The sequence below is a fragment of the Pseudoalteromonas sp. MMG022 genome, assembly GCF_021654245.1.
GTDB lineage: Bacteria > Pseudomonadota > Gammaproteobacteria > Enterobacterales > Alteromonadaceae > Pseudoalteromonas > Pseudoalteromonas amylolytica.
In genome coordinates this window covers 1-57,168 of record NZ_JAKFZQ010000014.1, presented here as the reverse complement: position 1 = coordinate 57,168, position 57,168 = coordinate 1, and the positions used below count along the sequence as shown (strand labels likewise).

61 protein-coding genes and 1 riboswitch (1 of these 62 only partly in view) are annotated in these 57,168 nt (G+C 43.7%); of the genes, 54 read left to right on the top strand and 7 right to left on the bottom strand.

What is annotated here, in order from left to right; genetic code table 11:
- The 10 genes in view from rplC to rpsQ are tightly spaced (at most 17 nt apart) and all read left to right on the top strand, a layout consistent with a single transcriptional unit that may run on beyond the window.
- Positions 1-512, top strand: the 3' portion of a protein-coding gene (gene rplC, locus L1070_RS13625) for a 50S ribosomal protein L3 (protein WP_070986414.1). Its footprint begins 124 nt before the window's first position; the window shows 512 of its 636 coding nt (coding positions 125-636); the start codon falls outside the window, past its left edge; it ends in the stop codon at positions 510-512.
- 17 nt (positions 513-529) lie between these two features.
- Entirely contained in the window at positions 530-1,132 is a 603-nt protein-coding gene (gene rplD / locus L1070_RS13620; RefSeq protein WP_070986413.1) for a 50S ribosomal protein L4, read from the top strand.
- Entirely contained in the window at positions 1,129-1,431 is a 303-nt protein-coding gene (gene rplW / locus L1070_RS13615; RefSeq protein WP_070986412.1) for a 50S ribosomal protein L23, read from the top strand. The genes rplD and rplW overlap by 4 nt, the downstream gene beginning before the upstream one ends.
- A gap of 17 nt (positions 1,432-1,448) precedes the next feature.
- The gene (gene rplB / locus L1070_RS13610; protein ID WP_070986411.1) at positions 1,449-2,273 is read left to right on the top strand and encodes a 50S ribosomal protein L2; all 825 of its coding nucleotides are present in this window, start codon (positions 1,449-1,451) and stop codon (positions 2,271-2,273) included.
- 16 nt (positions 2,274-2,289) lie between these two features.
- Positions 2,290-2,568: a 30S ribosomal protein S19 gene (gene rpsS / locus L1070_RS13605; RefSeq protein ID WP_010561269.1), complete on the top strand. Its 279-nt coding sequence runs from the start codon at positions 2,290-2,292 to the stop codon at positions 2,566-2,568.
- Positions 2,569-2,580: 12 nt separating this feature from the next.
- Positions 2,581-2,913, top strand: coding sequence for a 50S ribosomal protein L22 (gene rplV / locus L1070_RS13600; protein ID WP_058031283.1), 333 nt, complete (start codon positions 2,581-2,583; stop codon positions 2,911-2,913).
- A 12-nt stretch (positions 2,914-2,925) separates the two neighbouring features.
- A complete protein-coding gene (gene rpsC, locus L1070_RS13595; protein ID WP_070986410.1) occupies positions 2,926-3,627 on the top strand; it encodes a 30S ribosomal protein S3 in 702 nt (233 codons plus the stop codon).
- Between the two features lie 13 nt (positions 3,628-3,640).
- On the top strand, positions 3,641-4,054 hold the full coding sequence (rplP, locus tag L1070_RS13590) for a 50S ribosomal protein L16 (RefSeq protein ID WP_070986409.1): 414 nt from the start codon (positions 3,641-3,643) through the stop codon (positions 4,052-4,054).
- On the top strand, positions 4,054-4,245 hold the full coding sequence (rpmC, locus tag L1070_RS13585) for a 50S ribosomal protein L29 (RefSeq protein ID WP_070986408.1): 192 nt from the start codon (positions 4,054-4,056) through the stop codon (positions 4,243-4,245). Before rplP ends, rpmC begins: the two co-directional genes overlap by 1 nt.
- Positions 4,245-4,502: a 30S ribosomal protein S17 gene (gene rpsQ, locus L1070_RS13580; RefSeq protein ID WP_070986407.1), complete on the top strand. Its 258-nt coding sequence runs from the start codon at positions 4,245-4,247 to the stop codon at positions 4,500-4,502. Before rpmC ends, rpsQ begins: the two co-directional genes overlap by 1 nt.
- Positions 4,503-4,936: 434 nt before the next feature.
- Here the strand turns inward: rpsQ and metJ are convergent, their stop codons facing one another.
- Positions 4,937-5,257, bottom strand: a complete 321-nt coding sequence (metJ, locus tag L1070_RS13575; RefSeq protein WP_070986406.1) for a met regulon transcriptional regulator MetJ — start codon at positions 5,255-5,257, stop codon at positions 4,937-4,939.
- Between the two features lie 281 nt (positions 5,258-5,538).
- On the opposite strand from metJ, the gene metB reads away from it, so the two are divergent.
- Positions 5,539-6,762 carry a cystathionine gamma-synthase gene (gene metB / locus L1070_RS13570; protein WP_237125920.1) on the top strand — a complete coding sequence of 408 codons (1,224 nt, stop codon included), beginning with the start codon at positions 5,539-5,541 and terminating at the stop codon, positions 6,760-6,762.
- 4 nt (positions 6,763-6,766) lie between these two features.
- Complete coding sequence (gene metL / locus L1070_RS13565; protein WP_237125919.1) at positions 6,767-9,115, top strand: bifunctional aspartate kinase/homoserine dehydrogenase II; 2,349 nt, start codon at positions 6,767-6,769, stop codon at positions 9,113-9,115.
- Between the two features lie 50 nt (positions 9,116-9,165).
- Here the strand turns inward: metL and L1070_RS13560 are convergent, their stop codons facing one another.
- A complete protein-coding gene (locus L1070_RS13560; protein WP_237125918.1) occupies positions 9,166-11,610 on the bottom strand; it encodes a PBP1A family penicillin-binding protein in 2,445 nt (814 codons plus the stop codon).
- 133 nt (positions 11,611-11,743) lie between these two features.
- On the opposite strand from L1070_RS13560, the gene L1070_RS13555 reads away from it, so the two are divergent.
- The 9 genes from L1070_RS13555 to L1070_RS13515 all read left to right on the top strand — a co-directional run bounded on the left by L1070_RS13555 (position 11,744) and on the right by L1070_RS13515 (position 20,725).
- Positions 11,744-12,823, top strand: coding sequence for a pilus assembly protein PilM (locus tag L1070_RS13555; RefSeq protein ID WP_237125917.1), 1,080 nt, complete (start codon positions 11,744-11,746; stop codon positions 12,821-12,823).
- Positions 12,811-13,383, top strand: coding sequence for a PilN domain-containing protein (locus L1070_RS13550; protein WP_070986401.1), 573 nt, complete (start codon positions 12,811-12,813; stop codon positions 13,381-13,383). The genes L1070_RS13555 and L1070_RS13550 overlap by 13 nt, the downstream gene beginning before the upstream one ends.
- Before the next feature lie 23 nt (positions 13,384-13,406).
- Positions 13,407-14,012 carry a type 4a pilus biogenesis protein PilO gene (locus L1070_RS13545; protein WP_237125916.1) on the top strand — a complete coding sequence of 202 codons (606 nt, stop codon included), beginning with the start codon at positions 13,407-13,409 and terminating at the stop codon, positions 14,010-14,012.
- Positions 14,009-14,554, top strand: coding sequence for a pilus assembly protein PilP (locus L1070_RS13540; protein ID WP_070986399.1), 546 nt, complete (start codon positions 14,009-14,011; stop codon positions 14,552-14,554). Before L1070_RS13545 ends, L1070_RS13540 begins: the two co-directional genes overlap by 4 nt.
- Before the next feature lie 16 nt (positions 14,555-14,570).
- Positions 14,571-16,604 (top strand): type IV pilus secretin PilQ, encoded by a 2,034-nt coding sequence (gene pilQ, locus L1070_RS13535; RefSeq protein WP_237125964.1) that lies wholly within the window; start codon positions 14,571-14,573, stop codon positions 16,602-16,604.
- 162 nt (positions 16,605-16,766) lie between these two features.
- Positions 16,767-17,285, top strand: a complete 519-nt coding sequence (aroK, locus tag L1070_RS13530; protein WP_070986397.1) for a shikimate kinase AroK — start codon at positions 16,767-16,769, stop codon at positions 17,283-17,285.
- Between the two features lie 23 nt (positions 17,286-17,308).
- Positions 17,309-18,379: a 3-dehydroquinate synthase gene (gene aroB / locus L1070_RS13525; RefSeq protein ID WP_237125915.1), complete on the top strand. Its 1,071-nt coding sequence runs from the start codon at positions 17,309-17,311 to the stop codon at positions 18,377-18,379.
- The gene (locus L1070_RS13520) at positions 18,379-19,815 is read left to right on the top strand and encodes an SPOR domain-containing protein (protein ID WP_237125914.1); all 1,437 of its coding nucleotides are present in this window, start codon (positions 18,379-18,381) and stop codon (positions 19,813-19,815) included. The genes aroB and L1070_RS13520 overlap by 1 nt, the downstream gene beginning before the upstream one ends.
- A gap of 52 nt (positions 19,816-19,867) precedes the next feature.
- Positions 19,868-20,725: a Dam family site-specific DNA-(adenine-N6)-methyltransferase gene (locus L1070_RS13515; RefSeq protein WP_070986394.1), complete on the top strand. Its 858-nt coding sequence runs from the start codon at positions 19,868-19,870 to the stop codon at positions 20,723-20,725.
- Here the strand turns inward: L1070_RS13515 and L1070_RS13510 are convergent.
- Entirely contained in the window at positions 20,706-20,858 is a 153-nt protein-coding gene (locus L1070_RS13510; RefSeq protein WP_237125913.1) for a DUF2970 domain-containing protein, read from the bottom strand. The two genes, L1070_RS13515 and L1070_RS13510, sit on opposite strands and share 20 nt — an antisense overlap.
- Before the next feature lie 33 nt (positions 20,859-20,891).
- Positions 20,892-21,182 (bottom strand): hypothetical protein, encoded by a 291-nt coding sequence (locus L1070_RS13505; RefSeq protein ID WP_070986392.1) that lies wholly within the window; start codon positions 21,180-21,182, stop codon positions 20,892-20,894.
- A 185-nt stretch (positions 21,183-21,367) separates the two neighbouring features.
- On the opposite strand from L1070_RS13505, the gene rpe reads away from it, so the two are divergent.
- The 11 genes from rpe to speD all read left to right on the top strand — a co-directional run bounded on the left by rpe (position 21,368) and on the right by speD (position 31,597).
- The gene (gene rpe, locus L1070_RS13500; RefSeq protein ID WP_237125912.1) at positions 21,368-22,045 is read left to right on the top strand and encodes a ribulose-phosphate 3-epimerase; all 678 of its coding nucleotides are present in this window, start codon (positions 21,368-21,370) and stop codon (positions 22,043-22,045) included.
- 6 nt (positions 22,046-22,051) lie between these two features.
- Positions 22,052-22,717 carry an HAD-IA family hydrolase gene (locus L1070_RS13495; RefSeq protein ID WP_070986390.1) on the top strand — a complete coding sequence of 222 codons (666 nt, stop codon included), beginning with the start codon at positions 22,052-22,054 and terminating at the stop codon, positions 22,715-22,717.
- Between the two features lie 21 nt (positions 22,718-22,738).
- The gene (trpS, locus tag L1070_RS13490) at positions 22,739-23,743 is read left to right on the top strand and encodes a tryptophan--tRNA ligase (protein ID WP_070986389.1); all 1,005 of its coding nucleotides are present in this window, start codon (positions 22,739-22,741) and stop codon (positions 23,741-23,743) included.
- A 54-nt stretch (positions 23,744-23,797) separates the two neighbouring features.
- Positions 23,798-24,379, top strand: coding sequence for an aminodeoxychorismate/anthranilate synthase component II (locus L1070_RS13485; RefSeq protein ID WP_070986388.1), 582 nt, complete (start codon positions 23,798-23,800; stop codon positions 24,377-24,379).
- Between the two features lie 41 nt (positions 24,380-24,420).
- Positions 24,421-25,596, top strand: coding sequence for an HDOD domain-containing protein (locus tag L1070_RS13480; RefSeq protein WP_237125911.1), 1,176 nt, complete (start codon positions 24,421-24,423; stop codon positions 25,594-25,596).
- Positions 25,597-25,904: 308 nt separating this feature from the next.
- Positions 25,905-27,116: an aspartate aminotransferase family protein gene (locus L1070_RS13475; RefSeq protein WP_237125910.1), complete on the top strand. Its 1,212-nt coding sequence runs from the start codon at positions 25,905-25,907 to the stop codon at positions 27,114-27,116.
- Between the two features lie 72 nt (positions 27,117-27,188).
- Positions 27,189-28,205, top strand: a complete 1,017-nt coding sequence (astA, locus tag L1070_RS13470) for an arginine N-succinyltransferase (protein WP_070986385.1) — start codon at positions 27,189-27,191, stop codon at positions 28,203-28,205.
- A gap of 15 nt (positions 28,206-28,220) precedes the next feature.
- The gene (gene astD / locus L1070_RS13465; RefSeq protein WP_070986384.1) at positions 28,221-29,693 is read left to right on the top strand and encodes a succinylglutamate-semialdehyde dehydrogenase; all 1,473 of its coding nucleotides are present in this window, start codon (positions 28,221-28,223) and stop codon (positions 29,691-29,693) included.
- Positions 29,694-29,873: 180 nt separating this feature from the next.
- Positions 29,874-30,209 (top strand): DUF3802 family protein, encoded by a 336-nt coding sequence (locus tag L1070_RS13460; RefSeq protein ID WP_070986383.1) that lies wholly within the window; start codon positions 29,874-29,876, stop codon positions 30,207-30,209.
- 79 nt (positions 30,210-30,288) lie between these two features.
- Positions 30,289-30,702, top strand: coding sequence for an OsmC family protein (locus L1070_RS13455; protein ID WP_237125909.1), 414 nt, complete (start codon positions 30,289-30,291; stop codon positions 30,700-30,702).
- An 85-nt stretch (positions 30,703-30,787) separates the two neighbouring features.
- Positions 30,788-31,597, top strand: coding sequence for an adenosylmethionine decarboxylase (speD, locus tag L1070_RS13450; protein ID WP_070986382.1), 810 nt, complete (start codon positions 30,788-30,790; stop codon positions 31,595-31,597).
- 56 nt (positions 31,598-31,653) lie between these two features.
- Here speD and L1070_RS13445 read toward each other — a convergent pair whose 3' ends face one another.
- Positions 31,654-33,732 carry a TonB-dependent receptor plug domain-containing protein gene (locus L1070_RS13445; RefSeq protein ID WP_237125908.1) on the bottom strand — a complete coding sequence of 693 codons (2,079 nt, stop codon included), beginning with the start codon at positions 33,730-33,732 and terminating at the stop codon, positions 31,654-31,656.
- A 130-nt stretch (positions 33,733-33,862) separates the two neighbouring features.
- Between L1070_RS13445 and L1070_RS13440 the strand changes: the two genes are divergently transcribed.
- The 21 genes from L1070_RS13440 (at position 33,863) to L1070_RS13340 (ending at position 54,260) form a co-directional block, all read left to right on the top strand.
- Positions 33,863-34,252: a thioesterase family protein gene (locus L1070_RS13440; protein WP_237125907.1), complete on the top strand. Its 390-nt coding sequence runs from the start codon at positions 33,863-33,865 to the stop codon at positions 34,250-34,252.
- A gap of 106 nt (positions 34,253-34,358) precedes the next feature.
- Positions 34,359-34,757: an META domain-containing protein gene (locus L1070_RS13435; RefSeq protein WP_070986379.1), complete on the top strand. Its 399-nt coding sequence runs from the start codon at positions 34,359-34,361 to the stop codon at positions 34,755-34,757.
- Between the two features lie 29 nt (positions 34,758-34,786).
- Positions 34,787-34,886, top strand: a riboswitch (TPP riboswitch).
- Between the two features lie 124 nt (positions 34,887-35,010).
- A complete protein-coding gene (gene thiC, locus L1070_RS13430) occupies positions 35,011-36,963 on the top strand; it encodes a phosphomethylpyrimidine synthase ThiC (RefSeq protein WP_237125906.1) in 1,953 nt (650 codons plus the stop codon).
- A 99-nt stretch (positions 36,964-37,062) separates the two neighbouring features.
- Positions 37,063-38,094, top strand: coding sequence for an FAD-dependent oxidoreductase (locus L1070_RS13425; RefSeq protein ID WP_237125905.1), 1,032 nt, complete (start codon positions 37,063-37,065; stop codon positions 38,092-38,094).
- Positions 38,091-38,285, top strand: a complete 195-nt coding sequence (thiS, locus tag L1070_RS13420; RefSeq protein ID WP_070986376.1) for a sulfur carrier protein ThiS — start codon at positions 38,091-38,093, stop codon at positions 38,283-38,285. Before L1070_RS13425 ends, thiS begins: the two co-directional genes overlap by 4 nt.
- A gap of 3 nt (positions 38,286-38,288) precedes the next feature.
- Positions 38,289-39,080: a thiazole synthase gene (locus L1070_RS13415; RefSeq protein ID WP_070986494.1), complete on the top strand. Its 792-nt coding sequence runs from the start codon at positions 38,289-38,291 to the stop codon at positions 39,078-39,080.
- Positions 39,081-39,100: 20 nt separating this feature from the next.
- Entirely contained in the window at positions 39,101-40,621 is a 1,521-nt protein-coding gene (gene thiE / locus L1070_RS13410) for a thiamine phosphate synthase (protein ID WP_237125904.1), read from the top strand.
- Positions 40,622-40,624: 3 nt separating this feature from the next.
- Positions 40,625-41,368, top strand: coding sequence for a HesA/MoeB/ThiF family protein (locus L1070_RS13405; RefSeq protein WP_237125903.1), 744 nt, complete (start codon positions 40,625-40,627; stop codon positions 41,366-41,368).
- A 704-nt stretch (positions 41,369-42,072) separates the two neighbouring features.
- Positions 42,073-42,567, top strand: a complete 495-nt coding sequence (locus L1070_RS13400; RefSeq protein ID WP_070986373.1) for a YbaK/EbsC family protein — start codon at positions 42,073-42,075, stop codon at positions 42,565-42,567.
- 21 nt (positions 42,568-42,588) lie between these two features.
- Positions 42,589-42,825, top strand: coding sequence for an acyl carrier protein (locus L1070_RS13395; protein WP_070986372.1), 237 nt, complete (start codon positions 42,589-42,591; stop codon positions 42,823-42,825).
- A gap of 2 nt (positions 42,826-42,827) precedes the next feature.
- Positions 42,828-44,234 (top strand): aminotransferase class III-fold pyridoxal phosphate-dependent enzyme, encoded by a 1,407-nt coding sequence (locus tag L1070_RS13390; RefSeq protein WP_070986371.1) that lies wholly within the window; start codon positions 42,828-42,830, stop codon positions 44,232-44,234.
- Complete coding sequence (locus L1070_RS13385; RefSeq protein WP_070986370.1) at positions 44,227-44,631, top strand: thioesterase family protein; 405 nt, start codon at positions 44,227-44,229, stop codon at positions 44,629-44,631. The genes L1070_RS13390 and L1070_RS13385 overlap by 8 nt, the downstream gene beginning before the upstream one ends.
- Before the next feature lie 3 nt (positions 44,632-44,634).
- The gene (locus L1070_RS13380; RefSeq protein ID WP_070986369.1) at positions 44,635-45,207 is read left to right on the top strand and encodes a hypothetical protein; all 573 of its coding nucleotides are present in this window, start codon (positions 44,635-44,637) and stop codon (positions 45,205-45,207) included.
- Positions 45,208-45,276: 69 nt separating this feature from the next.
- Positions 45,277-46,383, top strand: coding sequence for a beta-ketoacyl synthase N-terminal-like domain-containing protein (locus L1070_RS13375; protein WP_237125902.1), 1,107 nt, complete (start codon positions 45,277-45,279; stop codon positions 46,381-46,383).
- Between the two features lie 2 nt (positions 46,384-46,385).
- A complete protein-coding gene (locus L1070_RS13370) occupies positions 46,386-46,880 on the top strand; it encodes a hypothetical protein (protein ID WP_237125901.1) in 495 nt (164 codons plus the stop codon).
- Between the two features lie 33 nt (positions 46,881-46,913).
- A complete protein-coding gene (locus L1070_RS13365; protein ID WP_237125900.1) occupies positions 46,914-48,341 on the top strand; it encodes a class I adenylate-forming enzyme family protein in 1,428 nt (475 codons plus the stop codon).
- 15 nt (positions 48,342-48,356) lie between these two features.
- The gene (locus L1070_RS13360) at positions 48,357-49,175 is read left to right on the top strand and encodes an SDR family oxidoreductase (RefSeq protein WP_070986365.1); all 819 of its coding nucleotides are present in this window, start codon (positions 48,357-48,359) and stop codon (positions 49,173-49,175) included.
- Positions 49,172-50,407 (top strand): ATP-grasp domain-containing protein, encoded by a 1,236-nt coding sequence (locus tag L1070_RS13355; RefSeq protein WP_237125899.1) that lies wholly within the window; start codon positions 49,172-49,174, stop codon positions 50,405-50,407. Before L1070_RS13360 ends, L1070_RS13355 begins: the two co-directional genes overlap by 4 nt.
- Positions 50,408-50,416: 9 nt before the next feature.
- A complete protein-coding gene (locus tag L1070_RS13350; protein ID WP_237125898.1) occupies positions 50,417-51,607 on the top strand; it encodes an ATP-grasp domain-containing protein in 1,191 nt (396 codons plus the stop codon).
- A 34-nt stretch (positions 51,608-51,641) separates the two neighbouring features.
- On the top strand, positions 51,642-52,766 hold the full coding sequence (locus tag L1070_RS13345) for an HlyD family efflux transporter periplasmic adaptor subunit (RefSeq protein WP_070986362.1): 1,125 nt from the start codon (positions 51,642-51,644) through the stop codon (positions 52,764-52,766).
- 3 nt (positions 52,767-52,769) lie between these two features.
- Entirely contained in the window at positions 52,770-54,260 is a 1,491-nt protein-coding gene (locus tag L1070_RS13340; protein WP_237125897.1) for a DHA2 family efflux MFS transporter permease subunit, read from the top strand.
- A 40-nt stretch (positions 54,261-54,300) separates the two neighbouring features.
- On the opposite strand, the gene asd is transcribed toward L1070_RS13340, so the two are convergent.
- A complete protein-coding gene (gene asd / locus L1070_RS13335) occupies positions 54,301-55,170 on the bottom strand; it encodes an archaetidylserine decarboxylase (RefSeq protein ID WP_070986360.1) in 870 nt (289 codons plus the stop codon).
- A 42-nt stretch (positions 55,171-55,212) separates the two neighbouring features.
- On the bottom strand, positions 55,213-56,271 hold the full coding sequence (gene rsgA, locus L1070_RS13330; protein WP_237125896.1) for a small ribosomal subunit biogenesis GTPase RsgA: 1,059 nt from the start codon (positions 56,269-56,271) through the stop codon (positions 55,213-55,215).
- Positions 56,272-56,477: 206 nt separating this feature from the next.
- Between rsgA and orn the strand changes: the two genes are divergently transcribed.
- Positions 56,478-57,023 (top strand): oligoribonuclease, encoded by a 546-nt coding sequence (gene orn, locus L1070_RS13325; protein ID WP_237125895.1) that lies wholly within the window; start codon positions 56,478-56,480, stop codon positions 57,021-57,023.
- Positions 57,024-57,168 lie beyond the last annotated feature (145 nt).

Genomic DNA, 57,168 nt, shown 5'->3' with positions numbered 1-57,168 from the left:
CAACAGACGGTTATGAAGCGCTTCAAGTTACTGCAGGCGAGAAAAAAGCAAGCCGTGTAAACAAAGCAGCAGCGGGTCACTTCGCTAAAGCAGGTGTTGAAGCGGGTCGTGGCCTGTGGGAATTCCGCCTAAATGGTGGTGAAGGCGATTTTGAAGTAGGTGCTGAACTTACAGTTGAACTTTTCAACGACGTAAGCAAAGTAGACGTAACTGGTACTTCAAAAGGTAAAGGTTTCCAAGGTGGTGTTAAGCGCTGGAACTTCAGCATGCAAGACGCTACTCACGGTAACTCTTTGTCTCACCGTGCTCCTGGTTCAATCGGTCAAAACCAATCACCTGGTAAGGTGTTTAAAGGTAAGAAAATGGCTGGTCAAATGGGTAATGTGCAAACAACTACTCAGAACCTTGAACTAGTACGTGTTGACGCTGAGCGTAACCTGCTTTTAGTTAAAGGTGCAGTACCTGGCGCTATCGGCGGTGACGTTATCGTTAAACCAGCTGTTAAAGCATAAGTCCTGGAGATTTAGTGATGGAATTAGCAATTAAAGGCGCTGGCGCGCTTGAAGTTTCCGAAGCTACTTTTGGACGTGAGTTTAACGAAGCATTAGTACATCAGGTAGTTGTTGCTTATGCAGCAGGTGCTCGTCAAGGTACTCGTGCTCAGAAGACACGTTCTGAAGTAAGAGGCGGTGGTAAGAAACCATTCAGCCAAAAAGGTACTGGCCGTGCTCGTGCTGGTACAATCCGCAGCCCAATTTGGCGCAGCGGTGGTGTGAGCTTTGCAGCTAAACCGCAAGATCACAGCCAAAAAGTTAACCGTAAGATGTATCGCGGTGCGATTAAGAGCATCTTGTCTGAGCTTGTTCGTCAAGAGCGTTTAGTGGTTGTTGAAAACTTCGGTTTAGAAGCACCTAAAACTAAAGAGCTTGTAGCTAAGCTTAAAGAGCTTGAGCTTAAAGACGTGCTTATCGTGACTGAAGAAGTAGATGAGAATCTATTCCTTTCTGCACGTAACCTTTATAAGGTTGACACTCGTGATGTAGCTGGCATTGACCCAGTAAGCCTAATCGCTTTCGATAAGGTACTTATTACTGCAGGTGCTGTTAAGCAACTTGAGGAGGCGCTAGCATGATCCGTGAAGAACGTCTTTTAAAAGTAATTCTTGCTCCACACATCTCTGAGAAAAGCACTATCGCTGCTGAAGAGAACAACACGATTGTTTTCAAAGTAGCTAAAGATGCAACTAAAGCTGAAGTTAAAGCTGCTGTTGAGAAGCTTTTTGAAGTAGAAGTAACTGGTGTTCGTACTTTGAATGTTAAGGGTAAAACAAAGCGTACTGGTATGCGTTTCGGTCGTCGTTCAGACTGGAAGAAAGCCTACGTTACTCTTAAAGAAGGTAGCGAGCTAGACTTTGTCGGCGGCGCCGAGTAATAAGGGGAGTTAGAATTATGGCACTTCAAAAGTGTAAACCAACTTCTGCGGGTCGTCGTCACGTCGTTAAAGTGGTTAACCCTGATCTACACAAGGGTAAGCCATACGCTCCGCTTTTAGAGAAAAACTCTAAATCAGGTGGTCGTAACAACAACGGTCGTATCACGGTTCGTCACATCGGTGGTGGTCACAAGCAACACTACCGTGTAATTGACTTTAAACGTACTAAAGATGGCATTCCAGCTACTGTTGAGCGTTTAGAGTACGATCCAAACCGTAGCGCAAACATCGCTCTTGTATTATATGCAGACGGTGAGCGTCGTTACATCATTGCACCTAAAGGCCTTAAAGCCGGTGATCAGATCCAGTCTGGTGTTGATGCACCAATCAAAGCTGGTAACACATTACCGATGCGTAACATGCCTGTAGGTTCGACTGTACACAACGTAGAATTAAAGCCAGGTAAAGGTGCTCAAATCGCACGTTCTGCTGGTGCATACGTTCAAATCCTAGCACGTGAAGGTCAATATGTGACTCTACGTCTTCGTTCAGGCGAAGTTCGTAAAGTTGAGTCTGACTGTCGCGCTACCTTAGGTGAAGTAGGCAATGCTGAGCATATGCTTCGTTCACTAGGTAAAGCAGGTGCTAACCGCTGGCGTGGTATTCGTCCGACAGTTCGTGGTGTTGCCATGAACCCGGTTGATCACCCTCACGGTGGTGGTGAAGGTCGTACTTCTGGTGGTCGTCACCCTGTGTCTCCATGGGGCAAGCCTACCAAAGGTGCTAAAACACGTAAGAACAAGCGTACTGATAAATTAATCGTACGTCGTCGTACTAAGTAATAGTTGAGGAATTGCCATGCCACGTTCTCTCAAGAAGGGTCCATTCATTGACCTACACTTGCTGAAGAAGGTAGAGAAGGCGTTGGAAAGCGGTGACAAGAAGCCTATCAAGACTTGGAGCCGTCGTTCAATGATCATCCCTAATATGATCGGATTGACCATCGCAGTCCATAATGGTCGTCAGCACGTCCCTGTATTTGTTTCGGACGAAATGATCGGTCACAAACTAGGTGAATTTGCACCTACACGTACTTACCGCGGTCACGCTGCGGATAAGAAAGCTAAAAAACGTTAATCGGAGGGTATGATGGAAGCATTAGCTAAACACAAATTCGCCTCTGGTTCGGCGCAAAAAGCACGTCTAGTAGCAGATCAGATCCGCGGACTACCGGTAGATCGCGCTCTAGAAATCCTGGCGTACAGCCCTAAAAAAGCGGCTGTATTAGTTAAAAAAGTACTTGAGTCTGCTATTGCTAACGCAGAGCACAACGAAGGTGCTGACATTGATGAGCTACGTGTAGCTACGATCTTTGTGGACGATGGTCCTACAATGAAACGTATCATGCCACGTGCTAAAGGACGCGCAGACCGCATCCTTAAGCGTACAAGCCACATCACTGTTGTGGTTTCGGATAGCTAGGAGATATAAGTAATGGGACAAAAAGTTCATCCTACTGGTATTCGCCTAGGTATCTCTAAACCTTGGGTTTCTACCTGGTACGCGAATACAAAAGATTTCTCTGCACAGCTTTTTGGCGATCACAAAGTGCGTCAATACCTTACTAAGGAATTGAAAGCAGCTTCTGTGTCTAAAATCGTTATCGAGCGTCCAGCTAAATCAATCCGTGTAACAATTCACACAGCTCGTCCTGGTGTTGTTATCGGTAAAAAAGGCGAAGACGTTGAAAAGCTTCGTCAAGCTGTAACTAAGATTGCGGGTGTACCTGCTCAGATCAATATTTCTGAAGTACGTAAACCAGAGCTAGATGCACAATTAGTTGCAGATGGCATCGCATCTCAGCTTGAGCGTCGTGTTATGTTCCGTCGCGCTATGAAGCGTTCGGTACAAAATGCAATGCGCATTGGTGCTAAAGGTATCAAAGTTGAAGTAAGCGGTCGTCTAGGCGGCGCAGAAATCGCACGTTCTGAATGGTATCGTGAAGGTCGTGTACCTCTACATACTCTACGTGCTGATATCGATTATGCAACTTCTGAAGCGTTAACCACTTACGGTATCATCGGTGTTAAAGTTTGGATCTTCAAAGGCGAAGTAATTGGTGGTTTACCACTAGTTCAAGAGCAAGAGAAGCCAGCTAAACGTGCGCCGAAGAAAGCCAAAAAAAGTGCTAAGTAAGAGGTAGCGATTAATGTTACAGCCAAAACGTACAAAATTCCGTAAAGTGCATAAAGGCCGCAACCGTGGTCTTGCAAACAGCGGTAACAAAGTAAGCTTCGGTTCTTTCGGCTTGAAAGCAACAGGTCGTGGTCGTATGACTGCTCGTCAAATCGAAGCAGCTCGTCGTGCTATGACACGTCACATCAAGCGTCAAGGTAAAATCTGGATCCGTGTGTTCCCAGACAAGCCAATCACTGAAAAGCCGCTTGAAGTTCGTATGGGTAAAGGTAAAGGTTCTGTTGAGTACTGGGTTGCTGAAATCCAGCCAGGCAAAGTACTTTACGAGATGGAAGGTGTTTCTGAAGAGCTTGCTCGTGAAGCATTCAACCTAGCTGCTCGTAAATTACCTTTCAAAACAACATTTGTAACTCGGACGGTAATGTGATGAAAGCTAGCGAACTTAAAGACAAAAGCGTAGAAGAGCTAAATGCTGAACTTCTAGAGCTACTACGTGAGCAGTTCAACCTGCGCATGCAAGTGAGCACTGGTCAGCTAGCTCAAACTCACGAGCTGAAAAAAGTACGTCGCAATATTGCGCGTGTTAAAACGGTTATCAACCAGAAGGCAGGTGCATAATGAGCGATAAGATCCGTACTCTTCAAGGTCGTGTACTAAGCGACAAGATGGACAAATCTATCGTTGTTGCTATCGAGCGTCAGGTGAAGCACCCTATCTATGGTAAATTCATCAAGCGTACAACTAAGTTGCACGCACACGACGAAAGCAACACTGCTAAAGCAGGCGATACAGTTACTATCCGTGAATGTGCGCCGATTTCTAAAAAGAAATCATGGACTTTAGTTGAAGTAGTTTCACGTCCTAAGCAAGCTTAATTTTAGTTTTAAACTAAGTTAAACTTTGTTTTCAAAAGCCTCGGCCTCGGTCGGGGCTTTTTGCGTTTTGGGCGATGTTTTTATTTCGTGTCCGAGGCCTGTTTACATATCTCGAATTCAACCTATCGTTTTCAACTTTTAGTTGGCTGGATATAAGGGGTTGAACAAGAGCATGCATTTATAAAGGTTAGTATCTAATACAGTGAGAATTATTCGGCTAGAAAGTAACAACGGGTCAGGCCGATACAGATGTATTTTGGTCTATGTTTAAATAGTGCGAGCAGGCGCTGTGAGCACCGATAATAGGCGTTTTCGGCTATGGCTGCGCCAGTAAGTTGTAGCCTCTAGATGTTGTTATCTACGGCTACAAACTTTGGCATGAATAGTGATTAATGAAGCTCTATTGAGAAAAAGAGGGCTTCATCGAAAGTTGTTTACTCTTCGTTGATGATGGGTACTTCAAGCCCCATCTCTTCCATGATCTTACGTACTTCTTCTGGCACCTTTTCAGGATTATCTTTTCTCAAGTCCTCATCACTGGGTAGCGGCTGGCCAGTAAAAGCATGTAAAAAAGCTTCACATAATAGTTCGCTGTTTGTGGCATGGCGCAAGTTGTTTACTTGACGGCGTGTGCGCTCGTCAGTAAGTACTTTTAATACGTTTAGCGGGATAGAGACGGTTATTTTTTTTACTTGTTCAGATTTTTTACCGTGCTCTGCATATGGGTGAATATACTCACCATTCCATTTAGCCATAGTGTTGTTATTGCCTCAGTGTTGGGAATGCTAATAAGACTGGGTTCGTCAACGCGTTTACTCACTATATGGCATAAACTCCTAGATATACCTATGATAGTTTATTCAAAAACGCAGTCTTATTAGCAATACAAGTTTGTTAAGTGGCGAAATTTTATCGGTTTAAAAAAGATAGTCAAATACTAGTTAAATAGCCATTTAGAGGTATAAATGTTTTGACTTCTAACTTTTGATCATCTAACCTTTTAGACGTCTAAACATCCAACTATCTAGGTGATGATATGAGTGAGAGTGGAAAGTCTACCATCGCAGTACGTTATGGCATTGATGCTGATAAGCACCACGGTGCTGTTGTGCCGCCGTTATATTTGTCTACGACTTATTCGTTTGCTGATTTTGATACCAAACGTGATTATGACTATGGTCGTAGCGGTAATCCAAACCGCGATATTTTGGCGCAAACATTAGCGCAGTTAGAAGGCGCAGAGCGAGGCATTATTACTGCAACGGGAATGGCCGCAGTGCACTTAGTCACTCAGCTACTCAACCATGATGATACTTTAGTGATCCCCCATGATTGTTACGGCGGCAGCTATCGTTTATTTACCTCTTTGCAAAAACGTGGGTTGCTAAAGCTTGTGGTATTAGATCTTACAAAAGCGCAAAGTTATGAGCAGATCCTTACGATAAAGCCTAAGTTGGTTTGGATTGAGACACCGAGCAACCCTATTTTACGACTCACTGACATTGAGGCCGTAGCCAAAGTTGCTAAACAAGCAGGAGCACTGGTAGCGGCCGATAACACATTTTTATCCCCTGCATTGCAAAATCCGATCAAGCTAGGTGCAGATATTGTGGTGCACTCTACAACCAAGTATATTAATGGTCACTCGGATGTTGTTGGAGGTGCGGTTGTTGCTAAAACTGCAGAACTGGGTGAGGAGCTGGCTTGGTGGGCGAATAATATCGGCATTACGGGAGCGCCTTTTGATAGCTACCTAACCCTAAGAGGGTTACGCACCTTAAATATTCGTTTAAAGCAGCATCAAGAGAATGCACTGGTTATTGCGAAATACCTTGAACAGTCTCCTTATGTCAGTCAAGTTTATTATCCGGGCTTGGAGTCTCATCCACAGCATGAACTTGCTAAGAAGCAGCAGTCGGGTTTTGGTGGCATGGTGAGCTTTGATATTAAAGGTGGTCTTAAGGACTCTGCTGCGTTTTTAACGAGCTTAAAGCAGTTCTCATTGGCTGAGTCACTGGGTGGGGTTGAAAGCTTAATATGTCACCCTGCGACCATGACGCACGCAGGAATGGAACCGCAAGCTAGATTAGAAGCTGGTGTTGGTGATACCTTGATCCGTATTTCCGTCGGCATTGAAGATGTAGAGGATCTCGTCAAGGATCTTGAACAAGCCTTTGCAAAAGTACAGCCTGGATCTGCACACGCATCAGATGAAGGTAAAGCATTTAAGTTAACGCCGGCTCATACGGCATTGTGGTAAGACGATGACAAAAGTTGTACATAAATTTGGTGGTTCTAGCTTAAGTTCTGCCGCACGTTATCAAGCAGTAGCGCAAATTGTGTTGGGCCAGTGCCTAGCTGGTGACTGTGTTGTGGTGTCTGCCGCAGGGAAAACCACCAACACCTTAGTAAAGCTTTGGCAAAGCTATAAGCAAGATGACAACCAAGGGTTCAGCGATATTTTACTACAGTTGGAAAATCATCAAAGTGAGCTTATCGCAGCCTTGTTTGTAGGTCACAATCGCAGCGATTTACTCGCGCAGTTAGATAATGAGCTACAAACCATTACTGAACAGGCTAAACATGGGGTGTTACATGAAGCCACTTTGCTAGCTCATGGTGAGCTTTGGTCAGCAAGAGTGTTGGCGTACCTGTTAACACAATTAGGGTTTGCAGCTCAGCACGTTGATGCGAGACAGTTGTTTACTTTGCACAACGGCCAGCTGTTACACCAACAGAATAAACAAGCTTGTAAGGAGTTGCTCCAAGCGAATGCGTTATTTGTGGTCACAGGTTTTATCGCCAGCGATGTGGAGCATCAAACCGTGACGTTGGGGCGCAATGGCAGTGATTATAGTGCGACGTTGCTCGCCAACTACCTTGATGCCGATGCGGTGTCTATCTGGACGGATACGCAGGGCGTGTTCAGCACCGACCCACGTAAGGTTGCAAGTGCAATAAAGTACCCCAAGGTGTGTAGATCTCAGGCGCATCTATTAGCTCGCTTGGGCAATCCAGTGCTACATGCAAAAACTTTGTCTCCTTTGAAAAATACCAAGATTAAACTGCAAGTACGTAGCAGTTTTGATGTAGAGGCGTCACCGACTGAAATTGTCAAAGAAGGCTACAGCAAGGCAAAGCGTTTCATCACTACTTTTGAAGACTTGGATCTCATTAGAGTGGACGCTTTGCGTCAGGGGGAAGTGGGTGAGTTAAGCCAGTTAATCCAGCACAGCATTCATCATTTTATAGCGCAAGGCGAATGTTACATACTGGTTCCTGCCGCGCATACACACGAAGTGCTGCAAGCATTATCGGGACGCGCAAATATCGTGGAAAGTGCGCTACAAGGCTTTGCTGTGGTTGCTGCGCCAAGCGATGTTGCTCAGCTACAGGTGCAAGCTACACAGTTACTGAATGAACAAAATGTGGTTGTGAGGTTTTTACACAGCGATGATGAATATGTGTTGTTTTTAACCGACCAAGCGATTGATAGCGATGTGCTGGCCATCTTACATGACAAGTTAGTGAACAAAGGCCGAGAGCTTGCCGTGATCATTGCTGGTTTAGGTAACGTTGGTGAGGTATTTGTAGCACAGTGTCAGCGTCAAGTTGCTCATCTAAAACAGCAGTTTGACGTTAAAGTGGTTGCTTTGGTTCGCTCTGGGCAAATGTTGTTTTCGGCTAGCGGCATTGCAATAGATACTTGGCAACAGCAATGGCAAAATGAAGCAGTTGACTATGCAAATAGTGAGTTAATTGAGCGAATTGGCGAGTTAGACTACGAACATAAGGTAGTGATAGATATCACCGCAAGTGAAGCATTCAGTCATCTTTATCCGCAGTTTATTAAGCAAGATTGCCATTTGATTAGTGCCAACAAGTACGCAGGCACAGCAGACAATACTTGGTACCAGAACCTACGTGAGCAGCTAACCGAGCGTAACCTATTTTGGCGTTATAACACCAGTGTTGGGGCGGGGTTACCGATTAATTTTGCTTTAGCTGATTTGCAGCACAGTGGTGATAAGATAACGCAGATAGATGGTGTGTTTTCTGGGACACTCTCATGGTTATGTAGCAGCTTTGATGGCTCTACAGCGTTTTCTGAGTTGGTCTTACAAGCACAAGCAATGGGTTATACGGAACCCGATCCACGAGAAGATTTATCTGGCAGAGACATGCAGCGCAAGCTGCTAATTTTAGCACGCGACATTGGCCTAACGTTAGATTTAGAAGATATCGCGTTGCAGCCACTTATGCCTGAAGATATGGCGCAAGGCAGTTGGGATGAATTCCTGACGCGTCGTGAGCAACTTGATGCCTTCTACGCTGAGCAATATCAACAAGCAAAAGCGCAAAATCAAGTGCTACGTTACACCGGTTCCTTGAGTATAGATGAACAAGGTAAAGTGAGCGCTAAAGTGGGTATCGCCTTTGTTGCAAAAGACTCAGCCATTGCGCACCTAACGCCAGGTGACAACATCTTTGTCATTAAGAGCATCTGGTATGAGAGTAATCCCTTGGTATTGCAAGGTCCTGGTGCGGGGAAAGAAGTCACAGCAGCTGGGATCCATTCCGATTTATACTGGCTGACACAAAGGCTGAAGTGAACCTGTGGGAAATACAAAAAAGGCGATATTTCTATCGCCTTTTTTAATGCTTAAAATAGCTCTTCTTGTATCGGTTCATCGTCAAACGGTGTGTTGTTATCCTCGTCCAACGCGTATTTAGTCGGTGCCGTGCCTGACTCAAAGTACTCGAAGCGGCTGGTGTGATCATTTTTGTTACTCAAAAGACCCGTTTTCAAATCAATACGCGTTGAGATCAAACCCGGAGGTGGCTCTATTGGTGCCACTGGCTGGTCGGCCAGTGCGGCGCGCATAAACTCAACCCATGCAGGTTGTGCTGTGGTTGCCCCTGACTCAGCCCCAACAATCTGATTACTATCAAGGTTTGAGTTATAAGCTGCACGTCCCAGCGGTTTACCTGCATCGTCAAAGCCGACCCAGACCGTGGTTAGTACATTGCGATTAAAGCCACTAAACCACGTATCAACAGAATCGTTTGTGGTGCCCGTCTTGCCCACCAAGTCACGGCGTTTCAACGCTTGTGCACGCCAACCAGTGCCTGTCCAACCAGTTTTATGACGCCAGCTGCCGCCGCCCCAGATTGCACTGTGCATGGCGCTTGCGACTAAGAAGGCATTCTGTTCAGAAATTACCCTCGCAGCGCAGCGCTGTGGATGTGTTTCCAATTGTTGCTCGTCACAAGCGATTAGCGGCTCGGCTTTACCCAGAGTATTGCCAAATGCATCCTGTAGTTCTTGGATGAAATATGGCTCTATCAGGTGTCCACCGTTTGCAAAGGTACTCATGCCTCGCGCCATTTCTAAAGGAGTAATGGCAGCACTTCCTAGCGCTAGCGATTCGCTACGATTAATATCTTGATCTGCAAAGCCAAACTTCAGTAGGTGATCGGCGGTGCGTTCTAGCCCAACCCCCTTAAGTAAGCGCACTGATACCACATTTTTAGACTGCGCTAACGCTCGGCGAATACGAATGGGCCCATTGTAAACTTCAGGGCTATTTTTTGGACGCCATGCCACGCCTACACTCTTATCCCATTGGTTAATTGGCGCATCATTGATGATGGTTGCTAGCGTATAGCCATTTTCAAATGCAGCGGAGTATACGAAAGGCTTAATATTAGAGCCGACTTGTCGTTTGGCTTGGGTCGCCCTGTTATATTGGCTTTGTGCGAAGCTGTATCCACCCACAAGGGCTTTTATGCGCCCGTCCTGTGGATCCATTGACACTAACGCACTGGCAGGTCTTGGGTACTGACTAAGTTGCCATTGCTGCTCATATTGACGCACCCAGATTTGCATCCCAGGTGTGAGTATCTCGGTTGCTGTTTGTGGTGGTAGCGCCTGACGAGTATCTGAAATGTAGGCTCTCGCCCAACTTAAACCAGACCAAGGGAGGGTTATGTAATCACCTGATTTCAACAGTGCAGTGGCGCTTTGTTCAGCAACATCTACCACAACAGCAGCTTTTAGAGGGTCAATTTCCTTCACTTTGCGCAGTGTACCTAAGATCTCGTTGGTGCTTAGTGGCGATTGCTCCGCACTCCAAAGTATGCGTTCTGGACCACGGTAGCCATGACGCATATCGTAACTGTGTAAATTGTTGATTAATGCCTGTTGCGCAGCTTCTTGTATGGAAGACTCAACCGTAGTAAATACCTTAAAGCCGCTGTTGTATGCTTTATCTTCTCCGTAGGTCTCCACCATATAACTACGCACCATTTCTGCTATGTAAGGTGCATATAGCTCAATTTCAGCACCGTGAAAGCGGGCGGTGATTGGCGCGCTTCGAGCATCATCATATTGTGCTTTGGTAATGTATTTCTCATTGAGCATTCTGCCTAAAACCACGTTGCGACGTAGCTTGGCGCGTCTTGGGTTGCGAATTGGGTTTAGGGCTGATGGAGCTTTAGGTAAACCTGCAATCATGGCCATTTGCGCTAAGGTTAACTCGTGTAGTTGCTTGCCATAATAGACTTGCGCTGCTGCGCCGATACCAAATGCACGATTACCGAGTTCAATTTTATTTAAATACAATTCAAGAATTTCGTCTTTACTCAGTAATTGCTCAATATGTAGCGCAATAAAAATCTCTTTAACCTTTCGGATATACGCTTTTTCACGGGTTAAAAAGAAGTTTCGTGCTAATTGCATGGTTATGGTGCTGGCACCTTGTTTCTTTTGTCCGGTGCTGATCAGTACAAATGCAGAGCGTACAATCCCGATGGGATCAACGCCAAAGTGTTCATAAAAACGATTATCTTCGGTGGCCAAAAAAGCCTGTAACATGGGAGCTGGAATGTCTTCAATTTTGACCGGAATACGGCGCTTTTCGCCAAATTGATTAATAAGCTTTCCGTCCTGAGTGAAGACTTGCATGGGGGTTTGCAGCTGTACGTCACGTAGTACTTCTACGCTTGGTATATCTGATTTGACATAGTAATAAAGACTGATTAACGTTAGCAGAGCCAAAATGCTCATAACGATGAAAAATTGTATTGCTCTTCTCAATAAAGTCACGGAATGTTCCCTAGTTAGACTCCCAATTATAGGTAGACACTGCTAGTATATCTTGAATAAAAAACGATTAATATTTTTTGTCGTTATAATTATAACTTGTTCAAAGTTAAAACAAAGGGTAAAGACCACGCGCATGCTCAGTAATTTATTCCAGAAGCAAGCTCCAATGATGATCGGTATTGATATCGGCTCTCATTGTGTAAAGGCTGTGCTGCTATCTAAATCGGAGGCAGGCTACCGAGTTGAGGCGGTAGCAATTGAGCCAGTTCCAAAAGGAGCGATCACTGAGCGTGCGATTCAAGATATTGAAGCAATTGGTCGAGTGATAGGTAAAATTAAAAAACGCATCCCAAGATTGACTCACTTTGCTGCGGTGGCAGTATCAGGCCAGACAGTGATCACGAAAGTGATTTTTATGGACGTGGCATTAACAGATGCTGAATTAGAGTCGCAAATCGCGATTGAGGCAGATAGCTTGATCCCCTATTCTTTGGATGAAGTGAGTATTGATTTCGAAAAGGTTTCTGTCAACGAGGCAGATCCTTCCAAGATGAACGTATTACTTTCAGCGGCACGCACTGAGAGCGTAGAGGCACGAGTGGGCGCGCTGGAAGAAGGTGGGTTGCAAGCCAAAGTAGTAGATGTGGAAAACTATGCCTTGAGTCGCTCTCTTAGTGTCTTGTACGGGCAGCTCCCAGCAGATGCGTTTGATAAAACGGTTGCCCTCTTTGATATTGGATCAGTGATCAGTTTAGTGAGTGTGGTACTGTCTGGTAAGACAATTTATACCCGAGATCAGGTGTTTGGTGGAGAGCAGTATACAAATAGCATTGTTGCCTATTACAACAAGTCGTTTGATGAAGCAGAGATAGCCAAAACAACCGGAGACTTGCCTCCTAACTATATTTTTGAAGTGCTAGCTCCGTTTCAGACCGCTTTGCTGCAACAGGTCAGAAGAGCGGTGCAGATGTTTATGACCAGCAGTGGCAAAGAGCAAGTGGATTATATTGTACTAACCGGCGGCACAGCATTAGTGGAAGGTCTCGACAGGTTATTGATTGAAGAACTAGGCATTCATACTATTGTTGCCGATCCATTTGCCGATATGGATATAGCGCCTAAAGTCGACCGCAATGTGTTGGAGCGCCACAAACCGCAGTTTGCCGTTGCTACGGGGCTTGCATTGAGGAGCTTTTCTTCATGCCACATATAAATTTATTGCCTTGGCGTGACCAACGCAGAAAGGAATCACAGAAAAAGTTTTTAACCATCATTGCGGTGAATATTGTCGTGGTGATGCTTATTTTGTATTTGATAGGTTCATTTTACGACAGCCTTACCGCAGGGCAGCAGGTAAAAAATAATTACTTGGGCGCCGAGGTGGCGAAGTTGGATAGCCGTATTGTAGAGATCAACGACTTGAGTCAGCAAAAAGAAAACCTGCAACGGCGTATCAATCTGATTGAGGAGTTACAAAGTAATCGTAATTTGGGGACGCAGATTATTGATGAGGTAGTTCGGGTTGTTCCGGCAGGGGTTTATTTAACGAGTCTGGAGCGCAAAGAAAATTTAATTAAAGTGGTTGGGCGAAGTGAATCGAATAATCGCCTATCGCAAATGTTACGTGGCGTTGAAAGCTCATATTTGCTTGAGCGACCAACCATTCAGGGCATTGTCACAGGTGAGCAAAATTCTCGTTTATTAAGTGACTTTACGATGCATTTTTATGTAAAGCCCTTTCGAGAAATAGACACTGAAGCACGTGCTCAGTAACCCGTTACCAGTGAGATTAGAGAGTGAACTTTGATTTAAAATCATTACAAAACATAGACTGGAATGAAATAGAGCTAGATAACATCGGAGAGTGGCCGTTTGCTGTTAAGTTGATGTGTTGTGTACTGGTGGTCGTGATCACATTTGCGGTTGGTTATAGCCTGTTAGTGTCAACGTCAATCAAGCGCTACGAACATGCGGTACAACAAGAGGTTCAGCTACGTAATAGCTACAGAGTGAAGTATGCTAGAGCGAATAACCTTGATTTATATCGCCAACAAATGAAAGACATGGAGGCACAGTTTGCACAATTGTTACGTCAGCTGCCTTCATCAAATGAAACGCCAGGTCTATTGGATGATTTAACCTATGTTGGTACGTCTAGCGGGTTAACATTTTTAAAAATTGGTTGGCTTTCAGAGAATAAGAAAGAGTTTTACACTGAGTTGCCAATTAAATTAGAAGTGATTGGCACGTACCATGAATTTGGTGAATTCGTCAGTAAGGTTGCACAGCTCCCTCGAATTGTTAGTTTACATGACTTTAGAATAGAGAATGCTGGCAATAATAATTTGATATTTAGTGTGGTAGCTAAGACTTATCGCTACGGGCAAGGTGATGAGTCATGACGAGGTACAACATTTGGTCACTCTTAACGTTACTACTGCTGGTGGGTTGTAACGATGATATAGCAGAACAAAAAGAGTTTATCGATCAGATCCAAGCAAGCGCAACGCCGCAGGTTGAGCCAGTACCACATATGCGTGATTTTACGCACTTTGCATATACTGCCCACAATTTGCGAAGCCCATTTGTAGCACCTGAACCAGAAGTGATAGAAAGCAAAATGATTCAAGTGCAAAACTGTTTACATCCGGACCCAGATAGAGCAAGGGATCCATTAGAAAAGTACCCCATAGACACCTTGTCTATGAAAGGTACAATAGCAACGAAAAATGTCACATGGGCGTTGATAAAAGCTTCGGATCAAGGTTTATATAAAATCAAACGTGGTCAATATATGGGGCTTTACCATGGAGAGGTTATAAACGTGCAGCCGGGCTTTATAGAATTATTAGAACTTATCCCCGATGGTAGTGGTTGCTGGAAAGAGCGCTTGTCGCGGGTAGAGATCCGTGAAGTACAAGAGAGCGACGCGAGTGAACAATAATAAAGGTAGTGTGAATATGGCCCTGAGAGGGAATAAATTGAGCATTAAAAATGTCTTTTTGAGCTTTTTACTTATGATGACTGGGTGGGTTCAGGCGCTTCCTATGCTCTATGATGTTCGCTACAACCCAATACCAGATGGGGAAACACAACTGGAGTTGGTGTTTGATGAACAACTTGCTGAAGAGCCTCAAGTTCAAGCCTTAGCTGATCCTGCGCGTTTAGAGCTGTTTTTCCCTGGGGTTGAGTTCGAAGAAAGTCTCAAGTCACTGGAAGTCAACAAGGCGGGTATCAAATTTATTGAGAGTGCGCTGAGTGATGAAGGGCTGACGGTGAGTGTGCACATGGAACAACTGAAGCTCTATAAAACGCACGTTAAGAATAACATCGCTTACATACTGGTATCGGATAACCCGATTGCATCCGGTGACGATACGGTAACGAGTACGCACAACAATCAGCTTCAATCGATTGACTTTAGGCGCGGTGAAAAAGGCGAGGCTAAAGTTCTTGCATTTTTAGAAAATCCACAGGCCGCGATAGATGTGCAAGAGCGCGGAGGTAAGATTTACGCTGATTTTCATCATATTACTATTCCTGACGATTTACTTTACGAACTGGATGTACTGGACTTTGGCACGATTGTAAGCCGAATAGAAACTTTCAGAGAGAGTAACAAAAGTCGTTTGGTTATAGAGCCCAACGGTGCATTTAAGTATACCTATCAGCAGTTGGACAATATCTTTACCTTAACCGTGGAAAAAGATACCGAAGAGCGTAGTTTTGGCTTGAATAAAAACTATCAAGGACAACCTATTACGCTGAATTTTCAAGATATACCGGTGCGCTCAGTGCTACAGATTATTGCCGATACAAATAATTTTAACTTAGTAACCAGTGACTCGGTATCTGGAAATATCACCTTGCGCTTGGATGGCGTACCTTGGGATCAGGCACTTGATGTGGTGCTTAGGATTAAGGGGCTGGACAAGCGAATGGATGGTTCCATTTTGATGATTGCACCTTCTGAAGAGTTGGCGGCACGTGAGGCGAAGGAGTTGCAAGCACGTAAGCAAGTAGAAGATTTAGAGCCGCTTTATAGTGAGTATATTCAACTTAACTATGCCAAGGCTGAGGAGTTTGCGGACCTGTTGAAAACTGACATCAATAGTATCGTCAGTGAACGTGGCAGCGTATCTGTTGATAAACGCACCAATACTTTGTTGATCAAGGATAGTGCACGTAGCATCGAAAGTATTCGCCGCATGGTTGAGACACTGGATGTGCCAGTCAAACAGGTACGCATTGAGTCTCGCATGGTGACGGTTAAAGATAACGTCCAAGAAGATTTGGGAGTACGCTGGGGTTTTAGCGATCAGCAGGGGACTGACGCCATCGCTGGTAACTTGATTGGCGCTGAGCAGCTTTCAAATGGGCAAATTCCAGATCTTGCAAATCGTTTGAACGTAAACTTACCAGTAGCGGGCACTTCGGCGGGCACGATTGGGATGCATATTGCGAAACTTGCGGATGGTACGTTGATTGATCTTGAGTTATCAGCGCTGGAGCAAGAAAACAAAGGGGAAATCATCGCTACACCGAGTATTACCACTGCAAACCAGAAAAAGGCGCGAATAGAACAGGGGACAGAAATTCCTTATGTGGAGGCGGCATCAAGTGGTGCGACTTCCGTTAGCTTTAAAAAAGCGGTGTTGAGCTTAGAAGTGACGCCACAAATCACACCAGATAATAAAATTATTCTAGACTTAGTGATCACACAGGATACTCGTGGTGATAATGTGCAGACGCCTAATGGCCCAGCTGTAGCGATTAACACCCAGCAAATTCAGACCCAGGTATTGGTCGATAATGGTCAAACGGTCGTGTTGGGTGGAATTTATCAACAAGAAATTACCAGTGCGGTAAGTAAGATCCCTTTATTGGGCGATATTCCGTACTTGGGTGCAATGTTTAGAAATACGCGTGAAATAAACGAGAAAAAAGAATTACTGATTTTTGTTACCCCAAAAATAATGCTGGACAATCAGTAATTGCTACATAGTTGAACGAATTTACGTACTGTAGTTGCTTTTTATACTATTTGACTTGAAATCGTTCGTGGATTACTGAGATAATCCCCTCCTTAATTTTGGGGCCAGGTCGTTAGGCGGGGTTTTATTTCAAATTTTAGAGTTCGTTAGTACTAAAAAGATATGGCTGAGAAACGTAATATATTTCTAGTAGGCCCGATGGGGGCTGGTAAGAGCACAATTGGTCGTCACCTTGCTGATCAATTACACCTTGAATTTTTCGACTCGGATCAAGAAATTGAACGCCGTACCGGGGCAGATATTGCCTGGGTGTTCGATCTTGAAGGCGAAGAAGGTTTCCGAGTACGTGAAGAAAGCGTAATTTCAGATCTGACAGAAATGCAAGGTATAGTTTTAGCTACCGGTGGTGGGTCTGTGGTAAGCAAAGAAGTGCGCAACAAATTATCGGCACGCGGTATTGTTGTTTACTTAGAGACACCGATTGAAAAGCAAGTTGCTCGTACACAACGTGACAAACGTCGCCCTCTACTGCAAACAGAAGAGGCGCCACGCGATGTACTAGAGCGTTTAGCAGAGGAGCGTGAACCTCTGTACAAAGAAGTAGCAGACTTTGTGGTACGCACCGATGAGCAAAGTGCAAAGGTTGTTGCAAACCAAATCATAGAAAAGCTAGATTTCTAATTTTGATCACCTAGGAGGGATAGATGCTTGAGTTGAAGGTAGATTTAAACGAGCGAAGCTATCCTATCTACATAGGTCAAAACTTACTAGCTGATGCTGGACGGCTGACCAAATACATTGGTCAATGTCGTCCTGTCATCATTACCAACCAAACTGTTGCACCACTATATTTAGATAGCCTTTTAAGTGCGCTTGATAATTATGAGCCACTGCATTTCATTTTACCTGATGGTGAGCAATACAAAACCCTAGACTCGTTTGAGCAAATAAATGCCTTCCTATTACAGAATAACTGTGGTCGAGATACGTGTTTGATTGCGCTGGGGGGCGGTGTTATTGGTGATTTAACGGGCTTTGTAGCCGCATGTTACCAACGTGGGGTACCGTTTATTCAAATACCAACAACTCTATTGTCACAAGTCGACTCTTCGGTCGGTGGAAAAACCGCAGTGAACCACCCGCTGGGCAAGAATATGATAGGGGCTTTTTATCAACCAAAAGCGGTGTTTATCGATACCGAGAGTTTGGCGACGCTTCCAGCTAGAGAGTTTGCGGCTGGTATGGCAGAGGTCATCAAATATGGTTTGATCCATGATGTGCAGTTCTTAACATTTCTTGAAGAAAAACACGATGAGTTATCCAGCTTGCAGCAAGATGTTGTGATGCAAGTGATATATCGTTGTTGCCAGATTAAGGCGCAGATTGTCGCGCAGGATGAAACTGAAGCCGGGCAGCGAGCGTTGTTAAACCTAGGTCATACTTTTGGTCATGCCATTGAAGCACAAATGGGTTACGGTAATTGGTTGCACGGAGAAGCGGTTGCTGCGGGTATGATGCTCGCGGTTAAACTGGCGGCGTTACGAGACGCCCTAGCTGGTGCGGAAGTTGCTAGAGTTGAAGCATTGATAGCTAGTTACCAGTTACCTACAGAGGTGCCTACGGATATGACAGCTGAACAGTTTTTAACGCATATGCGTAAAGATAAGAAAAATAAACAAGGGCGCATTCGCTTTATAGTACCAACGGCATTAGGTACATGTGCCTTGGTTGATGATGTGTCTGATGACACGGTGAGTTTGCTAATAGGCCGCTAATGCAGTCGCAAATTCTACCCAGTCGATCTGCTTTAGTAGATCGAATCGCTTTGCAGTTTGAATATGGGCAGAACCTTATCTGCTTGGTCGGGCCTTCTGGCTTAGGAAAAAGCTACATCGCAGAGTCTTTTATTACCGATAAGTACCCAGAATTTAATAAAGCGTTTATCCAGTTATCGGCCTCGACCAAAGACGTAGATTTGATGACTGAGCTGTTACAACACAGCTTTCGTGGGCCATTGATAGATCATCACCTGTCTTTAACTCAGAACTTCATAAATTTGTATCGCCAAAATCCATGTGAGCCTTGTTTATGGGTGCTTGATGGAGCTAGGCATTTGTCGGAAGAAATGGCTGCACAGCTTGCTTTGCTGGCGAAAAAGTCCCCTGTCACACTTTACATCTTGGTGACCGCACAAACGCCAAATATGCTACCAAATGCACTTGATATTCATCTCGAACCACTCTCTTCAATGGAATCTGTAAAACTGATGAGCATGTTTTTCAAACAGTTACCAATGCGAGAAGATCCGGTCTTTCAGACTTTCTTGAATGCATGTCAAGGCAACCCCGCACTGCTTCTGCAATGGCAAAGCGAGCAACAAGTTGAGCTAAGGCCGCAGCATAAAAAATCAATAAAGTCCTCGTGGCATTTGGTTTTATTCAGCGTATTATTGGCGTTATTAATGGTGGCGTTGATATATCAAAAAGAGCTAACAGGATTGCTTCCTACCAACTCTGTGAGCAGTGAAGTCGATACTGTACTACCAACCGTAGCTGCAATAAAAGCTGAGCCACCGCAAAAGAACAGCACCGAGGATGTGGTGACCACGCCTGTTCAACGACAGCCCGAGACGCAAAGCGAGCCGAAGCTGTTGCGTGAGCAGCCCAATACAACATCGAATGACATGGCACAGAGTCAACAAGATATTCAAGCGATAGTATCGGCACTTGATAGTGATCTTACGCAGACTACAAGTGACTCTCAAACACCAGAAGACAGAGAAGCTGCACGAAATGCACAGGTAAAGTTGATAGAACAAGGCAAACATCAGGCTGCGGCTGAAGCAAAAGCTGGCACAACCATACCTGAGGAAGCACCAAGTACAAGCAAGAAGCCTGAAAAAAACGAGCTAAAAGATGATAGTGAATGGTTGCTAACAAAAAAGGATAGTGAGTGGACCGTACAGTTATTGGCGGTGAAAGATGCTCAAGTGGCGGTGGAGTTTATTGCCCAGCATCAACTTGGTGATGTGAAGGTTTATCGCACGGTACGTGCCAGCAGTCAGTGGTGGGTGGTTGTATTGGGCCCTTATGCAACGTTAGAAGAAGCCAAGTCGGTTAGAACCACTCTCTCAGAACAGGTTTTAAGTGGTCAGCCATTTTTCAAAAAAGTGGATAAAATAAAACAGGAAATTCGCCAGTCCACTCGGTAATTATCGACTTTTAGTGTAAGATCGCTCCACAATTTTTATAAATAGAATCAGCATGCAACAAAAGACTCGGGCCTTCCTTAAATGGGCAGGTGGTAAATACAGTTTGGTTGAAGATATTGCTCGACGATTGAAAGTCGCAAGTCAAGATGCCGATACGTTAGTCGAGCCATTTGTTGGAGCTGGATCGGTATTTCTAAACACAGATTTTAAGCATTACTATTTGAATGATATTAATGCTGATTTGATTAACCTATATAACGAACTGAAGCGACAGCCTGAAGAATTTGTCAGTGATGCCAAAAAGTTGTTTGTGGAGCTAAATAATCACCCAGATGCATACTACGCGTATCGCTTGCAGTTTAACGAAAGTGTTGATATTTATGAGCGCGCAGTTCTGTTTCTATATATGAATCGTCATGGTTACAATGGCCTTTGTCGTTACAATCTAAAAGGCATTTTTAACGTACCATTTGGTAAATACAAACGTCCTTATTTTCCAGAAAAAGAACTCTATGCGTTTGCCAATAAGGCGCAGCAAGCGACTTTCACGTGCCAAAGTTATGCGGATGTGTTTCGGAAATTACCCAGTAATGCTGTGGTATATTGCGATCCACCGTATGTGCCTCTGAGTAAAACCGCATCATTTACCTCATATGCAAAAGGTGGCTTTGATTTAGATGATCAAGCCAATTTAGCCAACTTAGCGGAGCAAACGGCGTTTTCACACAAAACTCCTGTGCTGATATCAAATCATGACACCGTGTGGACACGAAAAATATATAGCCAAGCTCAGCTAGATGTTATTCAAGTGAAGCGAACGATTAGTCCAAAAGGGGCGGGTAGAAATAAAGTAAATGAGCTAATGGCCATGTACAACACATCCCACAAAACTAGGGGACGATGTAGTTAACCATGATACTCAGTGCAACGACAAACGTGGTGACTAAGATAATCCCAACAATCAGATATGGTAGAGCTTTGGGCTTTTCAAAGTCTTCGTGATACTTTTTGTCGCTTTGCACGCCAAAGAGCGCTGCTATCACGCTTTGTACTACCCTTAGCCAGTTCATGGTTGACTAGAGGCTAGACGCTAAACCACTGTCGCTCTTTCTATCTGAGCCAAGTAGCAGTTCGAGTAAATCTAGATAATGAAATTGTGCGCTACCACTTTCGCCTCTGAACCAAGAATACCAGTTTACCTCAGACTCTTGTCTACAGTATCTCGAATCATTGTTTTGTGAGGTTTCACATGTGCAACTAGTGTATTTGGTTACTGCAGTTGTACTTTCGTCTTGAGATAATACACCCACTGACATAATTACAATTGCACCGAGCACAAGCATCCGTGTTTTAAGCCGACCCAACATAGTATTACTCCACCCAACGGTTATCATTAAATACTACACAATAATTGCTCATGAAACAAACGAAAATCGGTCAGATTTGGAGCTTTAAATTGCCTAACAGCTCATAGTGTGGACTTTTATGCTGTGTCGAAAATGCAAAATAAGGTAAAGTAGGCACGTTAACACCGAGGAACAAGGGCTTTATTGTGCAGAAAAAATCTAACTATTTAATCGCACCATCTATTTTATCAGCTGATTTGGCGCGCTTAGGAGAAGACGTCGAAAAGGTATTAAAGGCAGGGGCAGATGTTGTTCACTTTGACGTAATGGATAATCATTATGTACCGAACTTAACGTTTGGCCCCATGGTGTGTAAAGCGTTGCGAGATTACGGTATCACCGCACCGATTGATGTACACTTGATGGTCAAGCCTGTGGACTCGCTCATTCCTGAGTTTGCCAAGGCTGGGGCGAATATTATTACATTCCACCCAGAAGCCAGTGAACATATTGATAGAACAATAGGCCTGATCAAAGAGCACGGTTGTCAGGCTGGGCTTGTGCTTAACCCTGCTACACCATTGCATTATCTAGATTATGTTATAGATAAGCTAGATGTTATTTTATTGATGTCGGTTAATCCAGGGTTCGGGGGACAGAGCTTTATACCACAAACGTTAGATAAGCTTCGTCAAGTTCGAGCATTGATAGATGCCAGCGGTAGAGATATTCGTTTAGAAGTTGACGGTGGCATTAAAGCACAAAATATTGCCGAGGTTGCGAAAGCTGGTGCCGATATGTTCGTTGCAGGGTCGGCGATTTTTAATCAACCAGACTATGAAGCGGTGATAACACAGATGCGTGAAGAACTGGCAAAGGTATAACAACTTATGCGTTATCAAGGCATTTTGTTTGACTTGGATGGCACTTTAGTAAATAGTGCCCAAGATATGTACATTGCGTTAAATCTCACTCTGACAGAAGTCGCTTTTCCCATCGTCAGTTATGCACAAGTGTGTAGTTGGGTTGGTAATGGTATTGATACACTCGTTAAGCGCGGACTTAGTGGCAGTATTGAAGTTAATCCTGAACTGCCAGCGGCCTTAATTGACCTTGCCATTCAGACTTTCAGAAGTCATTATGGGCAACTGGCAGGGCAATACGCGAGCCTGTATCCTCATGTTGAAACGGGATTAGCCGCATTGGCTGGGTTTCCTAAAGCTTTGATCACAAATAAAGATCGCTCTTTTACAGAGTCCTTGTTGCATACACTTAAGTTAAGTGCGCATTTTGAGGTACTGATTTGTGGTGATGACGGTAGTAAAAAGCCTTCGGCTGAACCTCTGTTAAATGCCTGTACTGCCCTGGGGTTACAATCCAAAGATGTGATAATGATTGGTGACTCTAAAAGTGACATTGTGGCTGCTCATAATGCCAACATTGATGTGATAGCCTTAACCTATGGTTATCATCAAGGGGTCAATTTACAAGATCTTAATCCACAGTACCTCTGTGACGATTTCTTGGATATAATCCCCATTTTAACTCAGCGATAATATATTAAATAAAGGAACATCATGACTAAACCAGTAGTGTTAAGTGGCATTCAGCCAACCGGTGGTATGACGATAGGCAATTATGTGGGTGCCATTAACCAGTGGCTTAACTTACAACAAGATCATGAAAGTTTCTTTATGTTAGTTGACTTGCATGCGATCACTGTTCGTCAAGAGCCCCATTTGCTGAGAGAGCGTGTATTGGATGGTATTGCGCTGTACACAGCCTGTGGTATTGATCCTGAAAAAGCGGCGCTGTTTGTACAATCACAAGTGCCAGAACATGCGCAATTAGCGTGGGTACTGAATTGTTATGCCCAAATGGGTGAGTTGAACCGCATGACGCAGTTTAAAGATAAATCGTCTAAACACGCAAATAACGTCAATGTTGGTCTGTTTTCTTATCCTGTATTACAAGCGGCGGATATTTTGTTGTATCAAGCTGATCAGGTGCCTGTTGGCGAAGATCAAAAGCAGCATTTGGAGCTAACCAGAGATATCGCAACCCGCTTTAACAACCTCTATGGTGAGGTATTTAAGATACCTGAGCCTTACATACCTGACCTTGGTGCTAGGGTGATGAGTCTGCAAGACCCATCAAAGAAAATGTCAAAGTCAGATGACAATCCAAATGCGTTTATCATGCTTTTGGATGAGCCAAAGAAAATTGAGAAAAAGCTAAAAAAAGCAGTGACTGACTCGGATGAACAGGCCCGTATCTACTTTGACAGAGATGAAAAGCCAGGTGTTTCAAACTTACTAACTTTGCTGTCTGTTGCTACAAAACGTTCAGTTGAAGAGTTGGTGCCTGAGTATGAAGACAAAATGTACGGTCACTTGAAAAAAGACACGGCTGACGCTGTGGTTGCGATGATTGAGCCGATCCAAGCTCGTTTTAGAGCTATTCGTGAAGACCGTACTCTTCTAGATAATATTATGCGACAAGGTGCAGAAAAGGCGAGCGTGCGTGCACAGCAAACATTAAAGGCTGTATATGATGCGGTAGGCTTTATCCCTCGTCCATAACTTATTGTATTGTAGTTAGCCAGGCTTGCGCCTGGCTTTTTTATGGAAATTTCTATGTTATTAATGATTGATAACTACGATTCATTTACCTATAACTTAGTGCAGTATTTCCAACGTTTGGATCAAGAGGTCTTAGTACAGCGTAACGATGCTATTAGCCTTGCACAAATCAAAGCGCTAAATCCAGAGCATATTGTGATCTCTCCGGGTCCTTGCACACCAAATGAAGCGGGTATCTCGTTGTCGGTAATTGAACAATTTAAGGGTGATATACCTATACTCGGTATCTGTTTGGGACATCAAGCTATTGCTCAGGCACTAGGGGCGGATGTGGTAAGAGCACACACCGTCATGCATGGTAAAACATCGCCCATTCAACACACAGGAAAAGGTGTGTTTGCAGGGTTGCCTAACCCGCTTAACGTATGCCGTTATCATTCATTGATAGTCGATAAACGTACATTGCCTGAATGCTTTGAGATCACCGCTTGGACGCAGACTATGAATAACGATGTAGATGAGATAATGGCAATGCGCCACACTGATTTGGCCTTGGAAGGGGTGCAATTTCATCCTGAGGCCATTTTGACAGAACATGGTCTAAGCTTACTTGATAACTTTATACGTCACTTCTAATCTTTTATTTATACAACTAACTGTGAGCTGGTAGAGAGTCTATGACAGAAGACAATAAGCATGTAAGGATGGCACAAGCACTAACGGAACGAGCCCATGACTTGCTGGTTAGTCACAGTTTTGCTCAGGAGCAAATTGGATATATTCACACCTTGGAAATGAATTTAGGTGAAAAAATCCCACAGCGTACCATGTTGGAAGTTGAAATAGCGGCTTCGGCAAAACGTAAAGAAAGTAGTACCAGCCATCATAAATACATTGCCAAAGCCAGTGCACATATTCACCAAGCGATTGAAGAGTCGATTGCCAAACAGCTTAATGACATAGACAGTCTGTATTATGAGGTGATGGGCATTCAAGATGGTGTTCCAGCGATTTTCGATCTTCTGGCGGTAAAATCTGCTTCGGTTGGTAGGTTAGAACCGTTAGTGAATGATATATCATGGCTTGGGCGAGAGTTGGTTTCGTTAGTGAATCTACCTCAATATCGCAAGAAAAGTTCAACAGGTATGGCCGTAAAGGTTGATACACCAGCATTGGCGTTACGTTATTTAGGATTGGAGAATTTACAGTGGGTGTTACCCACATATGCGATGCGTCATTGGTTACCTTATTCAACGGAACCATTTTCGTTGATGAAGCGAAAACTACGAGACTTGAGTATGTCAACGGCTATTGCTGCTAAAGCGTTGGCACCAAGTAACGGTGTAAAAGAGCAGTATGCGTATACGTTAGGGATGATGTTAGATATTGGTAAGGCGGCGCTTACCCGTTTGTACTTACGTACACATGAACAAGTTTGGCAAGACCGAGTGCGTAGAGCGCGAGATAAGGCCCATAAAGACTTACATACAGCCCTGCTAGAGTTGGGTCCGGACCCGTTATTTTTGAGAAACCTGCTATTAGAAAGCTCAGCAAAAGTAACTCAGCAGCTAATTGATAAGATGGAATTTAGATACTTGCCATTTTCTGCTGCGATGGAAGAGTTTGCGGTTAGTTATTTACCTAATTCGAATAAAAAGCTAAGCGATCCGCTACCATTAACAACCGTTTTAAAGAAGGCCCATGGCTATGCGCTGTATTTACTGCTGACGGACAAACATTTGATTGAGCCGGATGAAACTCAGTTGTGGTTTTCTTACTTAGAATTGACCAAAGAAGAGCAAAAAACGCTCTCTTCATGCTCATTCCATGGCTTACAGCTAACAATTTCATAATATTTAGACATTTTTTTTACGACTATTCATTCAGCACTAAATTCTTAGGATTTGGCTAAGGTGCCTGCGTGCTTGCATTGTCGTCTATTTTCTTCCAAATAGTTATTCACTGCGACTGAAATATTATCTCAATCCCTTGAATATCAAGGCCTCAATGAAAGTTTTCTATGAGACTTTCATATGTTTTTCTGAAATAATAAGTGAATGAATTTTGCACCAAATTAAAAAATGTGTTGGCTGAAATGTGCAAGTTGAATGCTTAAATTCAGCCATTTGCGGTGCCGTACTCAACAAAGTGAGGAGTTAAAATGACTATAAATCGTGAATTGTTCGATCAAGTAATGGTGCCTAACTATGCACCTTCAGCTGTGATTCCGGTAAAAGGCGAAGGGTCGCGCGTATGGGACCAAGAGGGACGTGAATACGTTGACTTTGCTGGCGGTATCGCGGTTAACTGTTTAGGTCATTGTCATCCTGCTTTAGTCTCTGCTTTAAAAGAGCAAGGCGAAAAAATTTGGCACTTATCAAATGTTATGACTAACGAGCCTGCGCTACGTTTAGCTAAAAAGTTAGTCGACGCAACATTCGCTGACAAAGTGTATTTTGCCAATTCAGGCGCGGAAGCAAACGAAGCTGCATTAAAATTGGCGCGTCGCTTTGCACTTGATAACTTTGGTGAGCAAAAGTCACAAATCATCTCGTTCAACAAAGGTTTCCACGGTCGTACTTTCTTCACTGTAACGGTTGGTGGACAAGCTGCATACTCAGATGGCTTCGGTCCTAAGCCGGGTGACATTGTGCACAGTGACTACAATGATCTAGCTGCATTTGAAGCACTTATCTCTGATAAAACGTGTGCCGTTATGATGGAACCGCTACAAGGTGAAGGCGGTATTGTTTCTCCTGATGCAGATTTTGTACAGGGTGTTCGTGAGTTATGTACTAAGCACAATGCGCTGCTAATCTTTGATGAAGTTCAGACTGGTGTTGGACGTACTGGTGAGCTATATGCTTACCAAGGTTTAGGTGTTACGCCTGATATTCTAACAACGGCCAAAGCACTCGGTGGTGGTTTCCCAATTGGTGCCATGATCACGACAAGTGAAATTGCGCAGCACCTTAAAGTGGGCACACATGGTTCTACATACGGTGGTAACCCACTAGCGTGTGCGGTCGCCGAAGCTGCACTCGATACTGTTAACACTCCAGAAGTACTCGAAGGTGTGAAAGCCAAAGAAGCGCTGTTTAGAGAGCTACTTACTGCAATCAACGATAAGTACAACGTCTTTAGCGAAATCCGTGGTAAAGGCTTGCTCTTAGGCGGCGTCGTTGCTGAGCAATATAAAGGTCGTGCAAAAGACTTTTTAGTTGCAGGTATCAAAGAGGGTGTTATGTCTTTGGTAGCTGGCGCTGATGTTGTGCGCTTCACGCCATCTTTGGTTATCCCTGAAGCGGATATCCGTGAAGGTATGGCACGCTTTGAAAAAGCGGTTGCCAGCGTTGTAGCTAATAACGCCTAATCTTGGTGGGGCCAAGTAATACTTGGTCCTGATTTACCGTCTAGTGTTATAACTTGAGGAGTAAGCGGGCTCATGATGATCCTTCGCCCAATCCAAAAAAGCGATTACCCAGCGCTTTTAAACATTGCCCACGAGTCGGGCCATGGTTTTACTTCGTTACCTGTAAATGAAGAATTGTTGCAAAATAAGATTGCACGTTCAGAAGCGTCTTTCCAAAAACAGACGGATATTCCTTTTGACGAAGGATATCTATTTGTACTTGAAGATAGCGAAACAGGTGAAGTTGTCGGGACAAGTGCGATTGAAGCTGCTGTGGGTTTAGATGATGCGTTTTATCATTACCACCTGAGTAAAGTTATTCATTCTTCACGCACGTTAGATGTTTATAAAGCGGTAGATATTCTCACGCTTTGTAATGATTACACTGGCGCAACAGAGCTATGCACATTGTTCTTAAAGGATGGTTATCGCAAGGGCTTGAATGGAAAGTTGCTGTCTAAATCTCGCTTCTTATTCATCAAGCAACACCAGTATCGCTTTGCGGATACCGTTATTGCAGAGATGCGCGGTGTGTCTGATGAAAACGGCCAAAGCCCATTTTGGCAATGGCTTGAAGAACACTTCTTCTCAATGGATTTCCCGACAGCGGATTATTTAACGGGTATTGGCCAAAAGGTATTTATCGCTGAGTTAATGCCTAAGTACCCGATTTATGTAAACTTACTAAGCAAAGAAGCTCAGGCGGTTATCGGTCAAGTACACACCAATACCAGACCTGCTATCGAGTTACTAAAGAGTGAAGGTTTCACCTTCAATGGTTATGTAGATATTTTTGATGCGGGCCCAACGGTAGAAGCCAAAGTTGACAATATTCGCACGGTTCGCTCGGTACAAAATAAAACTGCGCGTATCGGCAACGCACAGGGCGGTTCCCCTGTGATGGTTGCAAATGATAAACTAGCTGAATATCGGGCTACGGTTGCAGAGCTTCAGGTTGATGCGGCAAGTGAAGAAGTCGTTATTAGCGCAGAAGTGGCAAACGCATTGAACATTGTCGATGGTGACCTAGTCAGCATCGCAACACTCTAATTGTAGGTATTAATTATGACAACACATCCTGCTCAACTGATTAATGGTGAATGGGCTGCAGGTCAAGGCAGCGAATTTAAATCAGTTAACCCAGCAAACAACGAAGTGATCTGGTCTGCTAACTCGGCAACTGCCGAGCAAGTAGATGCGGCAGTTAAAGCTGCAAGACAAGCTTTCTATACATGGGCTGATTTAGACTTTGCTGAGCGTTTAGTCATTGTGCAACGCTTTGCACAAGCGCTCAAAGACAACAGTGAAGAGTTAGCAATCGCAATCGCTAAAGAAACTGGTAAGCCTCTTTGGGAAACCCGCACAGAAGTGGGCGCTATGGTAGGCAAAATAGCGATTTCTGAGAAAGCTTATCATGAAAGAACGGGAACGGTTGAAAACCCAATGCCGGTAGGTCGTGCAGTGATCCGCCATAAGGCACACGGTGTAGTGGCTGTTTTTGGACCATACAACTTCCCAGGGCATTTGCCAAATGGCCACATTGTTCCTGCACTTCTTGCGGGTAACACGGTTATTTTCAAACCTTCAGAGTTAACTCCGTATGTTGCTGAGTTGACACTGAAACTGTGGCAAAAAGCGGGGCTACCAGCTGGCGTGATTAACTTAGTACAAGGCGAAGTTGAAACGGGTAAAGCACTGGCTTCTCATAAAGGTATTGATGGCTTGTTCTTCACAGGGTCATCACGTACAGGTCATTTACTTCATGAACAATACGCAGGTCAACCTGGCAAAATTCTAGCGCTAGAAATGGGTGGCAATAACCCATTGATCGTTAAAGATGCCTCAGACACCAAAGCGGTAGTACACGACATCATCCAGTCGGCGTTTATTTCAAGTGGCCAGCGTTGTACTTGCGCACGTAAGTTATTCTTACCTGTTGGTGCACAAGGCGATGCGATTTTAGAGCACCTAGTTCGTGCTACTAAAGCCATTAAAGTAGGTAATTTTGATGACGCTGACCAGCCGTTTATGGGATCAATGATTTCTGAGCGTGCTGCAGCGGGTATGGTTGCCGCGCAGCAGCAGCTTCAAGCTTTGGGTGGCGAGTCTTTAATTGAGCTGACTCACACACCTAACACAGGTTTTGTTACACCGGGTATTATCGAGTGTACTAACGTGACAGATTTCCCAGATGAAGAGCATTTCGGTCCTCTGTTAAAAGTGTTCCGTTACAGCGACTTTGACACAGCGATTGAAAAAGCCAACGATACCAGCTTTGGCCTATCAGCTGGCTTATTAGGCGACAATGAAGCTGATTATGAGCACTTCCTACGTCGCATTCGTGCGGGCATCGTGAACTGGAACCGCCCAATCACGGGGGCATCAAGTGCAGCGCCATTCGGTGGTATCGGTGCTTCAGGTAATCACAGAGCAAGTGCTTACTACGCAGCTGACTACTGTGCTTACCCAGTTGCCTCAGTAGAGCTGGAGAAAGTCACTCTACCTGGCACTCTAAGCCCAGGCTTGAATATCGACTAATAGATATTTTACAAAGGGTTAGAGAGTATTTTAGGATAAAATACAGTTTAATACTTTGTTCCTAAAAAGAGCAGCTAAGGCTGCTTTTTTTGTGCTCGACTAAGCGACAAAAGTAGCATTAGGAGTGAGTTTCTGCTTAAATCTATAGCAGATGTGTTAAAAATCTTAGGTGGAATAAAGATGGTTTTAGATAAACAAGGTTATGACGAACTAGTCATGTATCTGACGCAAAATTTAGCCTTGTTTGAAAAGCCTGGTGAAATTAAGCCTGGTGCACCTAAAGTGATGGAACTCATAGAAGATGTTATTGCGGAAAACGTGATATCTATTTGTGAGCAACACAGTGAACTCACAACAGAGCAACGCAGCCTGATTGTTCGTGAGGTTGACGGTATTGTGTATGACCTACAAGAAGTACTCTCAAGCGTCACAGAGCAGCGGGTGACCGTTGAACAGCGTGAGTTTATTGAAGAATTTGCAGGTCTAGTTAAAAACATGTTTGACTCGGCCGTTTAATAACAACAATTGCTAATTGATAGCAATGAGCTTTATAACACCGCCAAACGGCGGTGTTATTGTTTTATTTGAGGTGTTTATGCAAGCAAGTGTAAAGTGGGTAGACGGAGATACATTTATTGGCCGTTCTGATTCAGGGCATAATGTGGTTTTCGACGCAGGGTCAGATAGTGCAGCGCCAAGCCCAATGGAGATGGTCCTGATGTCGGCTGGATGCTGTTCATCCGTTGATGTCGTGAGCATATTAAAAAAAGCGAAGCAAGACTTTGACCATGTCGAAGTGAAGCTAAGCGCAGAGCGTGCAGAAACCGCACCTAGAGTATTCACCAAAATAAACCTACACTTTGTGGTTACTGGCCGTGATGTGTCAGAAAAACACCTTGCCAGAGCGGTGCAATTGTCTGCTGAAAAATATTGTTCGGTAGCGTTAATGCTTGATAAGGCAGTAGAAATTACGCACAGCCATGAAGTTGTTGAAAGAGAGGCAAAATAACGCTTTTTCATAGCGCGATTTTCGTATAAAATCCGCGAACTTTTGGTTCTGCAAAGCAGATTTACAGTTTGAAGGTTGGTCTATCGTGAACAAGCCCTTTGATAAAATTAAACTCCATGGCTTTAACAACTTAACTAAGAGTTTAAGCTTTAGCATATACGATATTTGTTACGCCAAGACAGAGCAACAACGTAAAGAATATTTAGAATATATTGATGAGCAGTATAGTGCGGATCGTTTAACTGATATTTTAAGAGACGTCGTTGATATTATTGGTGCAAATGTATTGAATATTGCGCGTCAAGATTACGAGCCGCAAGGGGCAAGTGTGACTATTCTGGTGTCGGAAGAACCTGTAGAACAACAGACTTTTGATAGCAATGAAACACCGGGGCCTTTGCCTGAGTCTGTGGTTGCGCACTTAGATAAGAGCCACATTTGTGTGCACACTTATCCAGAAGCACATCCAAATGATGGTATTTGTACATTCCGTGCTGATATTGAGGTATCAACATGTGGGGTGATCTCACCATTAAAAGCGTTAAACTTCTTAATTCACTCGTTAGAGTCGGATGTGGTAACAATCGACTATCGTGTTCGTGGTTTTACGCGTGACGTAACAGGTGTGAAGCATTACATTGATCATGCAATCCACTCAATTCAGAACTATATGACTGAAGATACGAAAGAAGCGTATCAGATGCTAGATGTGAATGTTTATCAAGAGAACTTGTTCCACACTAAGATGATGCTAAAAGAGACCGACTTAAATACGTATCTTTTCGGCATTACGACGGACGATTTGAGCGAAGAAGAAGAAGCTGAGATCAGAGCACGTCTAGACCGTGAAATCCAAGAGGTGTTTTACGGGCGTAATCTGCCAGAAGTTGATTGATAACTTCTGAACAATAAAAAAGCGCTCAATGAGCGCTTTTTTATTTTCTAGTGGCTTTATAATTCATATTTGAAGGTTAAGCCAAGCAAGCGTGGTTCACCATATTGCACATAAGTTTCCTCAATATAGTCTTTCAGTGGATTGTTTGGAAACCTGAAGCCACGTACTTCAACGTCTTCATCCGCTAGATTTCTTCCCCACGCTGTCAATGACCAGCTATTGGCATAATAGCTGATACTGGCGTTCAGCAAGTTACTATTATCTGCTTTGGCATCATGGCTTATCGAGTGGTAGTAATCATCTTTACCTTCAACAGACACCTCAGCAAAGAGTCGCTCAGTAACTTGATAGTTTACTGCCAATGAGTACTGGTATCGGGGGGCTTGCGCCTGCTCTCTACCATCTAATGTAAGTTGAGCGAAGTCTCCTTCAACTTTGGTGTCTAGATAGCCTGCACTGTAAGCTAAATTCAAACGGTCTGTGTATTGCAAGTTGCCTTCAACTTCTAAACCGTAGTTGCGCCCCTGCGTCGCATTATCAATAAATTCGAGAAACTTGCGCTCTACTTCAATAGAACGTTTTACCTGCATATCATCTCGGTGCATGTAAAACGCGCTGACACGCACGGTATGACGGTTATCTTCTGAGCTACCCTTGACGCCAAACTCTAGGTTCCATAGGTATTCAGGGGTAAAGTTATAGCTGTCACTGGTAATGTTTAGTCCTTCATCTTTGGCCTGTGCCAACGCTTGACCGTTGACTCCACCAATTTTATAGCCACGCGATAAACTGGTGTAAATCATGGTGCGCGGGACAACAAAGTGCTCTAGTGCTACTTTAGCGCCCCACATCCAGTCATCGGTATTACCTGTAATGCCGTTATTATCGAAGTAATCGGAGTCGTAATATTCGCCACGTAATCCAGTGACGAGTTCGGTTTTATCTGATAGCTGAGTGACTTTTTGGCCAAATAGAGCCAAATGGCTGACATCATAGTGCGAACTAAAGTCTTGCGCTTGCCATGTATAAGCTCTTGTTAAAGCCACTTGCTTGCGTTTTGCGGATAAGCCACTTACCCAATTGTTATTTTTATCTGAGAAGGTTAACTCAAAGGTGCCACGCTCATGTTCACGCTGATAACTATCCGTTGAGCTGTAACCATAAGGGTGAAGTCCTGCTGCGCAAACTGTGGGTTTGCTGCTATCGTTACAAGTCCAGTCTTCGTCGTAACTATAAAGGGTGTCGCCTGTGAGCCCACTAATCAATATGGCCACATCAAAAAGCGCTGCTCCTGAATATTTTGTGGTCAGAGCAAAAGCATCACTTTGCTGATTGTCTTGACCTGGCTCATCGGCACTACTTTTACGATCATTGCTTAGGGTAAACGCGTCATAGCCGTTGTCTATGTCAATGTGATGAGCGACTAGTTCGGTGCTCAGCGTGCTATTCCATTGGGTACGAAGTTTAATGCGCGCAACCTGCTCATCTTGAGTTTGCGTCGCATCATTCAAATAGACATTGTCAGTGTAGCCATCCGACTGATGCTGATAATAGCTGGCTCGCATGGCGGTGCTATCACTAAGAGATGTACCTGCTGCAATACCAGCTTCATAGCTACTGTAGTTACCCACACCGAGCTGCACATTGAGAGCAGGCTCATGGGTTACTGCGTGTGTTTGTACATCAATCATACCTGCCATTGCATCGGCACCGAAGCGTGTGCCTTGAGGACCACGGTAAAGCGCAATTTGTTCGACATCAAATAACAAAGCACTGCCACCTAGACCCGAGTAGTCAATGTTATCTATCAACATCCCCACGCTTGGATGAATTGGGTCCACAAACTGTGACCGAAGTCCCACTCCTCTAATTTGTACAAAGCGGCCGCGAGATGCACCGGCAGTGAAGTTAATATTTGCAGTGCTATTTAGCAGCTGGTCCAAATAGTTTGCCCCACGATTAACGATAGCATCTGTACCTAACACGCTGGCGCTGGCGCTGAGGGTCTGTAAACTTTCTCGCTTAAAGTCTCCTGTGACCTCAATCGTTTCTATCGGGTTATTATCGTTAGCCACAGCAGTATGCGACAGTAGCGCAATGATACTGGCGCTTAACAGAGAGTATTTTGGCATCATAATCTTTTGCTAGTCATTTGAGTTGCGCATATTTTAACAAATGACAGCAAGGTTAAAACATAAATAGCGTTTAAATGTGTTATAACGTTGACACTTACGGTTATGGTTCTGATCTTTTTAAGGAGCGAATGTGACATTTAGCGTAGATTTTAAAGTGCGAGATTACGAATGTGACTTGCAGGGGATAGTAAACAACGGTGTGTACTTTAATTATTTAGAACATGCAAGGCATGAGTTTCTGCTCTCTAAGGGGGTTGATTTTGCGCTTTTAGCTGAGCAAAAAATTAATCTGGTGGTGATCCGCTGTGAGATGAATTTTAAAGATTCACTCAAGCCCGCAGATGAGTTTTATGTACAAGTGAGTGTGCATAGAGAAAGTAAGTTGAAATTTGCATTTGTACAAAAAGTCATTAGAAAGTCTGACGATAAACTGATGCTGGACGCTGTTGTTACTGGCACGTCGGTTAATGAGCGTGGTCGTCCGTTCCTAACAGAGGAAATTGAACGCCTGTTTTCATAACGTTTTGCGTCACAATAGGAATTTTTAGCGTATTTTACGCTATTTTTTGCCGCTATTTGCGATTACAAGTGTATAATTGCGTTAGTTCATTTTTTAATGGTTTAACATGAAAACCCTTACACTTTTATTCGCAACTAGCGCGTTTTTATTTGGCTGCACATCAACAGGGAAAGTGAACACTACGCAGCTTAAACATACTCAGTGGCAGCTCAGTCATATTGCTGGGAAAGCTGTAAAATCCAGTCCGGTTTCTCTTACTTTTATCGAAGCGATGCAAGTGAATGGTAACGGTGGCTGTAATCGTTTTTTTGGTGAAGGCCAACTCAATGACAGCATATTGAAAGTGAACCATATCGGTATGACTCGTAAGCTTTGTGATGAACCAACCAATAAAATGGAGCGCACCTTACTGAAAATGTTGGGAAAAGGAGTACCGATTTTATTGCAAGATAATACGCTGATCCTTAAAGGCCAACCGGAACTACGTTTTCAAGTTGCAGGCTAGCGTCTTCTTAAGTACACTCATTGTCAATTCGTTACTTGTCGGAGTGCCCCTTGGGCTGAGATCGCATTTTGCGGGATCCGTGAACCTGATCAGGTTAAAACCTGCGTAGGGAACAAGCTGCCAGTATTACAACTTACTGTTGTAGGCCGCCAAAATCTCATAAGTTGGAGATTTTGATCATCTGAGGGCAACCTCATCTCGCTCCTTTGAAAGGAGATCTGACAAGACACCTTAAATAACAATGAGGCAAGTCATGTCAAACAATAGTAGCAAACCATCTCGCCGCGAAACTCGTGCGGCAGCATCTGAATTTATATATAACCTTACAGGGCAACCTTTTCCAAGTTCGCACAAAGTGTATGTTGAGGGTACACAGTCGGGAGTTCGCGTGGGCATGCGTGAAATCACCCTATCAGATAGTTTTGTCGGCGGTAGTGAAGACAACCCTGTGTATGAAAAAAATGACCCAGTGAGGGTCTATGATACATCCGGACCTTATACTGATCCTGATTTTAAAATTGATGTGCGTCAGGGGCTACCTAAGTTTCGCAAAGAGTGGATCGATGCGCGAGATGACACCGAGTGGTTAGATTCAGTCACCTCAAAGTTCTCTCAGCAGCGTATGGCGGATGAGGGGTTAGATCATATTCGTTTCGAGCACCTACCAAAAATCCGCCGCGCCAAAGCGGGGAAAAACGTCACTCAGATGCATTATGCGCGTCAGGGGATTGTTACCCCAGAGATGGAGTACGTCGCTATTCGTGAAAATATGGGGCGGGCCAAAATCAAAGCAGAGCTACTAGCACAGCAGCATAAGGGTCAGTCATTTGGTGCTTCGATCCCAGAATTCATCACGCCTGAATTTGTGCGAGATGAAATAGCCCGAGGGCGTGCAATCTTACCTAATAATATTAATCACCCAGAGTCAGAGCCTATGATTGTGGGACGCAACTTTTTGGTGAAGGTTAATGCAAACATAGGTAATTCATCGGTCACATCTTCTATCGAAGAAGAAGTGGAAAAGATGGTTTGGTCTACTCGTTGGGGAGCAGATACGGTCATGGACCTTTCCACAGGGCGCTATATTCACGAAACTCGTGAATGGGTAGTGCGTAACTCCCCTGTACCCATTGGGACTGTGCCAATCTACCAAGCGCTTGAGAAAGTAAATGGCGTAGCAGAGGATTTAACTTGGGAGATCTTCCGCGACACATTGATTGAGCAAGCCGAGCAGGGTGTTGATTACTTTACGATTCATGCAGGTGTGCTATTGCGTTATGTACCCATGACGGCAAAGCGTGTCACAGGTATCGTCTCGCGTGGTGGTTCTATCATGGCCAAATGGTGTTTAGCACACCACAAAGAAAACTTTCTTTACACACACTTTGAAGATATCTGTGAAATCATGAAGCAGTATGACGTATGCTTCTCTTTGGGTGACGGTTTACGTCCAGGCTCTATCGCTGATGCGAATGATGAAGCACAGTTCTCTGAGCTACGCACCTTAGGTGAGTTGACAAAGCTTGCTTGGAAGCATGATGTACAAGTGTTTATCGAGGGCCCAGGTCACGTACCAATGCACATGATTGAGCAAAATATGAAAGAGCAATTAGAGCACTGTCATGAAGCACCATTCTACACTTTAGGGCCGCTAACAACAGATATTGCTCCAGGCTATGATCACTTTACCTCTGGGATTGGTGCTGCGCAAATCGCTTGGTATGGCTGTGCGATGTTGTGTTATGTGACGCCCAAAGAGCATTTAGGCTTACCGAACAAAGAAGACGTTAAAGAGGGCTTGATCACCTATAAAATAGCAGCGCATGCCGCTGATCTGGCGAAAGGTCACCCCGGTGCACAAATTCGTGATAATGCGTTATCCAAAGCGCGTTTTGAGTTCCGTTGGCACGATCAGTTTAATCTTGGTTTGGACCCTGTTAGAGCGCGAGAATACCACGATGAAACCTTGCCGCAAGAATCTGGGAAAGTCGCTCATTTCTGTTCTATGTGTGGCCCTAAGTTCTGTTCAATGAAAATTACTCAAGAAGTACGAGACTATGCCAAAGACTTGGAAGCAAAGGGCATTGATCCTAACAATGTCGGTGAGGCTATCGAGGTAAAAATGCTGGATGTTGAAGCCGAAATGCAAGCCAAATCAGATGAATTTAAGCGTTCGGGATCTGAGTTATATCACAAAGCGATTTAACATGGTGAGCTTGGGTAAGCTTTGCTTACCCATAGACGTTAATAGCGACACCACTGAATGTGGTGTGTGTTATAAATCATCTATAAACGAGGCGTTTCCATGAAAGAATATCGTGTTGCAATATTGGGGTTTGGCCTAGTTGGCAAAGTGGCAGCAATGATGTTGCATAAACATCACCAGCTGAGCATCTTTGAAGCTGCATGTGATGCAAGTCAAAATGGTGCTGGTGCGCTGGCGGCTGCTATGTTGGCGCCAATGGCAGAGTCGGTCAACTGCGAAGTCGATATCGCTGAACTTGGACTTGAAGCAATGGCCATGTGGCCAGAACTGCTGGCACAGTTACCCACCAACGTCATGTTTCAACAAGCAGGTACTTTGGTGATTGCCCATAACCAAGATATGGGAGACTTGCAAAGTTTTATGCAGCGGCTAAAGCCTATACGAGGGCACCATGCTCAGCGAGTGCTCGGCGCAGATATTGCTAAATTGGAGCCAGATCTAGCAGGGCGATTCCATCAAGGCGTGTATTTACCCAGCGAAGGGCAGTTGGATAACCTCGCTTTTTATCAACAAAGCTATGCTTTCTTGCGGCAACAAGGCGTGCAATTTCACTTCTCACAAAAAGTGGAATTGCATCCCCAGAGCCACAAATCTGGTATTGAGATGGTAAACGGTGAAGCGTTCGATTGGATTATTGATTGTCGAGGAATTGGGGCTAAAGAACAGTGTGATGGTTTAAGAGGGGTGCGAGGGGAAGTGGCTAGAATATATGCACCTGAGGTGCAGTTACAAAGGCCCGTGAGGCTAATGCATCCTCGTTACCCTATTTATATAGCTCCAAAGCCAAACAATGAGTTTGTGATTGGTGCAACCGAAATAGAATCACAAGATAGTGGGCCCGCAACAGTACGCTCAACGCTCGAGTTATTATCGGCAGCATACACGGTGCATAGTGGCTTTGCCGAAGGCCGAGTGATGGCTATTAATGCTGGGTTGCGCCCAGCCTTTGGAGATAATCGCCCTCGTAGCTCAATCAAGGGCAATGTAATATCCATTAATGGCTTGTATCGTCATGGCTATTTATTGGCTCCCGCTGTGGTGCGCCAAGCGCTTACTAAGGAATTACTATGAAAATAACTTTTAATGGTCAACTAACTGAAACCAGCAGCCAAGACTTGCAAGCATTGGTGACTGAAATGGGCGCAAAAGAGCCTTTTGCTGTGGCACTCAATGGCACATTTGTGCCGCGAACTCAGTGCTCATCAACACACCTTACTGATGGCGATAGCATAGAGTTGTTGTCACCTATTCAAGGTGGATAAGTGATGCGTGAAGAGAAGCCACTTAACATCTATGGGCAAACATTTGAGAGTCGTTTACTGATAGGCTCTGCGTTGTATCCTTCCCCACACATAATGCAAGAGGCAATTTGTGCATCACAGTCACAAATCGTAACGGTATCACTGCGTCGTCAAAACTCGGTGTCAGCCGGTGAAGACTTTTGGCAATTGATAAAAGACACAGGGCTAACGGTGCTGCCCAACACAGCAGGCTGTCATAGTGTCAAAGAAGCGGTAACGCTGGCGAAGATGTGCAAAGAGGTCTTTGCGACAGACTGGATTAAACTGGAACTGATTGGCGATGAGTACAATTTACAGCCAGACCCAGTCGCACTGTTAGAAGCCACAGAAATATTGCTACAGGATGGTTTCAAGGTACTGCCTTACTGTACCGATGACCTAGTATTATGTCAGCGCCTAGCGGCACTTGGCTGTGAAGTATTAATGCCATGGGGTGCGCCAATTGGCACGGGTAAAGGGTTATTAAACCCATATAACTTAGCTATGATCCGTCAGCGGATGCCGGATACCACGTTGATTGTTGATGCTGGGTTAGGTGTGCCATCGCATGCCTGTCAAGCGCTCGAAATGGGGTATGATGCGGTATTGCTCAACTCGGCAATCGCGGGAGCAGGTTGTCCAGTAAAAATGGCCAGTGCATTTAATCATGCAGTGCAAGCGGGACGAGCGGCATACATCGCACAGGCAATGCCTGAAAAAGATGTGGCTGCACCGTCAACGCCAACGATGGGAATGCCGTTCTGGCATCAAAATTAATCATTCAATAGGGGTCTGAAGTGGCAGATGTAGTTTGGAGTATTGCGGGGTCAGACTCAGGTGGCGGGGCTGGTATTCAGGCGGATATCAAAGCGATGCATAGCTTTGGCATACATGGCTGTACTGTTATTACCGCACTTACCGCACAAAATAGCTTGGGAGTTGAGGCACTAAACTCAACTTCAACTGAAGTCATAGAATCTCAGCTTCAAGCATTGGCAATCGATATGCCTGCGCGTGTTATAAAAATAGGCATGCTTGCGAATGTGCAGCAAATTCAGCTGGTGGCGGAGCACCTCAGTCACTACAAAGCAAAATGGGTTGAACCACCATTGGTAGTATATGACCCAGTAGCCATTGCCAGTAGTGGTGATAGGTTAACTGAAGAAGACACCATCGACGCGCTAAAAACATATTTACTGCCTTTGGTTGACGTGATCACGCCCAACACACAAGAGACCCAGTTGCTCACCGGGGTTTATTTAATTGGCCCAGATGCAGTGCGTGAAGCTGCGCAGAAGTTGCAGCAACTGGGTGTACAATCGGTGGTGATAAAAGGGGGGCATTGGGACTATCCAAAGGGGTATTGTGTGGATTATTGTGCCTCACAAGGGCAAGAGTATTGGCTTGGTAACGAAGCGATTAATACGCCTCACACTCATGGTACCGGGTGTAGTTTATCATCCGCCATCGCAGCTTGTTTGGCCAAAGGCTACCCGTTAAAAGATGCCTTTATTCTTGGTAAAGCCTATGTCAACAAAGGGTTATCTTATGCACAACGCTTTGGAGAGGGGATTGGGCCTTTGGCGCATACAGGCTTCCCAGAGAACATCAATGATTACCCACAAGTTATCGAAGCGGGTAGTTGGCTTGCAGATGAGCTTGATTTTGAACAGCCAATCCCCTTCAACTTTGCCGCAGGATTTGCAGACACAGGTGGCGAACTTGGGCTATATGCTGTTGTTGATAGTGTTGATTGGGTTGAAAAATGCTTATCTGCAGGGGTTCCAACGGTGCAGCTGAGAGTAAAGAATGCGGATCCTGAAACACTTGAAGCGGATATTCAAACAGCCGTCACATTAGGCAATAAATATCAGGGGCGGGTATTTATTAATGATTACTGGCAACTGGCGATAAAGCATGGTGCTTATGGTGTTCACCTTGGACAAGAAGACCTGAGTGAGGCTAATTTGCAAGCCATTCAGGAAGCAGGATTAAGGCTCGGTGTTTCAACCCATGGTTTTTATGAAATGCTCAGAGCACATAATTATCGACCCAGTTATCTCGCTTTTGGGGCGATTTACCCCACCACTACCAAAGACATGACAGGGCAGATACAAGGCCTTGAGAAGCTATCGCATTTTGTGCCTTTAATGGCTGAGCATTATCCGACTGTCGCGATCGGTGGTATTGACTTATCTGTTGCTCCTGAAGTTGTGAAAACGGGCGTAGGCAGTATTGCCGTCGTGAGAGCCATTACGGAGTCAAATGATCACGCCAGTGCGATTGAACAGCTTCAAGCCTATTTAGGGAACCGTTAGACAATGACGTTAAGTGAAAAAGAGCGGCTGAGGTATAGCCGTCATTTGCTGCTCAAAGAAGTTGGTGAGCAAGGACAGATAAAATTAAAGGCTGCTCATGTTGCCGTCATTGGCTGCGGTGGCTTGGGTAGCCCCGCGCTTTTCTATTTAGCTGCAAGTGGCGTTGGGCAACTCACTTTTGTTGATGATGACCAGGTCGAGCTATCTAATTTACAAAGGCAGATTTTGTATAAAGTCAACCACCTTGGTCAGCAAAAAACGCAAGCGGCTGGCAAAGTACTCGCGAGCCTTAACAATGAAATTAGCCTTGCGCCAATTAATGTCGCATTGACAGAAGACAATGTGGCCGATTTACTCAGTGAGGCTGATGTTGTGCTAGATTGCAGCGATAACTTTAAGACGCGTTATATGCTAAATTCGTATTGCTTGACTGCTAATAAGGTACTGATCTCAGGAGCAGCCATTGCAACACAGGGGCAGTTGATGTGCTTTGATTTTAGAGGACATTCTCCTTGCTATGCTTGTGTCTTTCCTAAACACACACACGCACCGATGGAAAACTGTGATAACTTTGGCGTATTAAGTCCATTATTAGGCGTGATAGGCTCGCAACAAGCTTTATTGGCTGTTAATGTGATATTGGGTCATCAAAGAGGCTGTTATTTTGCGCGCATAGATGCACGGACCTTGACTCATCAACCTTGGCAATTAGCGAAGGATGTTCAGTGTACTGAGTGCAGACATTAGTATTTTTTTAAAAAAGCTGTGTATGGTCTACCTTCCGTAGCCATACCTTTAGAATGGACACGATACCTGAAAGCCATTCTTTAAATCTTCCAATTTACCAGTTGCACAGTCAGCTTTGTACACAAGAGTAGAGCAGTGTATCTGCAGGTTCTACAAATACACTGCTAACCATCCCTCTTCCTTAATAATTTTTAAGCTATTGATTTATATTCTCAAAGCTTTGTTTCAAATTGATTGAAATATGATTCGAGCGCAGTTTAAGGCAATCGTTCATAGGTAAAAAAGGATAGGTGTGAGTAAGCAGATATAGTATAAAAGTATAAAAATAAAAAAATTAATATATTTATATTAAACCGCATTTCTCAATAGTTTTTTCCAACCCCTCCTAAATATGATCTGAATTTTCTAGTGCAAAAGTTGCTAGGTAGTTAACAATCATTTGTTCGAAGCTTTGAGCTTAAATATTTGTTTGTAAAATTTAAATTATCAACTGGTTTACTTCGTGTTTTCGTGTGTTGATATTTTGTGTTTTGTTTGTTAGTTTCGTTTCGCTTTATGGTACTTGTTTTTAAACGCCATTGACCACTTTTGCGTTTTAAAGCTCAGCGATTGCACGTATTGTGAACATCGACTTCTCGCTTGATTATTGTTTTGAAGTTGAATTTTATATTACAGGAAAGTTAATTAAATGAGGTGGGTTTTAAATGAACACTAACAACGAAAATGCATTAAAGGATTTACCTGAGATGTTTCGGGAGGTTATGTACACGCACCAAGCTGAGTTGCAGTTGGTGGTTGCTGATAGAGCTTTGCCAACGGCAAAAGATGCTGCCGTTTATTGTCAGCTACCTGATAGTGCGGTGATAAAAACACTTTTATTGAAAACGTCATCTGGGACGTATGCAGCCGTAGTTATGAGAGGGTGCGATTCGATGGATCAAAAGAAGGTTCGAAAGCATTTAGGCGTTAAGAAGTTTCGTTTCCTCAACGGCGATGAAGTTTTGAATATTACTGAATTTGCGCCAGGCGGAGTACCACCTGTGGGTCTGCCTGAGCATTTGACGCTATGCGTTGATGAAAATGTTATGAAGGAAGAGTTTATTATTGGCGGTGGCGGAAAACCTGAGCTGTTGATTAAAACCTCTCCTTCAAAACTAGTCTCTATAACTGGAGCTCAAATATCTGAATTTTCAGAATAAAATAATATTTAAGGAATGATAATGAACTTAGAACAGATCGAACAATCAGTACGTAACTTTTTAATTGAAGACTTAATGAAGGACGAATTAGAAGGTGTGGCTTTAAATGCTGAGCTTGGCTTAGACAGCTTGGATACCACTGAACTACGTGTGTTCGTAGAAGAGAACTTTTCACTGGATCCATCAAAACTTATCGCAGAAAAGCTAGATACTTTAGAGCATATCGTGGGGCAAATAGCTGAGCATGTAAAGGGCTAAAGATGATCTCAAGCAAGTATAGCATGTTGTGGGATGCCGCGGCGTCGAAATCCCCTATTAGTTATGGCGAATTGGATGTCAATTTGCAGGAATGTCTTACATCCGGTGATGGTCTATTTGATCACTATGGCGGTCGAACTCCCTTCGTTTTCCTTGAAACAACAGGCATTGAAACGTTGGTTGTGGAGAAATCAGAACATTCTGATGAGTGTGTTGACGCTTACAATGTGATCAATTGTACTGGTGGCTATGGCGCAGGAGTATTGGGAGGTAACTTAAACTTTCTAAGTGAGCGTGTATCTGCAGCCTTAAACACTGCTCCGGTTATGAACGATGAGCACCATTCGATAGATCGGCTATCGCTGGTTAAGAAAATTAAGTCTTTAATTGGTGAGCATACGCAAACAAGTGCCAGTGATTGGGATGTATCATTTACGAGTACGGGTACAGAAGCTGTTGAGTTAGCTATGCAAATGAGCTTAATGACGGACTATCAGCTGGGCACGGATACAGACACAAGTGGCAAAGATGTTATTTTGGCCTGCCATGGTGCTTGGCATGGCTGGGCTACTGGCGCAAACCAATTGCTTGATCGAAAGCAGTTCACTGGAGGGATCCCTCGAGTAGCAGGTTATGAAGTCGTGTTTATGCATTATGGAGAGCTGTCTTCATTGCGTGACATGTTTGCACAGTATAAGGGCCGTATTCGTACCGTGATCGTGGAGGGTATTCTTGGCGATGGTGGTGTGATTGATGCATCTGAGCAATGGTGGTCGGAGCTAGAGCAGCTAGCACGTGATGAGTCAGCAGTGCTAATTGATGACGAGATACTAACAGGCTTCAGAACGGGAGCGACTTTGGCGTTACCACAGGGGCGAATTCCAGATTGTATCACTTTAGGTAAAGCGCTTGGCTTCGGTTTGTTCCCCCTATCGGCCGTGATTTGGAACAATAAAAAGTTAAACCTTCGCGCTGGAGTGGGTGTAAGAACATTTAATGCTCGTCCATTTCAGGCTCAAATTGTTGAACAAGCGTTGGATTTCATCGCAACTAATGACCTGAACAGCAATATTAAATTAATAGGCGATGCCTTGATCGAGCAACTTAAAGAAGTTCAAAAACAGTTCCCTACCATCATTCGTGATGTGCGAGGACGAGCTGGGTTAGTAGGTATCGAACTTGAACGAAAATATGCGAGAAAAGGAAGGCTTGTACGAGATGAGCTGATTCGTGCAGGTGTACTGTCAGAAGTTGAAAGTGGCATGATGATGACGAGTATTCCAAAAGAATACAGAATCCATGAAACCTTACGCATGACTCCTCCATTAGGAATGGACATACAGATGGTGCCTCGAATTGTTCAGGCATATGTTGACGTATGTAAAAAATTGGAGGGTGCAAATGCGTAAGCTATGTACCCGAAGATTAAATCACTACGAAACAGATGCTGATGGTGTATGTCATTTCTCAAACTATTTTAGACATACAGAAGAAGCGCTTTTCGAAGTTGTTGAGCCACAGATTTGGAGTAGCTTACAAGAGCAAAACCACACGCTCGCAATTGTGGGTGCGAATGCGACCTACATGAACTCACTGACGTTTCTTGAGCAATTTTCTGTATATTTGAAGACCTCGCAACTGCGTCGTACGCGCGCTATGTTGGAATTTTTAATTGCAGATGATACTGCCAAGACAGAGTATTGTTCGGTGTCTCTTACAGTGGTATGCATCGACAAATCAAACAATGAAGTTGTTAAATTACCAACTGAGCTGGTTGAAAAACTTCAAGAAATGACAAGGGATTAAAGTATGTCAGATTATAGTTTTGAATACATAGTGAAAGAGTTATCAGGCCATGGCAAAGGGCCAATTTCTCATACTGGTGTGAAGCAGTACTTACGCCATACTCACCCAATGCTGGGCTTAGACCAGGTGGCGGATCATGACTTTGAAAAAGGTTGGGTACACAGTTTAAGAGCAATTTCTTGTTCTATTCCTGCGTTTGAAGGCCACTTTCCTGATGCGGCTATTTATCCTGGAACTAACTTGGCGCAAGACACAATTCAAGTGGCAATCATGTTGTTCTTGGGAATGACTCGTCCGCTTATTCCTGATGGCTCAAATGAAGAAGTATCAGCTGTTGCTGATCTCTCTTTAACAATGGGACATCCTGTACCACCGGGTACGTTACTTGATGTTGCTCTTTGGGCAACTGGTAAAACAACGGATTCTCAAATGCCATTTGAGTTTGAGGTGAGGGTGAGAGACTTCCCTTACTATGATCAAGGGAATAAGTTTGGGGTAACTTTTGGCCCTGCACTTAAGGGTAGCGGCAAAATGATCCGTGTTAAAAAGAAAATTTATCATGGAATAGGTTTTTAATGCTATTGAGGTTGCTGTTTGTGCAGCAACCTTTCTTTATTCTTTAATTTAATCAAAAGTGCTATTCACATGAGTGACAATAAGGTTTATGTCGCGTTTGCGAACGTTTTAACTTGTCTTGGTGATGGGTTGGCGTTGCAAGAACGTTTATTTAAAGGAATGTGCGGTTTTTCTCCTGCGAGCACCTGTTTTCCTGAATCATTTCCTGATGAAAACACACCAATCGGTGTGATTAAAGATATTTCCGAGAGCGAATACAGAATACCCAGCATACTCAAAAAAATGTCTGCTACTGGGGTTATTCCCAGCTGGATAGGGCAGTGTGATCATATTTTTTCGGCAAGTAGCCTTGGTGATTTGAAAGGAAAAAATGCAGGTCGTCCCATCAATGATATCGAAGCGCATTTGTCGCAGATTGGATGTGAGAAAAATGTGGACTTGCTGGTGTCAAGTGCTTGTTCAAGTGGTACAGATGTGCTGGGTCAGGCATATGCAATGGTTAAAAGCGGTGCAGCAAACATAATTGCCGTGCTCGCAGTCGACTGCCTAGACCCTGCAAAATTAAGACAGCATTTAGCGCTTGGAACTCAATCTCCCGAGGGAGCAATGCCATTGGATACAAAACGCAATGGCACTACTTTTGGAGAAGGGGGAGCATGTGTTGTGGTAGCGAATTCACGTGGTCTGTCACAAATTGGTGAAACGTCTGATATCACTATACGAGGCTTTGGCATGAGTTGTGATGCGAGTGATATTACAGCGCCTGCTGAACACGGTCAGTTTTTGGCAAAAGCGATAAGCAAAGCGACGGCTTCAGTGGGCACACCTGATTTTATAAATTTGCATGGCAGTGGTACACCATTAAGTGATGCGGCTGAGGCTGCAGCTTTAACACTGGTATTTGCTGAGAGAGCGCACGATATTCCTGTAAATGGAACTAAAGGGGCTGTTGGGCACTTATTGGGGGCAGCAGGCCTGGCTGAAGCTGTGATTTCAATATGGGCTCTTAAGAATCAGATGCTTTTGGGAACAGTTGGCCATAGTGAGTTAGACCCATTAATTCCCCTCAATGTTATAGGTGCGGGTGCTTCGACCGAAACAACATTGCGCAGTGGCTTGTCTATTACTTGTGGGTTTGGTGGCGTCAATTCATGTATTGCGTTCGAGAGGGAGTGACAATGATGGAACAGTCGATTTCTAGCCGATTAAAAATCTCAATCGCGGATTGTAAACCACCGGCAAGACTTAAAGGTAAGGATGTTCGTTGTGATCCTCTGGCGAGTGCAAGTATACGGTGTGTTGAGCGGCTGTTGTCCGAGTCTAGTTTAATGCTACCGGAGACAACCAGCGTAGTTGTGATCACGAAGACAGGCTGCGTATCTCATATTAATAAAGTGGTTGAAGCAGCCCAACAAAGTCGCCCTAGACAGGGCTTTTTTTCGCGTGGTGGTCCACAAATGCTAGCCAATTATTGTTCAATTGCATTTGATCTACATGGCGCAAGTTATACCTACTTTATACAACAGAACCCTGATTCTAGAACTGTTGTAGAAAATATCGTTAATAGTTTAGTAACAGAAAAAATACTCGAACAAGTACTACTAATAGAAGCAGATTATGTTGGAGATGAGTTAGTCGTTGAAGCGATGTACTTAGATTCTTGTTTGCTTTAACTGGCAGAATTCACTTTTGGTTAGGGAGGAGTAATGCAAGCTAATTTTGATATACAAGCACTGCTTTCAAAAATTGAAGCATCAGACACTTTTAACATTGTAGATGACGAAGTAGCGTTGACTGGTAGAGACTTTTGTTTACTTGTTGCGCAAAAGTGTGATGAACTTTCTGCAATGGGGTTGGGAAACAACGATACGGTACTCGTACAGTTAAAAAACTCTGTGGAACACGTAGCAGCGCTTTGTGCTCTATGGAAAGTGGGGGTGTTTACTGCAATAGTAAAAAATGCTGTAAAAGCCAGTTATATAAACAAGCTCATAGAAAAGTTTCATTTTAACTTCTTCCTGTCTGAAAGCACAATGGTGAATGCCATTGGTAAGAACTCTAATGGTGAAGTCATTGATTCAAATCTTCAAGGCTTCGCAGGCATAAGGTTTAACGTAAACCATAATGCATTGTCTTCTCTAAAGCAGGTGGCAGACTTGGGAATTTTCTCCTCAGGTACGACTGGAGAGCCTAAACTGATTCTGCATAAATTGGACAGAGTATTGCGTAATAGCTGGCTGCATACCAAGTCGGTTGATATGCGTTGCTCAGACAGAGTGGCCATCGTACTGCCTATCTTCTACAGTTTCGGCTTGATAGCAAATTTATTTGGTGCAATTCAATCTCAGAGCACCATTGTTATGTGCAAAAACAGCAACCAGATCATGGGTAAGTTAGGAGAGTGGCTGCAAGAAAATGCTATCACCTTTGCTAGTGTGACACCGCACATTGTGAAACTACTCATCGCGCAACGACCTGCTCTTAACATACGCACCCTCACTATCGGAGGGGATGCGATAAACAAAGCGACTTTGTTAAGGGTGTTGAAGCTTTTTGATAAGACAGAAATCTATTGTACATATGGGCTCACAGAAGCTGGCCCTCGTGTTTCAACATACAAAGCTAACGCTCAACACCTTATTAATCTGACGAAAGTACCTTTGGGTGAGCCTCTAGATGGCGTGTCCTTGAGCTTAGCTAATGAGGTGGATGGTGTTGGCGAGTTAGTGATTGAAACTCCTACGAAGATGGTTGGAATAGCCGTTAACAATAGCATTGTTGAATTGCATCTCGACCACCGTTTGAATACAGGGGACTTCTTCTCTAGATTGAACGGCGGATTTGCGTTCAGTAGCCGCTCAAAGAACATTATTAAGCGCGCAGGGGAAAAGATTTACCCAAGTGAAATTGAAAATGTGATTAGTGAATTCACACAGTCGGAATACGTACGAGTAACGGCGCAGCAAGACCCTATTCTGGGGGAAGTGCCTGTTGCATATATAGAAGCGGCAACACCTTTTGAGGTCACTGAGTTAAAGAGATACATTCGTTCTCAGTTGCCTAGCAGCTGTATTCCCACAGAGTTTAACATAGTTGAGCGACTCCCTGAACCGTTGCTCGATAAATCATTGTAGTTGAAGGTAGTAGAAATGGAATTGATGAAAAATAAAGTTGGTTTGGTGATGGGTATTGCAAATAAAAACTCAATTGCCACCCATATTGCAAAGTTTTTAGAGGAGCAAGGTGCTGAAATAGCTGTGTCATATCAACCTATGGGAGGGGATGAAGACAAGTACCTTGCTCGTATCAAAAAAGGTAGTGGGCTTTCTCCTGAAGCTAGCTTTTACCCTTGTAACGTCGCGAATGACGAAGATATTGAAGCGTTATTTGAAAAACTAAAATCGCAATATGGAAAGATTGATTTTATTGTGCATTCTATTGCTTATGCCGATACGCAAGAATTAGCCTCTGGCGTGTCCAACATGTCCCGAAAAGGGTTCGCAGAAATGATGGATATTTCTGTGTACAGTCTATTGAAAGTTGCCAATCAAGCGAAGGACATTTTGGGCGGCGGTTCGTTGATCACATTATCCCATTTTGGGGCGCAAAGGGCTATGGCTGGGTTTAATGGGATGGGGATTGCTAAAGCGGCTCTTGAAGGCTCTGTTCGGTATTTGGCGCAGGATATAGGTGCACACAATATTCGAGTGAATGCAGTCAGTGCGGGTCCATTAAGAACATTATCTTCGTTCGGAATTGGCAACTTCGCCACCATGAAAGATGCTTACTCAAACCGTTGCCCACTCAACAATGAAATTAACCAAATAGATGTGGCTAAAAGTGTTGCATATCTGGCGTCTGATCTATCTTTGTGTACCACAGGAGAAATAATACACGTTGATAATGGCTACCACAGTGTTGGCCTTGAGCAAGTAGCACCAGATGCACAAGAGGAGAGTGCAGCATGAAACAAGCAATAGTAGTGATATATAGAGATTTTGGACCAGTTTATAGACTTAACTTAAAAGCAATGGCTAGAGCAGCAAGAGAACAAAATGCGACTGCGTTTGTAATCACACTTGATGGAACAGAAATCAGTGATATAGAAGCCGATGCGCACTTCAAAGTGTCTAACTTTAGTGACTTCTCATTGACACTGACTATTCTTGATGAGCTTGCAAAAGACTTTCAAATCAAAAGTGTTTTGCCTGCTTATGAAGAGGATGTGGGACTTGCATTGCAAGCAATGGAACACCTTGGTGTGCGAGAAAATATGCAAGCTCTTTCAGAGCTTGTGCGAAACAAAAATGTGATGCAAGCCAAAGCCAAGGAGATAGGCGTTCCGATTGCGCAAAGTTACATACCCAGCACTTTGTCGGTTGAAGAATTTAACCAAAGCGGTCTGCACTTTCCCGTGATAGTAAAACCCTATGATGGTATGGGCTCACGTTCGACATATAAAGTACACAACGAAACTGAACTACAAGATTTGGCATTATCCAATGAGATATTAAAGCAATATCGGGTTGAAGAGTTTATCGAAGGTGAACAGTTTCATGTGGATAGTGTAATCCAAAATGGTGAAGTTATTTTTAAATCCGTATCAGAATATTCCACTACGCCATTAAAGTCATTACAGGATCCTACGACACTTTTTGCGAGCCAAATTATATTTGACGAAAGTGTAGCGCACATAAAAGAGATGATAAGACTCAATGAGATCATCATCAGAGAGTTTGGCTTTGTTAATGGTGTTGCACATGTTGAATTCTTTTTAACACCGGACAAAAGAGTTTACTTTGGGGAGATAGGTGCGCGTTTGCCTGGCGTGTATGTATCTAATCTGATCAAAGAGGGGTATCAGATTAAAATGGCAGAAGAATGGGTACGTGCTGAACTGGTTGAGAAACATGTTGTACAGTACCAAGCGCGACCATACGTGGGGGCTGCATTATTAAAAAGTGTGTGTACAGGACGTATTGATGAACTTGGTGATGAACAAAAGATTATTGAAGATAAGCAAGTGCTTTATCATCAAATTTGGAAGCAAGTTGGTCAAGAGTTTGAAAAGGCTTCAATGTCTTGTGATGCTTTTGGATTTGTTGTTGTTAAGTGTGATTCACATGAAGAGGTTTTTCCTAAGCTGCAACAGATCAATCTACGTTATCAATCAGAGTCGAAATTTAGCAATGGAAATTAGGAGAGCAGGATGCGACATATAATTATATTTAATCGCTTGCCTAAGGCGATTGCTGACTTTGGGCAGTGGTTAAATGATGACACTTTGCAATGCCACTATTTAATGTGTAGCAAGGTAGCGGATCAGTTTTCAGAATTAGAACCTTATGCATTCGACAGTTATGATGACGATGGAATTGTTGCTAAAGCCTATGAGTTGTGTAAGCTTTATCCTGTTGATTCAATTGTAACCACTTCTGAGTTTGATGTACTACGCTGTGCACAGCTTAGAGAGTATTTTGACATACCGGGTCAAAAGGCAACCAATGCGCTTGCCTTTAGAGATAAAGTTTTGATGAAAGAGACCGCTGCTAAATGTGGAGTTAATGTGCCCACTTTCACGAAAGCTAAGAATGTCATTGACGTTCTTAGCTTTGTTCAGAGTAATGCCTACCCAGTGGTAGTGAAGCCCGCAGATGGAGCTGGTTCAAGTGGTGTGCATGTAATAAGGAATGATGAGCAGCTTCAGCACTTTCTGGACAACAATAAATCTGCTGGCTTAGATATTGAAACATTCGTCGATGGGCATTTATATCATGTAGATGGTATTTCTATTAATGGAAAAGTCGAAATAATATGGCCTAGCTCTTATTTGGCTGGCGACGCGCTGAGTTTTGCTAACGGTGAGCATGTTGGCAGCTACTTGCTCGAAAAAGACAACCCGCTGACAGAGCCATTAATTACTTTCACGAAAGAAGTGATTAATGCGCTTAGGCTACCTGATAACGGGGCGTTTCATTGCGAGGTATTTGTAACAAAAGAGAATGAGCTGGTGCTGTGTGAAATTGGTTGTCGATTGGCGGGGGGGAGGATCGTTTCAGCCCTTAACCACGCATTCAATGTGAATTTGTATGAGCTTTGGGTCAAGGCTCAAGCGGGCATTGTTCAACAACTAGAAATCGCTAGTATCCCGACTAGAATGTCGGGAATGATCTTATATCAACCTCAAAGTGCCACCTACCAAGGTCTTAAAAATAAAAGTGACACTGCTTGGATGACGGAGCTTGAAATCGCAGTTAAAGAAGGAGAAAGCTACGGTGGTGCTAGTGTCAGTGTCGCGTGTGCAGCAAGTTTTGTCGTAGTTGGGCACTCAGAGACTGATGTAAAACAAGCTCTTCATAAGGGCATTGCTACACTTGAAGAGAATATGCAGTGGTGCTAGAGCACCACAACAACGAAAAGGAATTAAATGCATAATGGTGAAGAACTTTCTGATATTGCTATTGGTTGTCGCTGGTCTTGCGGCTGGCTATGTGATGAGTTTAGACAGCAATACGGTTGTGCTGGATAACGCTTATGTGAGTGGAAAAATCATAAAGATTAGAGCGCCTAAAGATGGCATTATCGAGACTGTGCTGATAGAACATGGGAGTACAGTTAATGAGCGAGACATTTTGTTCGCTTATGATAAACGTTCAGCGGAGCTTTCGGTCCAAAAAGCATCACAAGCTTTCCATCAAAGCATTAAAGATGAGTTACAAGCCTGCTTTGAAGAGAGCATAGCCAAAGAAAAGCTATCTAGTAGTGACCTTGTCAGTAGTTTTAAAAAGGACAGGTTGGAGCGAGGCAAAAAGTTAAGTAGTGCCAATTTGCTTGCAGAAGATACATTTGAGGACTTGTCTTTGGGGTATTCCGTTGCCATGAAAGAGAAAAGCATTGCTCAATTGGAATGGTCAGTGATGGGGTATGCAACGAATGAAGCTATACTGTCTCGGACGAAAGTGATGCAAGCTAAAAACACGCTTGAAGAAGAGTTGCACAACCAACGTTTACAGGAAGTTAGGTCGCCACGCACTGGCTACATATATACACTCAATATTTATGCTGGGCAGTACGTTGATGCTGGTGATTTAATTGCTGTATTAGTTGCAACGGATGATATTAGAGTTGAAGCTAATGTGCTTGAGACAAAAATTGCTTCGTTAAAGCCCGGTATGCGTGCCAAAGTATATTCCGATGTAAACCCGCAGCAAGTTTATAAGGGCGTTGTGCATTCTATTGTTCCTTCTACCGCAGCTTCTTTCTCACCTATTCCAAGAAATAATACCGACTCAAACTGGATCAAAGTGAGTCAACGTGTGCCCGTCATCGTAAGTTTATTAGATGAAGGTGCCAAGACGTTACCGATTGGCTCAAGCGCCAAAGTCGAGTTATTGCTTGATGAGCAATTAGATTCTGTAGAACAAAGAGCGCAAGTAAGGCATGGTTACCACAGCTTGCCAAACTGGCAAAAGCAGCCGGAAGACTATATTCAAAAAATTGTAGCTGCAGAGCAAGCTTCATTTACTAAATATGCGTCGAATGTGAACTGTCGATTGTAGATAATGATGCAAAACTACCTTAAGATATTTGCCGTCTATTTGGTCATATTCACCCAGATGCTGGATACATCTATTGCCAATTTAGCTTTAGTTAAAATAGCCCCGGATCTGGGTATCATGGTATATAACGCTGCGTGGATCATAACTGCATTTGGTGCTGGACTTGTCATTTCATTTCCTTTGACCAGTGCACTTAGTCGTTGTTATTGCAACGATTTACTCTTTGTTCTAGCCAGTGTTGTTGTGATCCTGTCTTCGCTTGGTTGCGGCTTTGCTTTTTCTGACGTTGACTTTATCATTTTCAGATTTTTGCAAGGCCTGTCATCAGGCTTCCTCATCGTATTAAGTCAATCTATTCTGTTTAAAATAATGGGTGAAGACAAGCGAGCTATGGCGGTCGCGCTATGGAGCAGTGCTATTTCATTGGCACCCATTGTCGGACCCGTGATCGGTGGTTTCGTTATACAATACTTCAGTTGGAGGTGGTTGTTTCTCATCAATTTTCCGCTGATGATCGTGTGTTTAATTTTTCTTGTCGATGAGCTAGAACCGAAGCTTAAGAAAAATGATGGTAGCAGTAAAGTTAACTATGCGGCATTAATAGCTTTTGCTGTTGCTATCGCTTCAATTCAGTATGTATTAGATTTTGGTGAGAAACTCAATTGGTTTAGCAATATTGGCATATTGCTTTGTACCGTCACATTTGTAGTTGGGATGATTCTTTTTTATTTCTTTAACAAGAGGAATGGGCTGGAAGTTTTTGATTTTGCTGTTTTTAAAGATGGCAACTTCAGCGCGGCTATGGCAGTAATGGTGGTTGGGAACGGCTTAATTTTTGCGTCTTTGATCGTGTTACCTATCTGGTTACAAATGAATTATAAAATGCCAGCGATGAATGCGGGTATTGTTGTTGCTATTGGTAGTGCGGTTGCGGGGTTGTTAAGTCCATTTGTTGGTAAATATGTACGCAAAGAGTGGTATTTTTTCACGGCATTGGTCAGTTTGATTTTAACGGGTATATCATTTTTCATGATGAGCCAATACACCTTGGATGCCACATTTTCACAACTCGCCTCAGCAAGAGTAGTGGCAGGCTTAGGGATAGTGTTGTTTGCTACGCCCCTAACAGCAATGTCATTATTGTCGATTACAAGTGATAAAGTTATCAATGCAAACTCTATTTCTATGTGCTTGAGAATTACATCTTCTAATGTTTTTATTGCCTTAGGTTTTATTCAGTTGCAATCACAGCAGCATTACACTTACGAGTCTTTACTTAGCAATATACAAAGACCATTCATAGATGCTCACTTTGACCATGCATTTGAGTATGGTAGTTATTTATCTGACCTTGTTGCTACGTTGGCAATGTCGAATATATTTCGCAGCTCAGGAGTAACTTTTTTCATACTTGTCGTGGTTTTGCTTCTAACACGGTATTATCTCAATAGTACACGTAAGGTATCTGAAAAAGAGGTTGTAGAAAAAGCGTAAAGCCCGTATTAGGATTTTACGCTAAATAAGGTGTGCCGAACTAGCCGTGGCTAAGTGTCGCAAATGGAGTGCCCATGCGAGTGACTGTTTCTGGTTGCTCGCTGTCTAGGAATTCAGCTTGATTAGCACCCCAGGCCAAAATCACTGTTGAACCAAGTTTGAAGCGTCCCATCTCTTCGCCTTTTTTCAAAGTAACCGCGTTACTTCCTGATGTTGGGTAATCCCAACTAAATACATCTTTTCCTGCTGGTGGCGTCACTGTACCAGCCCAAATAGTTTCGATGCTTGCTACTATAGTTGCGCCAACTAAGACCATCGCAAGCGGGCCTAGTTCGGTATCAAAAATGGCAACTACACGCTCATTGCGGGCAAATAAGTTTGGTACATTTTGTGCGGTTAGTGGATTAACTGAAAATAGGTCGCCAGGCACATAGATCATGCGTTTTAGCGTGCCATCGACTGGCATATGTATGCGATGATAGTCTTTTGGTGCCAAGTAAATAGTTGCGAACTTACCACCGCTAAATGGCAAGAAATCTTCCTCTTTACCGCCTAGCAAGGCTTGTAAACTATAATCGTGACCTTTAGCCTGAATTATTTGCCCATCTACCACATCGCCAAGTTGGCTTATTGCGCCATCTACTGGATGTGCAATTGTGTTTGAGTCTGTCGCCAATGGACGAATACCAGGCTTTAAAGGGCGAGTGAAAAACTCGTTGAAAGTTTTGTAATGTGCAGGGTCTTCGTGAAGCGCCTCGCTCATATCAATTTTGTATTGCTTGATAAATAACTTAATCAATTGCGTGGTAAGGGCGCCTGCCTCTGCGGCAGCTAACTTCCCAACCAGACGAGATAGCGCGTGCTTTGGTAGCGCGTACTGCATAGCAATTTTCAATTTATCCAAGTTCACGTTGTTATTTCCTACAAAAATTTTGCTGATAGTAGCACAGATTTAAACACGAGGGGCACGGGCTCCCGCTCGCCCATCGGCCATAGATTCTAAAATACGATGATAGCTTTCAAAGCGCAATTCACTTATTTTCCCGTCGTTTACAGCCTCCACTAATAGGCAGCCGGGATCGTTTAAATGCTTGCAGTCACGAAAGCGGCATCCGCCTATGAATTCTCTAAACTCCTTAAAGCACCAAGTAACGCGTTCAACGTCTAAGTGCCACAGACCAAATTCTCGGATCCCTGGAGAGTCAATTAGGTTACCTCCGCTCGGTAGGTGATGCAGGCGAGAAACCGTTGTTGTGTGCTGCCCTAAGCCGCTGTTTTCTGAAACTTCTTGGGTCAAAATATCGGCATTAGGTAGCACCGTATTTACCAAGGTCGACTTACCAACGCCGGATTGACCAACGAAAATATTATTTTTACCGACTAATTTGTGCTTCAGCGCTTCAATGCCTTCGCCGGTCTTATTACTGACCAAAAGTACCTGATAACCAAGCTCTCGATAGATGTCTAAAACCTCATCGATATACTGACGGCTCTCCTCATCTAATAAGTCGACCTTATTAAGCAGCAAAATTGGTTCAATGCCCATGTCTTCACATGCTACAAGGTATCTATCGATAATGTGAGGAGTAAACTCAGGTAGTACTGCAGAGACCATTAAGATTTGATCTATATTGGCTGCAACCACTTTCACACCGTCATAAAAATCAGGACGAGTTAGCTGAGAACGCCTTTCCTCGGTGGTTTCAATTACGCCTGCTAAGTCACCTTCACTGACCTTAGCCCGGCGGAAGAATACCTCATCTCCACATACCAAACTTGTTACAGTGCGCCTAATGTTACATCGTAGAATTTCACCGCGAGATGTCTCAATATCAGCATGTTGACCAAAGCGACTGATCACCACTGCATGTTCACTAGGCCCTAAATTATCCGCTTGCCAAGTGGTTTCAGTCGTGTCCGTCTTTTGCTGTTTTGCTTTATGCAAACGCTTTTGATGATTAGCACTAATCCGTCTGGATTGGCCTTTACTAAGTTTTTTATGTTTTGCCATGTTACTTTTGATCTGCCGCTCGGAAATAGGTAAATTTGTCTAAATTCACCTATTCCTGTACTGTTTGTTTTGTGGGCTGCATGTAATTGGTCTATAACTCAATTAAATGCCCCGCTTTTTAAAAAAAAGCTTTTGGTCCGTTGGTGAAGCTAATATGATATATCTAATTGCATTGGATCTAAAGGAAAGTACCGCTAAGGTAGTCTATGTCGTTTAATGAATCTAATTTGATCTGGCTTGACCTCGAAATGACGGGGCTTGAACCCAAGACAGACAAAATCCTCGAAATTGCCACAGTAATTACAGACTGTGATTTGAATATATTGGCTGAAGGCCCAGTTATTGCTATACACCAAAGTAATGAGTTACTTGATGGCATGGATGAGTGGTGCACAAACCAACATGGCCGCTCAGGGCTTACCGCTCGTTGTAAAGCAAGTAAGTTCACAGAAGCTGACGCGATTAAACAAACCTTAGACTTCTTAAAAGGTTGGGTTCCTCCTGCTAAGTCGCCAATGTGTGGCAACTCCATTGGTCAAGACCGTCGTTTTTTAAACAAGTATATGCCAGAGCTTGAAGCCTACTTCCATTATCGTAATTTAGATGTCAGCACCGTCAAGGAGCTTGCACGTCGATGGAAGCCTGAATTGCTCGATGAGGTGAAAAAGAAAAGTTCACACCTCGCTTTGGACGATATCAAAGATTCCATTATGGAATTGAAAATCTACCAAGAAAAATTTTTCAATATTTAAAAAAGTGCTTGCAAAGCATTTTTTATGTTGTAGAATCCTGCCCCGCTTAAGACGTGAAGCCTAAGCGGGCTTTTTACATCTTTAAGTTAAAAAAGATTTAGAATGCGGCACTAGCTCAGCTGCTAGATTGTTAGACGCGACCTCT

Excerpts from the sequence above, each read along its gene's own strand:
- rplD (WP_070986413.1), top strand. The coding sequence starts at position 530 with ATGGAATTAGCAATTAAAGGCGCTGGCGCGCTTGAAGTTTCCGAAGCT.
- rplW (WP_070986412.1), top strand. The coding sequence starts at position 1,129 with ATGATCCGTGAAGAACGTCTTTTAAAAGTAATTCTTGCTCCACACATC.
- rplB (WP_070986411.1), top strand. The coding sequence starts at position 1,449 with ATGGCACTTCAAAAGTGTAAACCAACTTCTGCGGGTCGTCGTCACGTC.
- rpsS (WP_010561269.1), top strand. The coding sequence starts at position 2,290 with ATGCCACGTTCTCTCAAGAAGGGTCCATTCATTGACCTACACTTGCTG.
- rplV (WP_058031283.1), top strand. The coding sequence starts at position 2,581 with ATGGAAGCATTAGCTAAACACAAATTCGCCTCTGGTTCGGCGCAAAAA.
- rpsC (WP_070986410.1), top strand. The coding sequence starts at position 2,926 with ATGGGACAAAAAGTTCATCCTACTGGTATTCGCCTAGGTATCTCTAAA.
- rplP (WP_070986409.1), top strand. The coding sequence starts at position 3,641 with ATGTTACAGCCAAAACGTACAAAATTCCGTAAAGTGCATAAAGGCCGC.
- rpmC (WP_070986408.1), top strand. The coding sequence starts at position 4,054 with ATGAAAGCTAGCGAACTTAAAGACAAAAGCGTAGAAGAGCTAAATGCT.
- rpsQ (WP_070986407.1), top strand. The coding sequence starts at position 4,245 with ATGAGCGATAAGATCCGTACTCTTCAAGGTCGTGTACTAAGCGACAAG.
- metJ (WP_070986406.1), bottom strand. The coding sequence starts at position 5,257 with ATGGCTAAATGGAATGGTGAGTATATTCACCCATATGCAGAGCACGGT.
- metB (WP_237125920.1), top strand. The coding sequence starts at position 5,539 with ATGAGTGAGAGTGGAAAGTCTACCATCGCAGTACGTTATGGCATTGAT.
- metL (WP_237125919.1), top strand. The coding sequence starts at position 6,767 with ATGACAAAAGTTGTACATAAATTTGGTGGTTCTAGCTTAAGTTCTGCC.
- L1070_RS13555 (WP_237125917.1), top strand. The coding sequence starts at position 11,744 with ATGCTCAGTAATTTATTCCAGAAGCAAGCTCCAATGATGATCGGTATT.
- L1070_RS13550 (WP_070986401.1), top strand. The coding sequence starts at position 12,811 with ATGCCACATATAAATTTATTGCCTTGGCGTGACCAACGCAGAAAGGAA.
- L1070_RS13540 (WP_070986399.1), top strand. The coding sequence starts at position 14,009 with ATGACGAGGTACAACATTTGGTCACTCTTAACGTTACTACTGCTGGTG.
- pilQ (WP_237125964.1), top strand. The coding sequence starts at position 14,571 with ATGGCCCTGAGAGGGAATAAATTGAGCATTAAAAATGTCTTTTTGAGC.
- aroK (WP_070986397.1), top strand. The coding sequence starts at position 16,767 with ATGGCTGAGAAACGTAATATATTTCTAGTAGGCCCGATGGGGGCTGGT.
- aroB (WP_237125915.1), top strand. The coding sequence starts at position 17,309 with ATGCTTGAGTTGAAGGTAGATTTAAACGAGCGAAGCTATCCTATCTAC.
- L1070_RS13520 (WP_237125914.1), top strand. The coding sequence starts at position 18,379 with ATGCAGTCGCAAATTCTACCCAGTCGATCTGCTTTAGTAGATCGAATC.
- L1070_RS13515 (WP_070986394.1), top strand. The coding sequence starts at position 19,868 with ATGCAACAAAAGACTCGGGCCTTCCTTAAATGGGCAGGTGGTAAATAC.
- L1070_RS13505 (WP_070986392.1), bottom strand. The coding sequence starts at position 21,182 with ATGTTGGGTCGGCTTAAAACACGGATGCTTGTGCTCGGTGCAATTGTA.
- L1070_RS13495 (WP_070986390.1), top strand. The coding sequence starts at position 22,052 with ATGCGTTATCAAGGCATTTTGTTTGACTTGGATGGCACTTTAGTAAAT.
- trpS (WP_070986389.1), top strand. The coding sequence starts at position 22,739 with ATGACTAAACCAGTAGTGTTAAGTGGCATTCAGCCAACCGGTGGTATG.
- L1070_RS13485 (WP_070986388.1), top strand. The coding sequence starts at position 23,798 with ATGTTATTAATGATTGATAACTACGATTCATTTACCTATAACTTAGTG.
- L1070_RS13480 (WP_237125911.1), top strand. The coding sequence starts at position 24,421 with ATGACAGAAGACAATAAGCATGTAAGGATGGCACAAGCACTAACGGAA.
- L1070_RS13475 (WP_237125910.1), top strand. The coding sequence starts at position 25,905 with ATGACTATAAATCGTGAATTGTTCGATCAAGTAATGGTGCCTAACTAT.
- astA (WP_070986385.1), top strand. The coding sequence starts at position 27,189 with ATGATGATCCTTCGCCCAATCCAAAAAAGCGATTACCCAGCGCTTTTA.
- astD (WP_070986384.1), top strand. The coding sequence starts at position 28,221 with ATGACAACACATCCTGCTCAACTGATTAATGGTGAATGGGCTGCAGGT.
- L1070_RS13460 (WP_070986383.1), top strand. The coding sequence starts at position 29,874 with ATGGTTTTAGATAAACAAGGTTATGACGAACTAGTCATGTATCTGACG.
- L1070_RS13455 (WP_237125909.1), top strand. The coding sequence starts at position 30,289 with ATGCAAGCAAGTGTAAAGTGGGTAGACGGAGATACATTTATTGGCCGT.
- L1070_RS13445 (WP_237125908.1), bottom strand. The coding sequence starts at position 33,732 with ATGATGCCAAAATACTCTCTGTTAAGCGCCAGTATCATTGCGCTACTG.
- L1070_RS13435 (WP_070986379.1), top strand. The coding sequence starts at position 34,359 with ATGAAAACCCTTACACTTTTATTCGCAACTAGCGCGTTTTTATTTGGC.
- thiC (WP_237125906.1), top strand. The coding sequence starts at position 35,011 with ATGTCAAACAATAGTAGCAAACCATCTCGCCGCGAAACTCGTGCGGCA.
- L1070_RS13425 (WP_237125905.1), top strand. The coding sequence starts at position 37,063 with ATGAAAGAATATCGTGTTGCAATATTGGGGTTTGGCCTAGTTGGCAAA.
- thiS (WP_070986376.1), top strand. The coding sequence starts at position 38,091 with ATGAAAATAACTTTTAATGGTCAACTAACTGAAACCAGCAGCCAAGAC.
- L1070_RS13415 (WP_070986494.1), top strand. The coding sequence starts at position 38,289 with ATGCGTGAAGAGAAGCCACTTAACATCTATGGGCAAACATTTGAGAGT.
- L1070_RS13405 (WP_237125903.1), top strand. The coding sequence starts at position 40,625 with ATGACGTTAAGTGAAAAAGAGCGGCTGAGGTATAGCCGTCATTTGCTG.
- L1070_RS13400 (WP_070986373.1), top strand. The coding sequence starts at position 42,073 with ATGAACACTAACAACGAAAATGCATTAAAGGATTTACCTGAGATGTTT.
- L1070_RS13395 (WP_070986372.1), top strand. The coding sequence starts at position 42,589 with ATGAACTTAGAACAGATCGAACAATCAGTACGTAACTTTTTAATTGAA.
- L1070_RS13390 (WP_070986371.1), top strand. The coding sequence starts at position 42,828 with ATGATCTCAAGCAAGTATAGCATGTTGTGGGATGCCGCGGCGTCGAAA.
- L1070_RS13385 (WP_070986370.1), top strand. The coding sequence starts at position 44,227 with ATGCGTAAGCTATGTACCCGAAGATTAAATCACTACGAAACAGATGCT.
- L1070_RS13380 (WP_070986369.1), top strand. The coding sequence starts at position 44,635 with ATGTCAGATTATAGTTTTGAATACATAGTGAAAGAGTTATCAGGCCAT.
- L1070_RS13375 (WP_237125902.1), top strand. The coding sequence starts at position 45,277 with ATGAGTGACAATAAGGTTTATGTCGCGTTTGCGAACGTTTTAACTTGT.
- L1070_RS13370 (WP_237125901.1), top strand. The coding sequence starts at position 46,386 with ATGATGGAACAGTCGATTTCTAGCCGATTAAAAATCTCAATCGCGGAT.
- L1070_RS13365 (WP_237125900.1), top strand. The coding sequence starts at position 46,914 with ATGCAAGCTAATTTTGATATACAAGCACTGCTTTCAAAAATTGAAGCA.
- L1070_RS13360 (WP_070986365.1), top strand. The coding sequence starts at position 48,357 with ATGGAATTGATGAAAAATAAAGTTGGTTTGGTGATGGGTATTGCAAAT.
- L1070_RS13355 (WP_237125899.1), top strand. The coding sequence starts at position 49,172 with ATGAAACAAGCAATAGTAGTGATATATAGAGATTTTGGACCAGTTTAT.
- L1070_RS13350 (WP_237125898.1), top strand. The coding sequence starts at position 50,417 with ATGCGACATATAATTATATTTAATCGCTTGCCTAAGGCGATTGCTGAC.
- L1070_RS13345 (WP_070986362.1), top strand. The coding sequence starts at position 51,642 with ATGGTGAAGAACTTTCTGATATTGCTATTGGTTGTCGCTGGTCTTGCG.
- L1070_RS13340 (WP_237125897.1), top strand. The coding sequence starts at position 52,770 with ATGATGCAAAACTACCTTAAGATATTTGCCGTCTATTTGGTCATATTC.
- rsgA (WP_237125896.1), bottom strand. The coding sequence starts at position 56,271 with ATGGCAAAACATAAAAAACTTAGTAAAGGCCAATCCAGACGGATTAGT.
- orn (WP_237125895.1), top strand. The coding sequence starts at position 56,478 with ATGTCGTTTAATGAATCTAATTTGATCTGGCTTGACCTCGAAATGACG.